Origin of the sequence: Sphingomonas plantiphila (genome assembly GCF_046000505.1) — a bacterium.
Lineage (GTDB): Bacteria > Pseudomonadota > Alphaproteobacteria > Sphingomonadales > Sphingomonadaceae > Sphingomonas > Sphingomonas plantiphila.
Genome location: NZ_JBELQC010000003.1, coordinates 331,908 through 388,249 on the forward strand (window position 1 = coordinate 331,908; position 56,342 = coordinate 388,249).

The 56,342-nt window shown below is 67.4% G+C and carries 53 protein-coding genes and 1 pseudogene (2 of these 54 cut by a window edge); 26 read left to right on the plus strand and 28 right to left on the minus strand.

Annotated elements, in window-relative coordinates; translation table 11 throughout:
- The 4 genes from ABS767_RS16670 to ABS767_RS16685 all read right to left on the minus strand — a co-directional run.
- On the minus strand, positions 1-1,694 hold the 5' portion of the coding sequence (locus ABS767_RS16670; protein WP_408080410.1) for a methyl-accepting chemotaxis protein. The gene continues 172 nt to the left of window position 1, outside the view; only the first 1,694 of its 1,866 coding nucleotides appear in the window; it begins with the start codon at positions 1,692-1,694; its stop codon lies beyond the left edge, outside the window.
- A gap of 165 nt (positions 1,695-1,859) precedes the next feature.
- Positions 1,860-3,443 (minus strand): DHA2 family efflux MFS transporter permease subunit, encoded by a 1,584-nt coding sequence (locus tag ABS767_RS16675; protein WP_408080412.1) that lies wholly within the window; start codon positions 3,441-3,443, stop codon positions 1,860-1,862.
- Position 3,444: 1 nt separating this feature from the next.
- Complete coding sequence (locus ABS767_RS16680) at positions 3,445-4,506, minus strand: HlyD family secretion protein (protein ID WP_408080414.1); 1,062 nt, start codon at positions 4,504-4,506, stop codon at positions 3,445-3,447.
- A complete protein-coding gene (locus tag ABS767_RS16685; protein ID WP_408080416.1) occupies positions 4,499-4,945 on the minus strand; it encodes a MarR family winged helix-turn-helix transcriptional regulator in 447 nt (148 codons plus the stop codon). Before ABS767_RS16685 ends, ABS767_RS16680 begins: the two co-directional genes overlap by 8 nt.
- Positions 4,946-5,073: 128 nt before the next feature.
- Here ABS767_RS16685 and ABS767_RS16690 point away from each other — a divergent pair, with 128 nt between their 5' ends.
- The 4 genes and pseudogenes from ABS767_RS16690 to ABS767_RS16705 form a co-directional block, all read left to right on the plus strand.
- Entirely contained in the window at positions 5,074-5,823 is a 750-nt protein-coding gene (locus tag ABS767_RS16690) for an alpha/beta fold hydrolase (protein WP_408080418.1), read from the plus strand.
- A 58-nt stretch (positions 5,824-5,881) separates the two neighbouring features.
- Positions 5,882-7,705, plus strand: coding sequence for a M2 family metallopeptidase (locus ABS767_RS16695; RefSeq protein ID WP_408080420.1), 1,824 nt, complete (start codon positions 5,882-5,884; stop codon positions 7,703-7,705).
- A gap of 20 nt (positions 7,706-7,725) precedes the next feature.
- Entirely contained in the window at positions 7,726-8,421 is a 696-nt protein-coding gene (locus ABS767_RS16700) for an SIMPL domain-containing protein (protein ID WP_408080422.1), read from the plus strand.
- 125 nt (positions 8,422-8,546) lie between these two features.
- Positions 8,547-8,663, plus strand: a pseudogene (locus tag ABS767_RS16705) (M2 family metallopeptidase); the annotation flags it as partial.
- Positions 8,664-8,722: 59 nt separating this feature from the next.
- Here the strand turns inward: ABS767_RS16705 and ABS767_RS16710 are convergent.
- The 4 genes from ABS767_RS16710 to ABS767_RS16725 form a co-directional block, all read right to left on the minus strand.
- A complete protein-coding gene (locus ABS767_RS16710; RefSeq protein ID WP_408080424.1) occupies positions 8,723-9,466 on the minus strand; it encodes a hypothetical protein in 744 nt (247 codons plus the stop codon).
- 90 nt (positions 9,467-9,556) lie between these two features.
- Positions 9,557-10,993, minus strand: coding sequence for an AMP nucleosidase (locus ABS767_RS16715; RefSeq protein WP_408080426.1), 1,437 nt, complete (start codon positions 10,991-10,993; stop codon positions 9,557-9,559).
- Between the two features lie 92 nt (positions 10,994-11,085).
- A complete protein-coding gene (locus tag ABS767_RS16720; RefSeq protein ID WP_408080428.1) occupies positions 11,086-11,340 on the minus strand; it encodes a hypothetical protein in 255 nt (84 codons plus the stop codon).
- Positions 11,341-11,425: 85 nt separating this feature from the next.
- The gene (locus ABS767_RS16725; RefSeq protein ID WP_408080430.1) at positions 11,426-11,905 is read right to left on the minus strand and encodes a peroxiredoxin; all 480 of its coding nucleotides are present in this window, start codon (positions 11,903-11,905) and stop codon (positions 11,426-11,428) included.
- Positions 11,906-12,013: 108 nt separating this feature from the next.
- Between ABS767_RS16725 and ABS767_RS16730 the strand changes: the two genes are divergently transcribed.
- The 10 genes from ABS767_RS16730 (at position 12,014) to trxA (ending at position 26,353) form a co-directional block, all read left to right on the plus strand.
- Complete coding sequence (locus ABS767_RS16730; protein WP_408080432.1) at positions 12,014-12,574, plus strand: YqgE/AlgH family protein; 561 nt, start codon at positions 12,014-12,016, stop codon at positions 12,572-12,574.
- A 60-nt stretch (positions 12,575-12,634) separates the two neighbouring features.
- Positions 12,635-13,315 (plus strand): GNAT family N-acetyltransferase, encoded by a 681-nt coding sequence (locus ABS767_RS16735; protein ID WP_408080434.1) that lies wholly within the window; start codon positions 12,635-12,637, stop codon positions 13,313-13,315.
- Positions 13,316-13,443: 128 nt separating this feature from the next.
- Positions 13,444-14,862, plus strand: a complete 1,419-nt coding sequence (ahcY, locus tag ABS767_RS16740; RefSeq protein WP_408080436.1) for an adenosylhomocysteinase — start codon at positions 13,444-13,446, stop codon at positions 14,860-14,862.
- Between the two features lie 142 nt (positions 14,863-15,004).
- A complete protein-coding gene (locus ABS767_RS16745) occupies positions 15,005-17,350 on the plus strand; it encodes a PAS domain-containing sensor histidine kinase (RefSeq protein WP_408080438.1) in 2,346 nt (781 codons plus the stop codon).
- A complete protein-coding gene (gene tsaE / locus ABS767_RS16750; protein ID WP_408080440.1) occupies positions 17,347-17,790 on the plus strand; it encodes a tRNA (adenosine(37)-N6)-threonylcarbamoyltransferase complex ATPase subunit type 1 TsaE in 444 nt (147 codons plus the stop codon). The genes ABS767_RS16745 and tsaE overlap by 4 nt, the downstream gene beginning before the upstream one ends.
- Before the next feature lie 26 nt (positions 17,791-17,816).
- Positions 17,817-18,788 carry an aminoglycoside phosphotransferase family protein gene (locus tag ABS767_RS16755; RefSeq protein ID WP_408080755.1) on the plus strand — a complete coding sequence of 324 codons (972 nt, stop codon included), beginning with the start codon at positions 17,817-17,819 and terminating at the stop codon, positions 18,786-18,788.
- A 59-nt stretch (positions 18,789-18,847) separates the two neighbouring features.
- Positions 18,848-19,546 (plus strand): nucleotidyltransferase family protein, encoded by a 699-nt coding sequence (locus ABS767_RS16760; protein ID WP_408080756.1) that lies wholly within the window; start codon positions 18,848-18,850, stop codon positions 19,544-19,546.
- A gap of 94 nt (positions 19,547-19,640) precedes the next feature.
- Entirely contained in the window at positions 19,641-22,583 is a 2,943-nt protein-coding gene (gene addB, locus ABS767_RS16765; RefSeq protein ID WP_408080442.1) for a double-strand break repair protein AddB, read from the plus strand.
- Positions 22,564-25,974: a double-strand break repair helicase AddA gene (gene addA, locus ABS767_RS16770; protein ID WP_408080444.1), complete on the plus strand. Its 3,411-nt coding sequence runs from the start codon at positions 22,564-22,566 to the stop codon at positions 25,972-25,974. Before addB ends, addA begins: the two co-directional genes overlap by 20 nt.
- Before the next feature lie 52 nt (positions 25,975-26,026).
- Positions 26,027-26,353 (plus strand): thioredoxin, encoded by a 327-nt coding sequence (gene trxA / locus ABS767_RS16775; protein WP_408080446.1) that lies wholly within the window; start codon positions 26,027-26,029, stop codon positions 26,351-26,353.
- Positions 26,354-26,386: 33 nt separating this feature from the next.
- On the opposite strand, the gene ABS767_RS16780 is transcribed toward trxA, so the two are convergent.
- The 3 genes from ABS767_RS16780 to leuA all read right to left on the minus strand — a co-directional run bounded on the left by ABS767_RS16780 (position 26,387) and on the right by leuA (position 29,708).
- Positions 26,387-26,554 carry a YecA family protein gene (locus tag ABS767_RS16780; protein WP_408080448.1) on the minus strand — a complete coding sequence of 56 codons (168 nt, stop codon included), beginning with the start codon at positions 26,552-26,554 and terminating at the stop codon, positions 26,387-26,389.
- A 145-nt stretch (positions 26,555-26,699) separates the two neighbouring features.
- Positions 26,700-27,923 carry a bifunctional glutamate N-acetyltransferase/amino-acid acetyltransferase ArgJ gene (gene argJ, locus ABS767_RS16785; RefSeq protein ID WP_408080450.1) on the minus strand — a complete coding sequence of 408 codons (1,224 nt, stop codon included), beginning with the start codon at positions 27,921-27,923 and terminating at the stop codon, positions 26,700-26,702.
- 117 nt (positions 27,924-28,040) lie between these two features.
- Positions 28,041-29,708 carry a 2-isopropylmalate synthase gene (leuA, locus tag ABS767_RS16790; RefSeq protein WP_408080452.1) on the minus strand — a complete coding sequence of 556 codons (1,668 nt, stop codon included), beginning with the start codon at positions 29,706-29,708 and terminating at the stop codon, positions 28,041-28,043.
- 272 nt (positions 29,709-29,980) lie between these two features.
- Here leuA and ABS767_RS16795 point away from each other — a divergent pair, with 272 nt between their 5' ends.
- On the plus strand, positions 29,981-30,379 hold the full coding sequence (locus tag ABS767_RS16795) for a BLUF domain-containing protein (protein ID WP_408080454.1): 399 nt from the start codon (positions 29,981-29,983) through the stop codon (positions 30,377-30,379).
- Between the two features lie 7 nt (positions 30,380-30,386).
- Here ABS767_RS16795 and ABS767_RS16800 read toward each other — a convergent pair whose 3' ends face one another.
- Positions 30,387-31,019: a YceI family protein gene (locus tag ABS767_RS16800; RefSeq protein ID WP_408080456.1), complete on the minus strand. Its 633-nt coding sequence runs from the start codon at positions 31,017-31,019 to the stop codon at positions 30,387-30,389.
- A 103-nt stretch (positions 31,020-31,122) separates the two neighbouring features.
- The gene (locus ABS767_RS16805) at positions 31,123-32,250 is read right to left on the minus strand and encodes a zinc-binding dehydrogenase (RefSeq protein WP_408080458.1); all 1,128 of its coding nucleotides are present in this window, start codon (positions 32,248-32,250) and stop codon (positions 31,123-31,125) included.
- Positions 32,251-32,379: 129 nt separating this feature from the next.
- Between ABS767_RS16805 and ABS767_RS16810 the strand changes: the two genes are divergently transcribed.
- The gene (locus ABS767_RS16810; protein WP_408080460.1) at positions 32,380-32,790 is read left to right on the plus strand and encodes an acyl-CoA thioesterase; all 411 of its coding nucleotides are present in this window, start codon (positions 32,380-32,382) and stop codon (positions 32,788-32,790) included.
- A gap of 3 nt (positions 32,791-32,793) precedes the next feature.
- Here ABS767_RS16810 and ABS767_RS16815 read toward each other — a convergent pair whose 3' ends face one another.
- Genes ABS767_RS16815 through ABS767_RS16850 form a run of 8 tightly spaced genes read right to left on the minus strand, consistent with a single transcriptional unit; the run spans position 32,794 to position 39,866 of the window.
- On the minus strand, positions 32,794-33,441 hold the full coding sequence (locus ABS767_RS16815; protein ID WP_408080462.1) for a hypothetical protein: 648 nt from the start codon (positions 33,439-33,441) through the stop codon (positions 32,794-32,796).
- 11 nt (positions 33,442-33,452) lie between these two features.
- Positions 33,453-33,932: a methyltransferase family protein gene (locus ABS767_RS16820; RefSeq protein WP_408080464.1), complete on the minus strand. Its 480-nt coding sequence runs from the start codon at positions 33,930-33,932 to the stop codon at positions 33,453-33,455.
- A 10-nt stretch (positions 33,933-33,942) separates the two neighbouring features.
- Complete coding sequence (locus ABS767_RS16825) at positions 33,943-34,812, minus strand: RDD family protein (RefSeq protein WP_408080466.1); 870 nt, start codon at positions 34,810-34,812, stop codon at positions 33,943-33,945.
- On the minus strand, positions 34,805-35,806 hold the full coding sequence (locus tag ABS767_RS16830) for a stage II sporulation protein M (protein WP_408080468.1): 1,002 nt from the start codon (positions 35,804-35,806) through the stop codon (positions 34,805-34,807). Before ABS767_RS16830 ends, ABS767_RS16825 begins: the two co-directional genes overlap by 8 nt.
- Entirely contained in the window at positions 35,803-37,047 is a 1,245-nt protein-coding gene (locus tag ABS767_RS16835) for a DUF58 domain-containing protein (protein ID WP_408080470.1), read from the minus strand. Before ABS767_RS16835 ends, ABS767_RS16830 begins: the two co-directional genes overlap by 4 nt.
- Positions 37,044-38,000 (minus strand): AAA family ATPase, encoded by a 957-nt coding sequence (locus ABS767_RS16840; protein ID WP_408080472.1) that lies wholly within the window; start codon positions 37,998-38,000, stop codon positions 37,044-37,046. Before ABS767_RS16840 ends, ABS767_RS16835 begins: the two co-directional genes overlap by 4 nt.
- On the minus strand, positions 37,997-39,193 hold the full coding sequence (locus tag ABS767_RS16845) for a hypothetical protein (RefSeq protein ID WP_408080474.1): 1,197 nt from the start codon (positions 39,191-39,193) through the stop codon (positions 37,997-37,999). Before ABS767_RS16845 ends, ABS767_RS16840 begins: the two co-directional genes overlap by 4 nt.
- A gap of 7 nt (positions 39,194-39,200) precedes the next feature.
- Positions 39,201-39,866, minus strand: a complete 666-nt coding sequence (locus ABS767_RS16850) for a hypothetical protein (protein WP_408080476.1) — start codon at positions 39,864-39,866, stop codon at positions 39,201-39,203.
- 133 nt (positions 39,867-39,999) lie between these two features.
- On the opposite strand from ABS767_RS16850, the gene ABS767_RS16855 reads away from it, so the two are divergent.
- The 4 genes from ABS767_RS16855 to ABS767_RS16870 all read left to right on the plus strand — a co-directional run bounded on the left by ABS767_RS16855 (position 40,000) and on the right by ABS767_RS16870 (position 43,766).
- Positions 40,000-41,424 (plus strand): amidohydrolase, encoded by a 1,425-nt coding sequence (locus ABS767_RS16855; protein ID WP_408080478.1) that lies wholly within the window; start codon positions 40,000-40,002, stop codon positions 41,422-41,424.
- Positions 41,421-42,722: an amidohydrolase family protein gene (locus ABS767_RS16860; protein WP_408080480.1), complete on the plus strand. Its 1,302-nt coding sequence runs from the start codon at positions 41,421-41,423 to the stop codon at positions 42,720-42,722. Before ABS767_RS16855 ends, ABS767_RS16860 begins: the two co-directional genes overlap by 4 nt.
- An 86-nt stretch (positions 42,723-42,808) precedes the next feature.
- On the plus strand, positions 42,809-43,381 hold the full coding sequence (locus tag ABS767_RS16865) for a TetR/AcrR family transcriptional regulator (protein ID WP_408080757.1): 573 nt from the start codon (positions 42,809-42,811) through the stop codon (positions 43,379-43,381).
- Between the two features lie 34 nt (positions 43,382-43,415).
- A complete protein-coding gene (locus ABS767_RS16870) occupies positions 43,416-43,766 on the plus strand; it encodes a hypothetical protein (RefSeq protein WP_408080482.1) in 351 nt (116 codons plus the stop codon).
- Positions 43,767-43,820: 54 nt separating this feature from the next.
- On the opposite strand, the gene ABS767_RS16875 is transcribed toward ABS767_RS16870, so the two are convergent.
- Positions 43,821-46,307, minus strand: a complete 2,487-nt coding sequence (locus ABS767_RS16875) for a PhoX family protein (RefSeq protein ID WP_408080484.1) — start codon at positions 46,305-46,307, stop codon at positions 43,821-43,823.
- Positions 46,308-46,471: 164 nt separating this feature from the next.
- Between ABS767_RS16875 and ABS767_RS16880 the strand changes: the two genes are divergently transcribed.
- Genes ABS767_RS16880 through ABS767_RS16890 form a run of 3 tightly spaced genes read left to right on the plus strand, consistent with a single transcriptional unit; the run spans position 46,472 to position 47,864 of the window.
- On the plus strand, positions 46,472-46,984 hold the full coding sequence (locus tag ABS767_RS16880) for a hypothetical protein (RefSeq protein WP_408080486.1): 513 nt from the start codon (positions 46,472-46,474) through the stop codon (positions 46,982-46,984).
- Positions 46,981-47,448, plus strand: a complete 468-nt coding sequence (locus ABS767_RS16885) for a hypothetical protein (RefSeq protein WP_408080488.1) — start codon at positions 46,981-46,983, stop codon at positions 47,446-47,448. Before ABS767_RS16880 ends, ABS767_RS16885 begins: the two co-directional genes overlap by 4 nt.
- Entirely contained in the window at positions 47,439-47,864 is a 426-nt protein-coding gene (locus ABS767_RS16890; RefSeq protein WP_408080490.1) for a hypothetical protein, read from the plus strand. The genes ABS767_RS16885 and ABS767_RS16890 overlap by 10 nt, the downstream gene beginning before the upstream one ends.
- Before the next feature lie 9 nt (positions 47,865-47,873).
- Here ABS767_RS16890 and ABS767_RS16895 read toward each other — a convergent pair whose 3' ends face one another.
- The 6 genes from ABS767_RS16895 to gspG all read right to left on the minus strand — a co-directional run bounded on the left by ABS767_RS16895 (position 47,874) and on the right by gspG (position 53,279).
- Positions 47,874-49,058 carry a hypothetical protein gene (locus ABS767_RS16895; RefSeq protein ID WP_408080492.1) on the minus strand — a complete coding sequence of 395 codons (1,185 nt, stop codon included), beginning with the start codon at positions 49,056-49,058 and terminating at the stop codon, positions 47,874-47,876.
- Positions 49,059-49,162: 104 nt separating this feature from the next.
- The gene (gspD, locus tag ABS767_RS16900) at positions 49,163-51,199 is read right to left on the minus strand and encodes a type II secretion system secretin GspD (protein WP_408080494.1); all 2,037 of its coding nucleotides are present in this window, start codon (positions 51,197-51,199) and stop codon (positions 49,163-49,165) included.
- Positions 51,200-51,218: 19 nt separating this feature from the next.
- Positions 51,219-51,992: a type II secretion system protein N gene (locus ABS767_RS16905; protein WP_408080496.1), complete on the minus strand. Its 774-nt coding sequence runs from the start codon at positions 51,990-51,992 to the stop codon at positions 51,219-51,221.
- Positions 51,989-52,342: a type II secretion system minor pseudopilin GspI gene (gspI, locus tag ABS767_RS16910; RefSeq protein WP_408080498.1), complete on the minus strand. Its 354-nt coding sequence runs from the start codon at positions 52,340-52,342 to the stop codon at positions 51,989-51,991. Before gspI ends, ABS767_RS16905 begins: the two co-directional genes overlap by 4 nt.
- Complete coding sequence (locus ABS767_RS16915; RefSeq protein ID WP_408080500.1) at positions 52,339-52,818, minus strand: prepilin-type N-terminal cleavage/methylation domain-containing protein; 480 nt, start codon at positions 52,816-52,818, stop codon at positions 52,339-52,341. The genes gspI and ABS767_RS16915 overlap by 4 nt, the downstream gene beginning before the upstream one ends.
- Before the next feature lie 5 nt (positions 52,819-52,823).
- Positions 52,824-53,279 carry a type II secretion system major pseudopilin GspG gene (gene gspG, locus ABS767_RS16920; RefSeq protein WP_408080502.1) on the minus strand — a complete coding sequence of 152 codons (456 nt, stop codon included), beginning with the start codon at positions 53,277-53,279 and terminating at the stop codon, positions 52,824-52,826.
- Positions 53,280-53,369: 90 nt separating this feature from the next.
- Between gspG and gspL the strand changes: the two genes are divergently transcribed.
- The 3 genes in view from gspL to ABS767_RS16935 are tightly spaced (each overlapping or abutting the next) and all read left to right on the plus strand, a layout consistent with a single transcriptional unit that may run on beyond the window.
- Positions 53,370-54,461 (plus strand): type II secretion system protein GspL, encoded by a 1,092-nt coding sequence (gene gspL, locus ABS767_RS16925; protein WP_408080504.1) that lies wholly within the window; start codon positions 53,370-53,372, stop codon positions 54,459-54,461.
- Entirely contained in the window at positions 54,458-54,958 is a 501-nt protein-coding gene (gspM, locus tag ABS767_RS16930; RefSeq protein ID WP_408080506.1) for a type II secretion system protein GspM, read from the plus strand. Before gspL ends, gspM begins: the two co-directional genes overlap by 4 nt.
- Positions 54,955-56,342, plus strand: the 5' portion of a protein-coding gene (locus tag ABS767_RS16935; RefSeq protein WP_408080508.1) for a GspE/PulE family protein. 88 nt of this gene lie beyond the right edge of the window; 1,388 of the gene's 1,476 nt are visible here — the first part of the coding sequence; it begins with the start codon at positions 54,955-54,957; its stop codon lies off the right edge, out of view. The genes gspM and ABS767_RS16935 overlap by 4 nt, the downstream gene beginning before the upstream one ends.

Here is a 56,342-nt window from a genome sequence, read left to right on the forward strand (position 1 = left end):
GACGCCGAAGTGGCGTTCGAAAGTGCGGGCGACGCGGCGCTCGTCGACAGGGTCTTGCGGGGTCCCGCATCGAACCGCGCCGCCTGTTCGGACAGTGCGTTGACCTGGGCCAGCAGGCCGCGCGCGGCAGCCGAGGTTTCCTCGATCATCGCGGCATTCTGCTGCGTCGACTGATCCATCGTGCCGACGGCGGCGGCAATCTCCGTCATCGCGGCGGACTGGGATCCGTTATCGGCGGCCATGGTGGCGACCAAGCCGTTAACGCTGCCCACGGTCTCGACGATGCGGGCGAGCGCGCCATCGACGCTGCGCACGGCTTCGACGGCGACGGCAACTTCGTCCTGCGTCAGGGTGAGCTGTTCGCGGGCGCGCTTCGCCTCTTCCTCGGCGCGCATCGCCAGTGCGGACACGAGGTCGGCGACGACTGCGAAGCCGCGACCTGCTTCACCCGCACGACCGGCCTCGACCGCCGCGTTCATGGCCAGGACGCGGGTCTGGAAGGCGATCTTGTCCAGGCCCTCGATCACCCCGTCGATGCCGCGCGCGCTGTCGCTGACCCGGCCCATCGTCGCGACGGCATGCTCGGCGGTATTGCGACCTTCCTCGACCACGGTGCCGGCCTCTTCGGCGCGGGCGACCACATCGCGCGCGGCGAGCGCCATGGCTTCGAGCCGGGTATTGATCTGCGTGATTGCGGCGGTGGTCTGCTCGATGCTGGCCGCGTTGCTTTCGGAGCGGCGAGCAAGGTCGTCCGTTGCCGAAGAAATCTCTACCGTCCCGGAGGTGATCGCAACCGTGGATTCGACCACAGCCCCGACCAGTTCCTGAAGCGCCGCGACCGTTGCGTTGAAGTCGGCGCGCAGCGCGGCATATTGCGGATCGAATTCGGCGTCGATGCCATGGGTCAGCTTACCCTCGGCCACGCGTTTAAGCCCGTCGCCGAGTGCGCGGACGACCGAGTCCAGCGTTTCCCTGTTACGCGCGATCTCGGCTTCCGCCACGGCGCGAGCGGCTGAGGCCTCCTGCAGCACCGTCAGGGCGCGCGCCATTTCGCCGATCTCGTCCGAGCGTTCGCCACCGACGATAGTGGATTTGGTGTCGCCATCGGCGAGGCGACGCATCGTCGCTACCATTTCGGTGATCGGTGCAAACAGGCGACGACTGATGAAAAACTGGATGGCGCATCCGACCAGCAGTGCGGCGATGCCCAGTTCCTCGAGCATCCGGATCAGACCGGACGCATTACCAGCGACTTCCTCCGCCGGGATTCCGACATAAAGGACGCCGATCACCTTGCCCGACGCGTCGCGGATCGGATCATATGCCGTATAATAACTCTTGCCGAGAATGTCCGCCTGACCGCGATAGGGTTTGCCGTCGCGCAACACCGCATCGAACACCGGGCCGGGGGCGAGTTTGGTGCCGACGGCGCGGCTGCCGTCTTCCTTGACCACATTGGTCGCAATTCGCGTATCGCCCAGGAAGATCGTCGCGGTACCGCCGACCAGCTTCTTCACCCGATCGACGGGGTCATTGAACCCGTTGAGGGCACGCCCGTCGAGCAGCAGACGGTCCCCGTCGACCGAGAAGCGGTTGCCGTAGCGGCTGAGCACGTCGCGGGCGACCGCCATGTTCGTTTCCTGACGCTCTGCGGCGCGGCGCGCTGCATCCCCGCTGAGCGCGAAGTTCGTCATGACAATCAGAGATATCGCAAGAGCTAGCATCGCAAGGCAGGAAAGCAGCGTAATCTTGGTCGCTAGCTTGAAACGATTGAGCATGGCTTGGCCCCGGCAGGAGAAATTCCGACTGGGTCAAGTATAGGACGGCAGGCGCGCAATCGGTCTTCGTTAGACGCTTTGTCAGTGTCCCGCGGCGGCCGGATCGTTTGCCACCGGCGCCTTGGGGCGCTTGAGGAACAGCACCAGCGGGATCGATGCCGCGGTGACGATCATCATCGCGTGAAAGTCATTGAGATAGGCGATCATCGCTGCCTGTCGCGTCACCTCGGCGTTCGCCATGGCGAGGATCGTGTCGGTCGATCCGCCCAGATTGGCGAGCATCCCCGGATCGAGCGTCTGGAGGCGTTCGGCGGTGATGTTCTGGGCAAGGTCGGAATGGCTGGTCTGCGTGCTGCGCGCGAGAATGGTCGTGACCAGCGAGATTCCGATCGAAGCACCGATGTTGCGCGACAGGTTGAGCAGGCTCGCGGCTTCGGTGCGCTGCTGCGGCGGCAGGGTGGCGAACGCCATGCCGTTGAGCGGCATGAAAATGAGACCCATGCCGAGGCCCTGGACCAGGCCGGAGATGATGAACGGCCCGTTGCCCATCGTCAGCGTCCATTGCGTCATGTCCCACAGCGACCATGCGGCCAGCGCGAATCCGGTGCCAACCAATATGCGTGGATCGACACCACGCGCGACCAGACGCGCAGAGATCCCCATCGTCACCAGCACGCCGACGCCGCGTGGCATCAGCAGCAGGCCGGTGTCGATCACCGGGTAACCGTAGAGCGTCTGAAGCATCGGCGGGAGCAGCGCCATCGTGGCCATCATCACGACGCCGACCACCTGCATGAAGGCGAGCGCAGTGACCAGGTTGCGGTTCTTCCACAGGCTGCGCTCAAACATCGGATTCTTGCCCAGCGCCATATGCACCGCGAACATCCACAGCGCGATCGCCGCGGCGAGCGTTTCGACCCAGATTTCGGCGGACGAGAACCAGTCCTCGCCCTGTCCGCGGTCGAGCATCAGCTGCAGCGCGCCGATCCCGATCGCGAGTAGCGAGAATCCGAAAACATCGAATCCGCGCTTGCGGATCGGCCGGCTGGGCAGCAGCCACCACAGAATTGCGAGGCAGATCACGCCGAGCGGCAGATTGACGTAGAAAACCCAGCGCCAGTTGAAATTTTCGGTCAGCCAGCCGCCCAGGACCGGGCCGAGGATCGGGCCGATCATGATGCCCATGCCCCATACCGCCATCGCCTTTTGCTGGTCCTGCGGCCGGTTGATGTCGAGCATCACGGTCTGGCTGAGCGGGTTCATGAATGCCGCCGCGACCCCCTGAAGCACGCGGAACAGCACCATCTCCTCCAGATTTTGCGCGGCCCCGCACATCGCCGACGCGATAATGAAGCCGACGATGGAGATCAGGAAAAGGTTGCGCGATCCGATCCGGTCGGACACCCAGCCGGTGATCGGGATCGCGATCGCCGAGGCGACGATATAGCTCGTCAGCACCCAGGTGATGGTGTCCGCCGTCGCGCCGAGCGACGTCTGCATGTGTGGCAGTGCGACGTTGGCGATCGTCGTGTCGAGGATCTGCATGATCGTCGCCAGCATGACGCCGATTGTCAGCAGACCCTTGTTGCGCACCGGTAGCGCCGCGCCATCGGCGGGCGGTGGCGCGGGGCGTTCGGCAGCAGGATTGGCGGCGGCGGTGGCCAAGTTACTTGTCCGTGATCACCGTGACGTCGGCGGACAGGCCGGCGATGAGTTGGCGCGGGCTTGCCTCGTCGATGGCGATGCGGACGGGTACGCGCTGGGTCACCTTTACCCAGTTGCCATTGGCGTTCTGGGCCGGGAGCACCGAGAATTCGCTGCCGGTACCGGCACCGATCGAGGCGACATGGCCCTTGAGCTTGAGCCCCGGATAGGCGTCGAAGCTGACTTCGGCAGGCTGGCCGACGCGCATCTCGGCAAGGTCGGTTTCCTTGAAATTCGCCTCGACCCATGACCCGCCCGAGCGGACGATGGTGACGGCGGGCAGACCCGACATCATCATCTGGCCGACCTGCAGCCGATCGGACTGGCTGATCACGCCATCGACCGGGGCGCGGCGGGCGGTGCGTTCGAGGTCGAGCAGGGCCTTTTCCCGCTGCGCGCGGGCAGCGGCGATGGCCGGGTTGACGCCGGGGACCGCGTTGCCGCTCGACAGCTTGGCGCGCGCCTCGTCGGCGCTCGCCACTGCGCTCTGATAGCTGGCGCGGGCCTGTTCGACGGCGTGCTGCGCCTGTTCGAAGCGCGCGCGGGTGGTGAAGCCGCGATCCATCAGCGCCTTCTGACGCGCGAAATCCTCCTGCGCCGATGCAATGCGGTCGCGCGCCGCCTGAATGTCGGCGCCGGTCCCCTGATAGCTTGCCTGGAGCGTGGTCACCTGAACCTGAGCATTGGCGATCGCCGCGTCCGCTTGCGCCAGAGCGATGCGATAGGGTTCGGGGTCGATGCGGAAGAGCAGGTCGCCCGCCTTGACGCGCTGATTCTCCTTCACCGCCACCTCGACGATGCGGCCGGCGACGTCGCTGGCCACCGAGACCTTGTCCTGCTGGACATACGCATTGTCGGTCGAGACGGTGCCGCCCGACATGGCCCACCACGCACCCGCGGCCGCGATCAGTAGCAGAGGGACGCCGAACATCAAGATGCGGCGCAGCCAGTTGCGCTGGCGCGGCTGTGCCTCCGCAACCGGCTCGGACGTTTCGGTATCGATGCGGGGGTCTGCGTCAGCCATTGGCGGCCTCTTGATTATCGTTCGGGGTGATCAGGTTGGCACGGACACGGTCGAGCGTGCGGCGCATCTGGGCGCGGTCCGCTTCGGAAATGCCCGCGAGCGCGTCCTCGACCAGTTCATCCGCGATATCGCGGAGCTTGCCGATGAGCGGCTGGGCCGCTTCGGTGAGGTGAATGCGCCAGGCGCGGCGGTCGGCGGGATCGCGGCGGCGTTCGACCAGCCCCGCTTCCTCCAGCCGGTCGATCATTCGCGCCATGGTGATCGGTTCGACCTCGAGCAGTTCTGCCAGCATGCCCTGGTTGCTGCCCTCGTTCCGGGACAGCGTCTTGAGCATGCGCCACTGCGCGTTGGTCACGCCGATCTGGCGCGCGCGCAGGTCAAAATCGCGCCGCAACAGGCGGGCGAGGTCGGCAACAAGGAATCCCAGCGGCTCGTTCATGGGCGGAGATATAATAAGCGTGCTTATATATATCCAGCCTTATCAGTTGCGATCTGCGACTTATACGATTGCATTGATTGCAATCGTTGGCGCTTCCAGATGCGACCGATCCGGTGCACAGAAACCGGATGACCAAGACTTTCCAGACGTTCGACGGCCAGACGATCGCGTGGCGCGAGATGGGGCAGGGCCGACCCGTGGTGCTGATCCACGGCTTCTTCTCCGACGCGCAGACCAACTGGATCAAATACGGCACCGCGCAGAAGCTGGTCGATGCGGGGTTCCGCGTGATCATGCCCGACCTGCGCGCGCATGGTGAAAGCGCGCGGCCGCATGACCCATCGGCCTATCCGCCGGATGCGCTGGCGCAGGACGCCGAGGCTCTGATCGCGCATCTGGGCCTGACCGACTATGATCTGGGCGGCTATTCGCTTGGCGCGCGGACGACCGTGCGGGTGCTGGCGCGCGGCATCGCACCGGCGCCGCGACGGGTGATCCTGTCCGGGCTGGGTGACGAGGGGGTGACCGATACCGGCCGCCGTGCCGGATATTTCCGCAATGTCCTGACCCATTTCGGCAGCTTCAAGCATGGCGATCGCGAGTTCATGGCGCAGGCATTCCTCAAGACCACCGGTGGCGACCCCAAGGCGCTGCTGGGGATTCTCGACACCTTTGTCGATACGCCGCGCGAGGTCGTGGCGAAGATCGACCGGCCGGTGCTGATCGTTGCGGGGGAGGACGATGACGAGGTTGGCTCGTTCGACGGGCTGGCAGCGATGCTGCCCGACGCCCGGCAGGCGTCGATCCCGGGCAATCACATGAGCGCGGTCACCCGATCCGAGCTGGGCGACGCGATCGTAACATTTCTGACGGCTTGACCCCGTCCGGGGGCAGGCGCAGTCTGGACCCATCCACATAGACAAAATCGAGGCATTGATGATCCGCACCGGAATTTCGACGATCGCGCTCGCGTTGATGATGGCCGCCCCCGCCGGCGCGCAGACCAGCAAGCAGGGCGCAACCCCGACCGCGGCGGAGGCCGACGCTTTTGTCGAGCGCGCGAGCAAGGAGTTTGCCGAGTTCTCGATCGACGATGCGCGCATCCAGTGGATCTATGCGACCTACATCACCCCGGACAGCGCCGCACTTGTCGCCAAGAGCGGCGCAGAGGGGACCGAGATGGCGGTTCGCTTTGCGCTGGAGGCGGCGAAGTATGACAAGGCCAAAGGCCTGTCTCCCGACACGAAACGCCAGCTCGATATCCTGCGCAGCGCGATCACTTCGCCCGCGCCGACGCGCGACGGTGCCGCGGCCGCACTCGCCAAGCTGCAGACCGACATGCAGACGGTCTATGGCACCGGCAAGGGAACGCTGAACGGCAAGCCGATCAGCGGCAGCGACATCGAGGCGGCGATGGGTACCAGCCGAAATCCTGACGAGCTCAAGGAAATGTGGACCAGCTGGCACGACAACGTCGGCGCGCCGCAGCGTCAGGACTATCAGCGCGCGGCCGGGCTGCTGAACGAGGGCGCGCGCGAGCTGGGGTTCAAGGATGTCGGCGCGATGTGGCGGTCGAACTACGACATGCCGCCGGAGGAGTTCGCAAAGCTGACCGACAAGCTGTGGAACGAGGTGAAGCCGCTCTATGAGTCGCTCCACACCTATGTCCGCTGGAAGCTGAACGAGAAATATGGCGATGCGGTCCAACCCAAGACCGGGCCGATCCGCGCCGACCTGCTCGGCAATATGTGGGCGCAGGAATGGGGCAATATCTACGACATCGTCGCGCCCGAGGGGGCTGGCGACCTTGGCTATGACATTGGCGAGCTGCTTCAGGCCAAGGACTATGACGCAATCAAGATGGTCAAGGCGGGCGAGGGCTTCTACTCCTCGCTCGGTTTCGCGCCGATGCCCGAGACCTTCTGGCAGCGCTCGCTGTTCACCAAGCCTGCCGACCGCGAAGTCCAGTGCCACGCATCGGCGTGGAACCTCGACAATGTCGACGATCTGCGCATCAAGATGTGCATCAAGGTGAATTCGGACGACTTCGTCACGATCCACCACGAACTGGGCCACAATTACTATCAGCGCGCGTACAACAAGCTGCCGCTGCTCTACCGCAACGGCGCCAATGACGGCTTCCACGAGGCGATCGGCGATTTCGTCGCGCTGTCGATCACGCCCGATTACCTCGTGTCGATTGGCCTGCTCGACGAGAGCAAGGTGCCGAGCGCGGACAAGGATACCGGGCTGCTGCTGCGGCAGGCGATGGACAAGGTCGCATTCCTGCCCTTCGGCCTGCTGATCGACAAATGGCGCTGGGGCGTGTTCTCGGGTGGTATTCCCCAGAGCGGATATCAGGGCGCGTGGGATGCGCTGCGCCTGCAATATCAGGGCATCACCCCGCCGGTGAAGCGCGACGAGACCAAGTTCGATCCGGGTGCGAAATACCATATTCCGGCGAACGTGCCCTACACGCGCTACTTCCTCGCGCGGCTGCTGCAGTTCCAGTTCTACAAGGCGGCGTGCGACCAGGCCGGATGGAAGGGGCCGCTGCACCGCTGCTCCTTCTACGACAACAAGGAAGTCGGCGAGAAGCTGAACGCGATGCTCGAGATGGGCGCCTCCAAGCCCTGGCCGGATGCGCTCGAGGCGTTCACCGGCAGCCGCGAAATGTCCGGCGCGGCGATGGTCGAATATTTCGCGCCGTTGAAGGCGTGGCTCGACGAGCAGAACAAGGGCAAGCCGAAGGGATGGTGAGGCTACTGGTCGCGGCGGCTATGGTCGCCGCCGCCACCCCTGTCGGCGCGCAGGAGCGGCTTCAGCCGGGCGAAGTGCTGCTTGAAGTCTCGGCGGAGGGTTCTGCGCGAGCGACACCTGATGTTTTGACGGTGTCCATCGGCGTGCAGAACGATGGCAAGACCGCGGCTGAAGCGATGGCTGCAAACGCTCGACAGGCGAATCTGCTGGTTGCCGTAGTGCGTTCGGCCGGCATTGCAGCGAAGGACGCAAAGACCGTGGATTTGCGCGTCGAACCCCGCTTTGCGCCGGCGGAAGGCGGTGGGGTGAGCGATGCTATTATTGGGTATCGCTCGACCAACAAGCTGGAGCTCATTCTGCGTAACCTGTCGCGCGCGCCCGATCTCATCGACGCGTTGTTCAAGGCCGGCGCAACCGATCTCGACAAAATCAAACTCGATTTTGCGGATCGGCGAGAGTTGGAAGGCCGTGCGCGGGCCAACGCCGTCGCGCAAGCCAAGCTGCAGGCGGAGCAATATGCCGCCGCGCTGGGCCAGAAAGTCGTCCGTATCGTACGGGTTAGCGAGCGCTCCGCGTACGGTGGAGGGGGTTCCGGCATGTATCTTACGGGAACCCAAACGCTTGAGAACCTTATATCGACCCTGCCGCAGGTTATTCCGGGCGAACAGGCGTTGACCGTTACGGTCTGGATCGACTTCGCGATTGCGCCGAAATGATAGGCTAACCGGAACAGATCTGATCGGTCACGGCGGCGGAACGACTGCGTTGCGTCACCAGCGCCCGCGCTGCCGGCTGCCTCTTGTCGTTTTGATCGATTTGGGCAGTCTCGGTGGGGGGATATGCGCTCAAGGTGTTCACCGGCAGCCGCGAAATGTCCGGCGCGGCGATGGTCGAGTATTTCGCGCCGCTGAAGGCGTGGCTCGACGAGCAGAACAAGGGCAAGCCGAAGCGCTGGTGACGAAAAGGCCGCCGTGGCGATGTGCCGCGGCGGCCTTTTGCTTTTCCGATGCGCCAGGATCAGTCGGGGAGCTTGTCCGGAATCGTCCCTTCGTCGGCGATGCCGGCGTCGAGCGAGGCGGAACTGTCCGAGCCGTCGGCCTGATGCGCCTTGGCGCCGGTCTCGTCCTGTGGTCCTCCTTGACCCTTTTGCAGGGCGTAGAACACGCCAGCGACCGCTGCGCCGATCGCGGCGACGCCGCCGATGACCGATGCAAAGAAGTTGCGGTCGCCCATTTTCTCGCGCGTGTCCGAGACGAATTGGACTGGCGCGGACTCGGTGACGCTGCTGGCAGCCGACTGGGCGGCGGCGGAAACCTTGGCAGCGGCCGCCCCGACCTTGCCGCGCGGCGCATTCGCGGGGGCAGCGGCGGCGGGCTTGCGCGGCTTGGCGGGTGCCTTGCGCGCGGCGGCTGTGCGGCGGGGCGGGGGCGTCTTATCTGAGGCCGCTGGCGCCTTGGCACTTTTGGGGGCGGCCGGTTTCGCTGCACGCGATGCCGCAGCCTTACGCGCAGGCGCTTTGGACGCGGGCGTGGCCGCCGCGGCAGCCGGAGCAGCGGCAGAAGCGGGCGCCTTGGCCTTGGCCGACGTTCCAGTCGTAGCGGCCTTTGGTTTGGCCGCTGCCTTGGGCTTGGCGGGCGCGGACGGCGCCTCGGCCTTGGTTGCGCTCTTGGCGGGTGCCTTGCGCGGCTTTGCTGCGGGCTTGGGCGCCGGGGTCTCGGTCGCGTCGCCGGTCGTGGTCGATTTGCTCGGGGCCTTGGCCATCACGTAACTCCAGTGGTTTCGTGTCTGTAACCAACCTGATCCAAATCGGTTTCCCGCGTCAACGGATTCCGTAACTCGCCGCCCCGCTGCTCAACGGAACGGGGGTTCGTTGAACGCGCGCAGCTTGCGGCTGTGGAGCTTCGCACCCTCGCGCCGCAGCTCTTCGCAGGTTTCGATGCCGATCTTGAGGTGCTCGGCGATCGCGCGCTCGTAGAAGCGGTTGGCCTGGCCGGGCAGCTTGAGTTCGCCGTGCAGCGGCTTGTCCGACACGCACAGCAGCGTCCCATAGGGGACGCGGAAGCGATAGCCCTGCGCGGCGAGCGTCGCGCTTTCCATGTCGACGCCGACCGCGCGGCTCAGCGAGAAGCGTAATGCCGAGCGAGAGAAACGCAGTTCCCAGTTGCGGTCGTCGGTGGTGACGATGGTGCCGGTGCGCAGGCGCCGCTTTAGCTCGTCGCCGGACTGTCCCGACACCGTTTCGGCTGCGCGGGCGAGCGCCTGCTGTACTTCCGCGATCGCAGGGATCGGAATTTCGGGGGGCAGGACGTCATCGAGAACGTGATCGTCGCGCAGATAGGCGTGGGCGAGCACATAGTCGCCGATCCGCTGGCTGGGGCGCAGACCGCCGCAATGGCCGATCATCATCCACGCCTCGGGCCGCAGCACCGCGAGATGATCGGTAATCGTCTTCGCGTTCGATGGGCCGACGCCGATATTTACCAGCGTGATGCCGGTGCCGCGCTCAGCCATCAGGTGCCAGGCCGGCATCTGGTGACGCCGCCAGGCGCCATCAGTCAGCAGCGTGTCGGGATCGTCCCCCGCCTCGATCACGATGCCGCCGGGGCCGGACACGCCGGTAAAGCGGCTGTCGGGGCCGAGCTGCGCACACGCCCAGCGCACGAATTCGTCGACATAGCGGTGATAGTTGGTGAACAGGATATATTGCTGGACGTGTTCGGACGGCGTGCCGGTATAGTGACGCAGCCGGGCGAGGCTGAAATCGGTGCGCAGCCCGTCGAACAGGGCGAGCGGCCGGGTTCCGTCCTGGCTGATCCAGCTACCGTCGGCGATCTCGTCACCGATATGCGCCAGCTCGGTCGCGGGGAAATGCCGGGCGAGTTCGAGGGCCGAGACCTCGTCCAGCCGCAGCGCATGGCCGGGGTCAAGGACATAAGGGAAGGGAATTTCCTGACGCCCGGTCACTGCTGCCACCTCGACGTCGTAATCCTCGATCAGCAAGGTGAGCTGTTCGACGAGGTAGCGCGCGAACATCGCCGGACGCGTGACGCTGATCGCATAATCGCCGGGGGTGACGAGCCGGCCGAACGAGCGTGCCGGTGTCGGGCGATCGACTTCGTTGCGGTAGACCACACGGATTTCGGGATAGGCGAAGCTGCCGTCGTGGCGGCGCTCCGGATCGGGCGCGATGCCCTTGGTCAGATAAAGGTCGAGAGCCTCACGTAGGCGGGTGACGGAGGCGGTGTGCAGCCGATCCAGTTCGGCGACGATTTCTTCTGCTTGTGTCATCTTTCGCCGTTAATGGGCGCAGATGACATAGGCAAGACCGGATCATGTCGGTTCGGTGGCGTGCCGGTCCGAAACCGACACGCCACGTCAGGTCACTTGCCGTCGTCGTCCTTGTCTAGCAGCTTGCTGATGCCGAACGCGGCACCGGCAACCGCCGCGGCGGTGCCGGCTGCGATTGCCGCGGCCGCAACCGGATTCTTCTTCGCGGCGTCGACCACGCCGTCGACGGCGTCGCTGATCGCCTCGCCCGCGTCGCTCAGCGCATCCTTCGCCTGATCGTACAGCGTCTCGTCGCTCTTGGCCTGAGTGGCCGTCGGGGTCGTCGTGGGGGTCGTTTCGTCCATCATCACAGGGTCTCCCTTCCTCCATGACAACAGCTTCGCCGCGCGCCGGTTCCACCGTCAACGGCAAACCGGCGCGCGACCGAAACGGTCAGAGGCTCTCGAGCAGATGTTCGGCCGAGCTTACCTTGAATTCGCCCGGGGCCTCGACGTGCAGCTGTTCGACCACGCCGTCGTTGACAAGCATCGAATAGCGCTGGCCGCGCGTGCCCATGCCGAACTTGCTGCCATCCATTTCGAGACCGACCGCCTTGGCGAAGGCGCCGTTGCCATCGGACAGCATCGTCACGTCCTTCGCGTCCGCGCTCTTTGCCCAGGCGTCCATCACGAACGCATCATTGACGGCGGTGCAGGCGATCTCGTCCACGCCCTTTGCCTTGAGGTCTTCAGCCTTTTCGACATAGCCGGGCAGGTGACGCGCCGAACAGGTCGGCGTGAACGCGCCGGGGACCGAGAAGAGCGCGACCTTGCGGCCTGCGAAATAGTCGTCCGAGCTGACCTGTTCCGGGCCGCTCTCGGTCGCCTTGACGAAGGTCGTGCTGGGAATGCGATCACCGATCTGGATGGTCATGCTGGTCTCCTGTCGCTCCGCGGGACTGCGGCTTGCCGCTCAAGTGGCACATGCGCGGCGATTTTCAAGCGTGGCGCTGCGTTGCCCGGGGCGATATGGTCCGCAGTCATGGAAGAAAGTGCGTACCTGACCGGGCAGATCCTCCTCGCTCTGCCCGGCATCGGCGATCCGAGGTTCGAGCGCGCGGCGATCGCGATGTGCGCGCATGATGCCGAGGGGGCGTTGGGAATCGGCATCGGCCACAGGATCGATGGGCTGGGGCTGCACGAACTGCTGAGCCAGTTCGAGATCGAGCCGGGTGCCGCGCCCGATGCGCCGGTGCATTTCGGAGGACCAGTGGAGCCGCGCCGGGGGTTTGTCGTGCATTCGACCGACTGGAGCGGGCAGGACACGATCGATGTGGCGGGGCGCTGGGCCCTGTCGGGCACGGTGGACGTGCTGCGCGCGATTGCCGACGGGTCGGGCCCGACCTGCTGGCTGGTGGCGCTGGGCTATGCCGGCTGGGGCGAGGGGCAATTGGACGCGGAGATGACGCGGCACGGCTGGTTCAACGTGCCGGGGGATGCCGCCTTGCTCTATGGGACCGAGCCGGAGCGGCGCTGGGAGCAGAGTTTCGCGACCGCGGGGATCGATCCGCGGATGCTGGCGAGCGGGGGCGGCACCGCTTGATCCGCGGCTGACGCAATTGTCGGGCTGACAATGCGCGCCGAGCGGAGCATGGACGCTCGGATGACGCACCCGCTCGATCGCCCCGTCTGGTCCGCGCTTGGCAGTGGCTGGGCAGAGATTGCCGAGGGAGATGCGCGCGCGCTGCGGATTGCGCCTGACATCGGCGTATTCGGTGCGGCGCGGGACCAGTCGCCGGAGAGCCTGGACGCGCTTGCCGCGCTGGTGCCGGACCAGGGTGAATTGTGGCTTGTCGAGCGGGATCCGGTACCGACGCCGCCCGGCACGCGCGTGGTGAAGGAAGGGCTGGCGGTGCAGATGGTGCTGGACCAGCTGACGCCCGCGTTGCGCAAACCGCCCCCGATCACGGCGTTGGGGGAAGCCGACGCCGCAGAGATGTTCGCACTGGCCACCCTGACCGAGCCGGGCCCCTATGCGCGCCAGACGCACCGGCTGGGCGGCTTCGTCGGCGTCCGCGAGGGCGGCAGGCTGGTCGCGATGGCGGGCGAGCGCATGCGGATGCCCGGCTATATCGAGGTCAGTGCGGTCTGCACCCATCCCGACTGGCGGGGCAGGGGACTGGCGCGGCACCTGACCCGCGAGGTCGCCGGGGCGATTCTGGCGCGCGGATCGGTCCCGTTCCTGCATTGCTATGCCAGCCACACGGCAACAATCGCGCTCTATGCGGCGATGGGGTTCCGCATCCGCACCGAGATCCGCGCGATCATTTTGTCGCGCGTCTGACGGGCTGGGTGAAGGGCATCATATAAAGATATCTTTATGTTTCGTTTGCGCTTCGCCCGACGATCCGCTAGGGGCGCGGCAGAGCCGTGGCTATCGCGGCGATTCAGTTCACAAGCCGGAGAAAGATCGTGGCCACCGTGCTCGACAAGACCGATTACGTCATCAAGGACCTCAGCCTCGCCGCATTCGGCCGCAAGGAAATCGAGATCGCCGAGACCGAGATGCCGGGCCTGATGGCGCTGCGCGAGGAGTTCGGCGCGAGCAAGCCGCTCAAGGGCGCGCGCATCACCGGATCGCTGCACATGACGATTCAGACCGCGGTGCTGATCGAGACGCTGAAGGAACTCGGCGCCGAGCTGCGCTGGGCGACGTGCAACATCTATTCGACCCAGGACCATGCCGCCGCCGCGATCGCGCAGGCCGGCATTCCCGTCTTCGCCGTGAAGGGCGAGACGCTGGAGGAATATTGGGATTATGTGATCCGCATCTTCGACTGGAGCACGCCGGAGAATCCGGACCAGACCGCCAACATGATCCTCGACGATGGTGGCGACGCGACCATGTTCGCGCTGTGGGGCGCGCGCGTCGAGGCGGGTGAAGAGCTGTTCACCCCGTCGAACGAGGAAGAGGAAATCTTCGTCGCGACGCTCAAGCGCTTCCTGGCCGAGCGTCCGGGTTACCTCACCAAGAGCGTCCAGAACATCAAGGGCGTGTCGGAAGAGACCACCACCGGCGTGCACCGCCTGTACGAGCTGTCGAAGAAGGGCAAGCTTCCCTTCCCTGCGATCAACGTCAACGACAGCGTCACCAAGTCGAAGTTCGACAACCTCTATGGCTGCAAGGAATCGCTGGTCGACGCGATCCGTCGCGCCACCGACGTGATGCTGGCGGGCAAGGTCGCCTGCGTCGCGGGCTTTGGCGATGTCGGCAAGGGTTCGGCGGCGTCGCTGCGCAATGGCGGCGCGCGCGTGCTGGTAACCGAAATCGATCCGATCTGCGCGCTGCAGGCGGCGATGGAAGGCTATGAGGTCGTGACGATGGAAGAGGCGGCGACCCGCGCCGATATCTTCGTGACCGCGACCGGCAACGAAGGCGTGCTGACCGTCGACCACATGCGCGCGATGAAGAACATGGCGATCGTGTCGAACATCGGTCACTTCGACAGCGAGATCGAGATCGCCGGCCTCAACAACATGAAGTGGACCGAGATCAAGCCGCAGGTCGACGAGGTCGAGTTCCCCGACGGCAAGAAGATCATCGTGCTGTCGAAGGGCCGCCTGGTGAACCTCGGCAATGCGACCGGCCACCCGTCGTTCGTGATGAGCTCGAGCTTCACCAACCAGGTGCTGGCGCAGATCGAGCTGTGGACCGGTGCGGACAAGTACAAGAACGACGTGTACGTCCTTCCCAAGCATCTCGACGAGAAGGTTGCGGCGCTCCACCTCGACAAGCTGGGCGTCAAGCTGTCCAAGCTGACCCAGAAGCAGGCCGATTATATCGGCGTGCCGGTCGAAGGGCCGTTCAAGCCGGATCACTATCGCTACTGATCCTGCGATCGCGCGAACGACAGGGGGCGTGTCCGGCGACGGGCGCGCCCCTTTTCGTGTCGGTAGCGCCTTTGAGTCGCGCAGCGCCGTTGCCGGACGATCCGGCAGTTCGTAAGAGCAGGCGGATGAAGGGCGCGTCGCGTTGATCGAGATTTCTGAATCCGCGGCCGTGCTCGCGGGTGCCGCGCTCGCGCTGTTGATCGCGGCGGGCGCGGGCATGTTGTGGGTGGGCTTGCGCGCGCGCGGGCGCGCCGAGCGGCTGGTCGAGGCGAATGCCCGGCTTCAGGCGCTGGCGTCGGGCGCGCCCGCGCTGGCGATGATCGTGCGCGCCGACGGGCGGATCGAACTCTCGCTCCCGCTCGCCAACCTGCTCGGCTTTGACGAGGTCCCTGTGCAATTCGGCGATCTGGTCGACAATGAAGCCGTGCTGGGTCGCGACGAGGCCGAGATGCTGGAGCGCGAGGTGATCGCGGCGCAGAAGGCGGGAAAGCCGTTTCGCATGGCGCTGCCGGTGCGCGGTGCCAATCGCACGCTCCTCGCGATCGGCGAACGCGCGCCCGATGCGGTGCGCGCGCCCGGCGGCGCGGTCATCTGGTTCTTCGATGCGACCGAATCCAGCGAGGAAGTCGCCCGCTTCGCCAATGAGGCGGATCGCTATCGCGAGGCGTTCGACGCATTGACCGGGCTGATCCAGTCGGCGCCGATGCCGATGTGGTACCGCGATCCCGAATTGCGCATCGCGATGGTCAACAACGCCTATGTCGAGGCGGTGGACGGCAGCAATGCCGAACATGTCGTCGCCTCTGGCCTGGAGCTGGTCGATGCGTCCGCGCCGGGCGGACCGCTCGCCAGCGCCGCAAATGCGCGCGAGGCGGGGACGCCGCAGATGGTGAAGCTGCCCGCGACGATCGGGGGCAAGCGACGCACGCTGCACATCCATGACGTGCCGCTGCCGACCGGCGGGGTCGCGGGCTTCGCCGTCGATGTCGAGGAACTGGAGCAGGCGCGCAGCGGTATCAAGCGCGCCGGCGAGGCGCAGCGCGCGATGTTCGATCGCCTGTCGGCGGGGGTCGCTCAGTTCGGAAGCGATCGGTCGCTCGTCTTCTGCAACCAGCCGTTCCGCCGCATCTTCGAACTCAAGAACGAATGGCTGGCCGACCGGCCCGAATTCGACCGCATCCTGGAGCGGATGCGCGAGGCGAACCGGTTGCCGGTGGTGCGCGATTTTCCGGGGTGGAAGAACGAGCGGCGCGAGTGGTTCGTCGCGGCCGAAAGCGCGCATGAGGAGAATTGGACGCTGCCCGGCGGCACGCACCTGCGCGTGGTCGCGCAGCCGCTGCCCGAGGGCGGATTGCTCACGATTTTCGAGGACCTGACCGAGCAGGTCCAGCTCGCCAGTGCGCGCGACACGCTGTTGCGTGTGCGTACGGCGACGTTCGACAATCTGTTCGAGGCGCTGGGCGTCTTTTCCGCCGACGGACGCCTGCAGCTGTGGAACAGCCGGTTCCGCCAGGCATGGGGGTTCGAAGAAGCGTTCATCACCAGCCATCCGCGCGTCGATGCGCTGGCGAGCGAGGCTGCGTCGCGGCTGGCGAAGCCGGGTCGCGTCTCGCTGATCGGCGATCTGGTCCGCGCCGCCACGGTCGAGCGGCAGCAGCGCGGCGGATCGATCGAATTTGCGGACGGACGACATTTCGAGGTGGCGGCGGTGCCGCTGCCCGATGGCAATGCGCTGTTCACGATGCTCGACATCTCCGACCGGCGGCGGATCGAGAATGCGCTGCGCGAGCGCAACGACGCGCTGGAAGCCGCGGACCGGATCAAGACCGCCTTCGTCGCCAATATGAGCTACGAGCTGCGTACCCCGCTGACGTCGATCAAAGGCTTCGCGGAGATGCTGTACAATGGCTATGGCGGGCCGCTCCCCGAGAGCGCGGTCGATTATTCGGGCGCGATCCTGGAGTCGGTGGGGCGGCTGAGCGATCTGGTCGACGATGTCCTCGACCTGACCCGCGACGGCGGCGCGCTGGCCCGCGAGACGGTCGATCTGGAGCTGGTTGCCGGGGTTGCGGTCGAGAATGTCGGGCCGAGTGCGAAGGGCAAAAAGATCGAGCTGGCGGTTGAGATTCAGGGCAGCGCCGGGACGATCCAGGGCGATGGGCGCCGTATTCGTCAGACGATCGAACATCTGCTGCGCCACGCGATCGGCGCGACCGGCGAGGGCGGCCGCGTATTGCTGCACATCGACGGGAGCGACGCGGGCGCAAGGATCGTCGTGTCCGACGACGGGCCGGGGATGGCCCAGGAGGTCGCGGCCAAGGCGTTCGACCGGTTCGCGCAGGCGGGGATCAGCCGCAACGGTGAGCGTGCGCTGCACCTTGGCCTGCCGCTCGCCAGACAGTTCGTCGAGGCGCATCGCGGCACCATCCAGCTGATGTCCGAGCCGGGGCAGGGGACGATGGTGATCGCGGAACTGCCGCGCGGATGATCGCACTGGCCGATGCCGAAGCGACCGAGGCGTTCGGTCGCGCGCTGGCCGCGCGGGCGCGCCCCGGGGACGTGATCGCCCTGTCCGGGCCGCTGGGCGCGGGCAAGACCAGTATCGCGCGCGGACTGCTCGCGGAACTGGGGCTGGAGGGCGAGGCACCGTCGCCGAGTTTCGCCATCGTCCAGCCCTATGACCCGCCCGAAGTGGCGTTTCCGGTGCTGCATATCGACCTGTACCGCATCGACGATCCCGCCGAGGCCGACGAGCTGGGGCTGGACGATGTGCGGCAGGATTCGCTGTTGCTGGTCGAATGGCCCGAGCGGCTGCCGAACGACCATTGGGCGGATGCCCTGTGGCTGACACTGACGATCGAATCCGACGGCTCCCGCGCCTTGACAGCGCGGGTCCCGGCGGCATGGAAGGACCGATGGCCCCTGTGAGCTCTGGCGTAACGCCGCCGCCCGACATGAACCCGCCCGAGCGGGCCCCCTTCTTCCTCGACGAGATCGGGTGGGGGGACGGGGAGATCCTGCCGCTGGCGGGGGATGCTTCGTTCCGCCGCTATTTCCGCGTGCAGGCCCCGGGGCGCAGCGCGATCCTGATGGACGCGCCGCCGCCGCATGAGGACCCGCGTCCGTTCATCGCGATCGCCCGCTGGCTCACCGATCGCGGGTTCGCGGCGCCGCAGATCTATGGCGAGGATCTGGATGTCGGGCTCGTCCTGATCGAGGATTTCGGCGATGCACGGCTGCGCGAGACCGCCGATGCGGCGCCGGAGAGCGAGTTGCGGCTGTACGAGGCGGCGATCGACGTGCTGATTCGCCTGCGCGGGCATGCGGCGGCGGACCTTGACCCCTATGACGCCGACACCTGCCAGCGCGAGGCAGCGTTACTGACCGACTGGTATTGCCCGGCGATCGGGGTCGAGGCGGATGTCGCGGGCTATCGCGCGGCATGGGACGCGGTGCTCGCGCCGACGCTGGACGGGCAGCGGGTGACGGTGCTGCGCGATTATCATGCCGAGAATTTGATGCTGATCGACGGGAGCGAGACGCTCGGCCTGCTCGATTTCCAGGACGCGCTGGCCGGACATCCGGCCTATGACCTGGTATCGTTGCTGCAGGATGCGCGGCGCGACGTGCATCCCGATCTGGAGGCCGCGATGCTCGACCGCTATCGCCGGATTACGGGGGCGGACGACCGCTTCGTCGATGCCTATCATGTGCTGGGCGCGCAGCGGAACGCGAAGATCATCGGCATCTTCACCCGCTTGTGGCAGCGCGATGGCAAGCCGCGCTATCCCGGCCTGTGCCCGCGCGTATGGGGGTATCTCGAGCGTGATCTCAAGCACCCGGCGCTCGCCCCCGTGGCGGCCTGGTTCGATGCCAATATTCCGGCGCATCTGCGCGGCGATCCGATGGTGGTGGTGCAGGCGTGAGCACGAAGAAGACGCTGGCGATCCGGCCGGTCCCGGCCGGTGCCGTGCCGCGCACCGCGATGGTGATGGCGGCGGGGCTCGGCAAACGCATGCGCCCGCTGACCGCGACGCGGCCCAAGCCGCTGGTCGAGGTGGCGGGCAAGCCGCTGATCGACCATGTGTTCGACCGGCTGCGCAGCGCTGGCGTGGAGCGGGCGGTGGTCAATGTCCATTACCTCGCCGATGCGCTGGAGGCGCATGTCACGCACCGCGTGAAGGATATCGAGGTGCTGGTCTCCGACGAGCGCACGCAGTTGATGGAAACCGGCGGTGGGCTGGTGCAGGCGCGCGAGATGCTGGGTGACGACCCCTTTGTCTGCGTCAACAGCGACAATCTGTGGATCGACGGCCCGATCGACGCGATCCGACAGCTGGCGGCGGCATGGGATGACGACAAGATGGACGCGCTGCTGCTGCTCGTCCCGCTCGCGCGCGCGCATTGCCATGGCGGGCAGGGCGACTTTCACATCGACCCGTTCGGCAAGATCGTCGGACGGCGCAAGCCGGGACGGCTGGCTCCGTTCGTCTATACCGGGGTCCAGATTCTGTCGCCGCGGGTGATCCGCGACTGGCCGGAGGGACCGTTCTCGACCAACCTGTTCTGGCAGCGCGCGATGGAAGCGGGCCGCGCGTGGGGCGTGGTGCACCAGGGCCTGTGGTTCGACGTCGGATCGCCGCCGGCGATCGCGGCGACCGAGGCGGTGCTGGCGGATGGGTGAACCGTAGCGGCGCGGTGAGTCCCGGAACAAGTCCCGGGTGACGAAAGAGGGGGCGCTTGCCTAAGCGGTACTCTGCGCTACGGTCGGCGCTTCCATGACCACCCGCCTCAACATCTTCACCATCCCGCCACATCGGGCCTTTGCCGATGCGCTCGCGCAAGGGTTGATCCGGCGGCATGGCGGCGATCCGTTGCGGTTGGCGCGCGGGGTGGTGCTGGTGCCGACCAATCGCGCGAAGCGGACGATCACCGATGCGTTCGTGCGCGCGAGCGGGGGCGGGTTGCTGTTGCCGCGCATGGTGGCGATCGGCGATCCCGAGCTGGACGAGGCGGCGGGGCCGTTCCTCGATCCCGCCGATGATGACGCGCCAATCCCGCCCGCGGTCGATCCGTTGCAGCGGCGGATGATCCTGGCGCGGTTGATCGAGACGCATGACCGCAGCGTCGATGTGGCGGAGGCGGTGCGGCTGGCGGGCGATCTGGGACGGACGCTCGACCAGATGCTGGTCGAGGAGATCGCGCCGAGCGCGCTGCGCGACGTGGTGCTGCTCGATCACCTGACGGTGCACTGGCAGCGTGCGCTCGATCTGTTCGAGATCATTTTGGAGAAGTGGCCGCAAGAGCTTGAGAAGCTTGGCCGGATCGATCTGGCCGAGCGGCGTAATCTCTTGCTCGACCGGGTTGCGGCGCGGTGGCGGGCGGAACCGCCCGAGCGTTTTGTCTGTGCGGCGGGGATCACGACCAGCGCGCCCGCGATTGCGCGGCTGCTGCGCGTCGTCGCGGAACTGCCGCAGGGGCAGGTGGTGTTGCCGGGTCTCGATCTGGCGATGGCGGATGAGGAATGGGCGATGCTGGGGCCGTTCCCGGTCGATCCGGCGAGCGGACGACGCAGGCGCAGCCTGGACACGCATCCGCAGTTCCATTTGAAGCTGCTGATCGACCGCATGGGCGTGCAGCGCGGCGAGTTCGAGAACTGGCGCGTCGCGACCGAACTGGACGCACCACCCGCGCGCAGCAAGGCGATTGCGAGCGCGATGATGCCGGCCGAGCGCACGACGTTGTGGAGCGACCTGCCCGCGGGTGAGCGGCGGCTGGCGGGGGTGCGCGCGCTGGAAGTCGCGACCCCGGCGGAGGAAGCGCAGGGGATTGCGCTGGCGTTAAGGCAGGCGCTGGAGGAGCCGGGGCGGACCGCGGCGCTGGTGACGCCGGACCGGGCGCTGGCCAAGCGGGTTGCGGCACATTGCTCGCGCTGGGGCATTGCGATCGACGATTCCGCCGGTGCGGCGCTGTCGATCCTGCCGCCGGGGACGCTGTTGCTCGCGCTGGCCGAGGCGGCGGCGCAGGGGTTCGCGCCGATGGCGTTGCTGGCGCTGCTCAAGCATCCGCTAGTGCGCGCGGGCGACGAGCGGATCGGGTGGCTGGAACAGGTGCGTGTCCTCGATCTGGCGTTGCGCGGGCCGCGACCGCCTGCCGGGCTGGCCGGGGTGGCGGCGCATCTGGTCGATCCCGAGGGCTACGATGCGCGGACGCGAGCGCGGGCGATCGGGCCATGGGCGGAGATTGCGGCGCTGCTGGAGCCGATCGAGGCGGCGTTTGCGGCGGAGACGGTGCCGCCCGCGACATTGCTGGCGCAATTGCGCGAAGCTGCCGAGCGGCTGTGCGGGGAGCGCATCTGGGCGGGCGTCGATGGGCGCGCGGCGGCGGCGTTGCTCGACGATCTGGAGCGGGAAGCGGTGCATGGTCCGGCGCTGATCGCCGCGGCAAGCCTGCCCGCATTGCTGCGGACTTTGATGGATGAGGTGGCGGTCCGGCCGCCCCAGGGCGGGCATCCGCGCCTGGCCATATTGGGCGTGATCGAGGCGCGGTTGCATGCCGCCGACCTGCTGGTGCTGGGCGGGTTGAACGAAGGCGTGTGGCCGGGGCTGCCCGCGCCGGATCCGTGGCTGGCGCCGCGCATTCGCAGCGAGCTTGGCTTGCCGGGGCTGGAGCGGCGGATTGGCCTTGCGGCGCATGATCTGGCGCAGGGGCTGGGTGCGCGCGAGGTGTTGTTGACGCGGGCGAAGCGCGACGCGGGGGCGCCGACCATTGCGTCGCGCTTCTGGTTGCGGCTGGAAGCGCTGTCGGGCGGGCTGGAGCGCGCGACCGAGCTGGAGGCATGGGCGCGCGCGATCGATGTGCCCGGGGTGCATGAGCCGGTGACTCGGCCCGAGCCGTGCCCGCCGGTGGCGATCCGGCCGCGATCAATTCCGGTTACAGACGTCGACCGGCTGAAGGCCGACCCCTATGCCTTTTACGCCAAGCGCATGTTGCGGCTGCGCCCGCTCGATCCCGTCGATGCCGATCCGAGCGCGGCGTGGCGCGGGACGGCGGTGCATGACGCGCTGGAGCAATGGGCGCGCCACGATGGCTGTGATCCCGATGCGCTGGAGCCACGCGTGCTGGAGATGCTGCGCGCGGCGCACCCGATGATGCGGGCGCTGTGGCAACCGCGCCTGATCGAGGCGGTGCGCTGGATCGTGCGTGAGACGGCGGCGCATCCGGCGCGGCGCATCCTGGCGGTGGAGCAGGAGGGCGGGATCGACATTGCCGGGGTGCGGCTGACCGGCAAGTTCGACCGGATCGACGCGATGGGCGACGGGACGATCGGCATTGTCGATTACAAGACCGGCCAGCCGCCGAGTACGAAGGCGGTGCGCGCGGGATATAGTTTGCAGCTGGGCCTGCTGGGTCTGATCGCGGAGCGCGGCGGGTTTGCAGGGATTTCGGGGCGGGCGAGCTGTTTCGAATATTGGTCGCTGGCGCGCAAGAATGGCGAGTTCGGCTACGTCGCGACACCGGTCGATCCGGCGGAGAAATATGGGCGGATGAAGCCGGAGGAATTCGTGCCGACGGCGCTCGACAACTTTACGAAGACTGTAGGCGAGTTCTTGACGGGGCGTGCGCCGTTTACGGCTAAGCTTAAGCCCGAATATGCACCCTATTCCGACTATGACCAGTTGATGCGCCGGGACGAATGGTATGGCCGTGAGCGGCGCTAACATCTCCGCACTCCCGCCGCTCGCCGGGAGTCAGGGCGCGGCGTCGCAGCCCGAGGCGAGCGTGTGGCTTTCGGCCAGCGCGGGGACGGGGAAGACGCAGGTGCTGGCGGCGCGGGTGTTTCGCCTGTTGCTGCGCGGGGTCGATCCCGGCGCGATATTGTGCCTGACCTTTACCAAGGCCGGCGCGGCGGAGATGGCGGCGCGGGTCAGCGGGCGGCTCGCCTGGTGGGTGCGGGCGAAGCGGACCGAGCTGTTTGCCGATCTCGAGGCGCTGGGCGAGCCGGCCGATGATGCGCAGATTGCGCTGGCGCGGACGCTGTTTGCCAAAGTGCTGGATGCGCCGGGCGGGGGCCTGCGCATCCAGACGATCCACAGCTTTTGCCAGACCTTGCTGTCGGCGTTCCCGGTCGAGGCGGGGCTGACGCCGGGGTTCCGGCCGCTGGAGGCGCGCGAGGAAGCGGCGCTGGCGCGCGAGGCGCTGGCGGAGATGCTGTTGACCGCCGAGCGCGAGGGGCGCGGGTGGGTGATCGACGCGGTCGGGGCGCTGAGCCTGCGGCTGGGCGAGGGCAAGGCCGAGGCGTTTCTGAGTGCTTGTGCCCGTGCGCCCGAGGCGATGGCGGCGCTGCCGAGCGGGATCCAGCCATGGTTGCGGCGCGCTTTCGGGCTGCCGTCGGGCGATGTTGCCGAGGCAGCGGCGGAGTGGTGCAGCGACGACGCGTTCGACGTGGACGGGCTGGCGCGGATTGCCGATGCCAATGACGCCTGGGGGACCGCGACGGGGACGCGCGACGCCGGGGTGGCGCGGGCGTGGCTGGCGGCGGACCCGGTGGCGCGTGTCGCGGCGCTGAGTGAACTGCGCAAACTCGCGCTGACCGGCAAGGATGAGCCGCGCAAGGTTTCGGCCAAGCTGGCGGCGATCGACCCGGGCTATGAAGAGCTGCTGATCGCGCTGGGTGAGGCGTGTGTTGCCGTTCAGGGGATGGTGGCGCGGGCGGGCTATGTCGATTGCCTGGCGCAGGGCCTGGCGGCCGGGCGTGACTATGCCGCGACCTATACCGCGGCGAAGCGGCGCGCGGGGGCGGTCGATTTCGACGATCTGATCGGCAAGGCGGTGGCGCTGCTCGAACAGCCGGGGATGGGCGACTGGATCCGGTACAAGCTGGATCAGGCGACCAGCCATGTCCTGATCGACGAGGCGCAGGACACCAATGTCGCGCAGTGGCGGATTGTGCGTGCGCTGGCCGACGAGTTCTTTGCCGGCGAGGGTGCGCATGGTGAGGAGGTGCGCACGATCTTTGCGGTGGGCGATTACAAGCAGGCGATCTTTGGCTTTCAGGGGACCGACCCGGTCAATTTCCGCGCGGCCCAGACGCATTTCGATACGCGCGCGGCGGGGGCGCTGGATACGCTGTCGCTGGTGCACAGCTTCCGCTCGACCGCGCCGGTGCTGGAGTTTGTCGATGCCGCGATTGGGGCGCTGCCGCCGCCGGGGATGGGGGAGTTTGCCGAGCCCGAGCCGCATGCCAGCCGGGTCGAGGGGCCGGGGACGGTGACGCTGTGGCCGCCGGTGGTGACGGGCGGCGACCCGGAGGATGAGGAAGGCTGGATCGATGATGCGACGCGCGAGCTGGCCAACCGGATCGCGCGGCAGATCCGGGCGTGGATCGGCACGCTGGTGCTGGAGAGCAAGGGGCGGGTGCTGCGGCCCGAGGATGTGATGATCCTGGTGCGGCGGCGCGGTGAGCTGGCGGGCCTCATCGTCGCGCGGCTTTATGCCGAAGGAGTGCCGGTGGCGGGGGTCGACCGGCTGCGGCTGAATGCGCCGCTGGCGGTGCAGGATCTGCTGGCGGCGGTGCGGTTTGCGTTGCAGCCCGACGATGACCTGTCGCTGGCGGCGCTGCTGGTGTCGCCGCTGATCGGGTGGACGCAGGATGAGCTGATGGTCGCGGCGATGCGCGAGCGGGGGAGCCTGTGGCGGCATTTGCGCGCGACGCAGACGGCGGAGCGGCTGGAGGCGTTGTTTGGGTTGCTCGCGCGCGCCGACTTCATGACGCCGCACCGGTTTCTGGAGGCGATCCTGACCGGGCCGATGGACGGGCGGCGCAAGCTGCTCCACCGGCTGGGGGCGGAGGCGCTCGATCCGATCGAGGAGTTGCTAACGGCGGCCCTGGGGTTCGAGGGGGTGGCGACGCCGACGCTGCAACGCTTCCTCGACTGGTTCGACCGGGGCGATGTCGAGATCGTGCGCGATGCGGCGCAACCGCAGGCGGCGGTGCGGGTGATGACCGCGCATGGGGCGAAGGGCTTGCAGGCGCCACTGGTGATCCTGGCCGATGCGACTGCCGATCCGGTGGCGGGCAATCGCGGGGATTTTGTCGCGTGGCAGCCGGATGATTTCCCGGAGAAGATTCCCGTGTTCCGCCCGGGCAAGGCCGAGCGCGGCGGGCCGGTCGATGCGGCGGTGAGCGCAGCCGAGGCGCGCGAGTTGGAGGAGCATTGGCGGTTGTTCTACGTCGCGGCGACGCGGGCGGAGGAGCGGTTGGTGATCGCGGGGTCGCTGGGGCCGAAGGCGAAGGGCGAGCCGCCGGAGTTGAGCTGGTACACGGCGGCGGCGGCAGGGCTGGACGCGCTGGGCGTGGACGCGGGCGAGGGGGAGCGGAGCTTTACCGGGCTGGCGCCGACGCGGGCGGTGCCGCGCAAGGCGGTGGTTGCGGATGTCGGCGAGGCGGCGGGGGCGGTGCCGGACTGGGCGCGGCGTGCGGCTCCGGTCGAGGCGCGGCCGCCGCGGCCGCTCGCGCCGTCTTCGCTGGGCGAGGATCTGGTGGCCGATCCGCCGCCGGCTGCGGCGTTGCGCGCGGCGGCGGAGCGCGGGCGGTTGATCCATGCGTTGCTCGAGCGGCTGCCGGTGGTTGCGGCGGAGCGGCGCGCTGAGGTTGCGGAACGCTGGCTGGCGGGCGCTGGCGGCATTGAGGATGCGGGTGAGCGGGTGGAGCTGGCGCGCGCGGCGCTGGGGGTGCTGGCCGATCCGCGCTTTGCCGAGCTGTTCGGGCCGGAGGCGCTGGCCGAAGCGCCGGTCGCGGCGGTTGTGGGCGGCGGGCATGTCGTGTCGGGGACTGCCGACCGGCTGCTGGTGACCGACGATCGTGTGCTGGTGGTGGACTTCAAGACCGGGCGGCGCGCGCCGGGCTCGCTTGGCGATGTGCCGGCGTATCATATGCGGCAGATGGCGGCCTATGTCGCAGCGCTTGAGGTGATCTTTCCGGGGCGGGAGGTGGTTGCTGGGCTGCTCTACACGGCGGGGCCGGTGCTGTTCGAACTGCCGGCCGATCTGGTCGCGGCGCACAAGCCGGGCTTCGCAGGCAGCGAACAAAGCTTGGCATTGGATGCTTGAGACGCGCGGGTCGCCACCCTAGGTTGGCGGCAACAGACAGGAGATTTGAGACATGGCCAAGGCCGTTACCGACGAGAGCTTTGCAACCGACGTGCTGCAGTCCGACAAGCCCGTGCTGGTCGATTTCTGGGCGGAATGGTGCGGCCCGTGCAAGATCATCGGCCCGAGCCTGGAAGAGCTGGCCGAGGAGCTGGCCGACAAGGTCACGATCACCAAGCTGAATATCGAGGAAAATCCCGATACGCCGGGTAGCCTTGGCATTCGCGGCATCCCGACGCTGTTCGTCTATAAGGACGGGCAGAAGGTCGCGCAGCAGGTCGGCATTCAGGACATCAACACCAAGTCCAAGCTGAAGGCGTGGATCGAGAGCGTGGTGTGAGATTGCGGGGGCCGGGATCCCGGCCCCCGTTTGTTACCTAATCGCGCCAATAGTCATGCCGCTCCGCGCCGTCGAAAGCGGCCCGAATGCATGCAGCAGCGCTTGAAATCTGATTCCCGAACCGCAGGGGCAGGGATCATTCCGACCGAGTTTTTCGATCAGTTCGACGTCACCATGGACGAAGCGCAGACCGCGCTTCACATGCGTTTCGGAGGGATAACCCCGCCGCCGCTTTGAGCTACGCTCGAAAGCAGGGAAGGTCGGCGAAGGTGTCGATGCGTGCCATGATGGCCTCCTGTCGCTGACGCGCGATGAGCCGCGCGGGAGGGGCGATAGCAGTCCAGCCTCAGCTGCGATAGTCCGCGTTGATCGAGATGTAGCCGTGGGTCAGGTCGCAGGTCCACACCGTGGCGCGGCCTTCGCCGAGGCCCAGATCGACGCTGATTTCGATGTCCTGGCCCTTGAGATGCGTGGCGACGGGGGTTTCGTCATAGCCCTCGACCGCGAGGCCGCCTGACGCGACCTGCACGCCGCCGAAGGTGATCGCGAGCTTGTCGCGGTCGGCGGGTTCGCCGGCCTTGCCGACGGCCATGACGATGCGGCCCCAATTGGCGTCCTCACCCGCGATGGCCGTCTTTGCCAGCGGGGAATTGGCGATGCTGAGCGCGATGCGGTGGGCGCTGGCGTCGCTTTCGGCGCCTTCGACATCGATGCGGATGAATTTGGACGCGCCCTCGCCGTCGCGGACGACGAGATGGGCGAGCTGGAGGCACAGGTCGGCGAGCGCGGCGCGGAAAGCGTCGGCGCCGTCGCTGTCGTCATCGGTGAGCGGCGCATTGCTCGCCGCGCCGGTGGCGAAGGCGAGGACGGTGTCGCTGGTCGAGGTGTCGCTGTCGACGGTGATGCAAGAGAAGCTCTTGCGGTTGGCGTCGGAAAGGGCGCGCTGAAGAAAGGCCGGATCGACGGCGGCGTCGGTGAAGATGTAGCCGAGCATCGTCGCCATGTCGGGGGCGATCATGCCGCTGCCCTTGATGATGCCGACGAGGTTGACCGCGCGACCATCGACTATCGCGGAGGTCGACGCACCCTTGGCGAAGGTGTCGGTGGTGCCGATCGTGTTTGCGGCATCCTCCCAGCCGCACGGTGCTGCGGCGAAGGCTGCGTCGAGACCGGCTTCGGCCTTGTCGATCGGAAGCGGGACGCCGATCACGCCGGTGGAGGAGACGAATACGTCCGAAGGCTGACAGTTCAGATGCCCCGCCACCCGCGCGGCGATGGCCTCGACGGCAGCGCGACCGCGATTGCCGGTGAAGGCGTTGCTGTTGCCGGCATTGACCACCAGCGCGCGGGCGCGGCCGAGCGGGAGCGCGTCGCGGCACCATTCGACTTCGGGCGAGGGACATTTGCTGGTGGTGGTGACCCCGGCGACGCTGGTCCCTTCGTCCAGGGTGACGAAGGTGAGGTCGCAGCGGTCCCACTGCTTGTAGTGCGCGCGGGCAACGCGGAGCGTGACGCCGGCGATGGGCGGGAGCGCAGGGAAGGCGGCGGGGGCAAGGGGGGAGCGGGTCATGGGCGGGTCCTAAGGTGATTTGCTCCCCTGCGGAAGCAGGGGAACAGGGACGCAAGCGCGTTCCGGTGCGGCCCTGGACCCCTGCTTTCGCAGGAGAACAGAACCGGGTGCGTCACATCAAGTTTCGATCGCGCTGGCGGCGCTGAGCACGGCGCGGACGCTGGCGGTGGCGACGTCTTCGTCGATGCCGACGCCCCACACGGTCTGGTCGTCGGTGGTGCGGCATTCGACATAGGCTGCGGCCTGCGCGGTCGAGCCATGGCCGATTGCGTGTTCGGCATAGTCGGCGATGTCGAGATCGACGCCAAAGCCCTCGCGGATCGCCGCGACGACGCCGGAGATCAGGCCGTTGCCGCGGCCGCTGACCGATCGCGTCACGCCGTCCACTTCGATCGACCCGGCGAAAATGCGTTCGCCATTGGCGGCGCGGGTTTCGTCATAGGCGCCGAGCGTGAAGCGCTGCGGCTCGGTCAGCCGATAGGCGCTCTGGAAGGTTGCCCAGATATCCTGCGCGTTGAGTTCGCGGCTGGTTTCGTCGGCCATGCGCTGGACGTGGCGGCTGAAATCGGCCTGGAGGCGCTTGGGCAGCTTGAGCCCCTTGTCCTGTTCCAGCACCCAGGCGACGCCACCCTTGCCCGACTGCGAATTTACGCGGATGACCGCTTCATAACTGCGGCCGAGATCGGCGGGGTCGATCGGGAGATAGGGGACTTCCCACAGATCGTCGTTGCGCGCTTCCTGCGCGGCAAAGCCTTTCTTGATCGCGTCCTGATGGCTGCCCGAAAAGGCCGTGAACACCAGGTCGCCGGCGTACGGCGTGCGCGGATGGACCGGGATGTTGGTGCAATATTCGACCGTCTTCACCACCTCGTCGATGTCGTCGAAGGCGAGGCCGGGATCGACCCCTTGCGTGTACATGTTCATCGCCACCGTCACGAGGTCGCAATTGCCGGTGCGCTCGCCATTGCCGAGCAGGCAGCCCTCGACCCGGTCGGCGCCCGCCATCAGCCCCAATTCCGCCGCCGCGACGCCGGTGCCGCGATCGTTATGCGTGTGCAGCGAGATGACGACGCTGTCGCGATCGGGGATGTGCCGACAGAAATATTCGATCTGGTCGGCATAGATGTTGGGCGTCGCCGCCTCCACCGTTGCGGGCAGGTTGAGGATTAGCGGGTGTTCGGGCGTGGGGCGCAGGACTTCCATCACCGCCGCGCAGACCTCGATCGAGAAATCGAGTTCGGCGGTGGAGAAGGTTTCGGGCGAGTATTCGAACTGCCATTCGGTATCCGGCTGGGCCGCCGCACCGTCGCGCAGCATGCGGGCGGCGTCGGTTGCGATCGCCTTGACCTCGCTGCGCTCCATGCCGAACACGATGCGCCGCCATGCCGGGCTCACCGCATTATAGACATGGACGATCGCCTGCTTCGCGCCGCGCAGGCTATCGAAGCTGGTTTCGATCAGGTCGCGGCGGGCCTGGGTGAGGACCTGGACCGTCACGTCGTCGGGGATGCGACCATCGCGGACCAGGCCGTAGATGAAGTCGAATTCGGTCGCACCCGCACTCGGGAAACCGACTTCGATTTCCTTGATCCCCACGCGACAGATAAGGTCGAAGAAGCGGGACTTCTTCTCCGCGTCCATCGGATCGATCAGTGCCTGGTTCCCGTCGCGCAGGTCGGTCGATAGCCAGCGTGGTGCCTTGGCGATCGTACGGCTAGGCCATTGGCGGTCGGGCAGATCGACCTGGGGAAAGGGGCGGTATTTGACGCTGGGGTCGCGCAACATGGGTTTTCTCGCTTCGGGTATATGGCGGTCGGGGAGGGGTCGGCTCTGCCCTTAGGCCGTGTGCGCCGGGCATGCCCGCGCGAATCCACGCCCTAAGGGCGGATAAGTCGAAGCAGGAAAAGGCTGCGGAGCAGTAACATTATGCGGGTCGCTTATCGTCAACACGCAACAAATGTCCAGTGCGCTTTCATCCAAACGCCGCCGCGTTCGACAGAATGATTCTATAAACCTTTGAACACTATGAGGGAATGGGGGGATCGAGAAGGACGGAAATGCTCCAGATCATGTATATCAGCAGCAGCACCGCGAGCTGCGCCCCCGTCGATGTCGCGAAGATCCTGACCGTTTCGCGCCATAACAATGCGCGCGATGCGATCACCGGGCTGCTCTATGCTGACGGTCGGCGGTTCCTGCAGGTACTCGAAGGGCCAACGGATGCGGTGGAGCGCGCCTTTGTCCGGATTGCCGCGGATTCCCGCCATCGCGCTGTGGTGGTGCTGTCGCGTCGCGCGATCGAAGCCCGGGAGTTCGGTGAGTGGGCGATGTCGCACCGCACACCCGGCATCGATGGCGACGCGCTTATCGAACAAATTTCGGAACGGCTGGAGACCGCGTCGCCGAATATCCGCGCCACCTTCGAAGGGTTCGCGAAAATCCGGCGCGCGGCCTGAAGCCGGTTTATTTCTGGAATGCGGCCGCGATGGTCAGTTCGACCTCGTCACTGACCAGCGGCACGGCATAGCCGAGACCGAAGTCGCTGCGCTTGATCGTGGCTTCGGCTTCGAACCCGACATTCTCCTTGCCGCCCATCTGCGCGGGCGCCTTGCCGGCGCCGTAGAAATCGACGTCGAGGGTTACCGGTTTGGTGATGCCGTTGAGCGTCAAATTACCCATCACCTTGGCTTCGTCACCGTCGGAGTCGATGACGACGCTGGTCGAGACGAAACGCGCGTCGGCGGGGGTGGAGCCGAAGAAGTCGGGCTTGCCGCCATCCTTGCCGTCGCGCAGCAGGTGCGCGGTGAAGCCGGGGACGGCGGTCGTCATCTTGGACACCGGGATGGTCACGTCGACCTTGGACGCGCCGGGGTTCTTGGGATCGAGCACGAGCGTGCCGGTCACCTGGCCGAACAGGCCCCAGAGCGGCGAGAAGCCAAAATGGTTGACCTCCCACTTCACCAGCGTGTGATTGGCATCGGCGGTGTAGGTGCCGCCGCTGATCGCGGAGGTGCTTTTCGAGCCGGGCATCTGCTGCGCCACGATGGGCGTGGCGATGGCGGTCGCGGCGAGCAGCGTGGCGAGGACGAGGCGCATGGGTTCGGTCTCCGGAATGCGTTACGGGGGCGCCACGATAATGCGCGACGCCCCCGACTTGTTCAAATGGCGATGTGCGAACGCAGTGTTTCCGTATGCGCGCTCAAAGTTGCGGCAGGATCAGATATTTCTCGCCCGTCGCACGACGATTGTAGGCGGCGATCGTGTCCGGCTGGACCGCGTCTTCCAGGCTGATGCGGTTGCTGTAGCTGCTGGCGAAGGTCGTGCGGATTTCAGCCGCGACCTTGGCGCGCATCCGCATCGCTTCCTCCATCCCGGCTTCCGTCAGGTACGGCGTAAGCAGCCAGCCGCCGACGCCCCATTTCATCCCGAAGCCGCGGCTGATCTCGGTCGGCGCGGTGCTGAGCCCGCCATAAATATAGACCTGCTTCATCGTCGATGAACCATAGGGGCCGTTGGCCGGATTGGTGCGGACCGCGGCGGCCTCCATTGCGGTGAGGATCTGACCCGCCAGCTTGCCGCCGCCGATCGCGTCGAAGGCGAGAAACGCCTGCGTTTCGGCGATGGCGTCGGTCAGATGCGCCATGAAGTCCGGCGCGCTGCTGTCGACGACATGGGTGGCGCCGAGATCGCGGAGCAGCAGCGCTTGGGCCTGGCTGCGCACGATGTTGACCAGCGGCACGCCTTCCGACAGCGTCAGCTTGACCAGCATCTGGCCGAGGTTCGACGCGGCGGCGGTGTGGACGAGGCCCCGATAGCCCTCGCGCCGCATCGTCCCGACCATGCCGAGCGCGGTCATCGGGTTGACGAAGGACGAAGCGGCTTCCTCTGGCGTGATGCCATCGGGCAGGACCAGGCAATCGCGTGCGCGCAGCAGGCGATACTGGGTGTAGAAGCCGCCGCCCGCCGCTGCGACGGTCTTGCCGATCAGCGCCTGTGCGGCGGGATCGTCCCCGGCGGCAACCACGGTACCGGCGCCCTCATTGCCGATCGGCAGTGGCTTGCCCGCGCGCACCGCGACATGACGACGCAGCCCCTCGGGAATCTCCGCGCGTGCGCCATAGCCGAGCGCGGTAAACGCGTTCGAATCGGCGACACTCAACATCACCGCGAGGTCGGACGGGTTGATCGGCGTAGCTTCGACCCGGATCAGAACCTCGTCGCCATTCGGAGCGGGCACGGGGACATCGCGCAGTGCGAGCTCGAGACCGCCATCCTCGGTTACGGTCGAGAACATCTGCTTCCCCTGGGCGGGGATCGGGTTGGTCATGGCATCCTCCTGCTTGTCGTTGCCGCATGCCATACCGTGAATTCGAAACGGCAATCAATGGCATCGATCGAGCGGCGGTGCGATGATTGGGCGCTCGCATTGGCGCGCACTTTACGTTAAGGTGAGGTCATGACCCGTGCAGCCACTCCGTTCGACGTGCCGATCCCCGTAGATCCTGCAGACATCGATTTCATGGGGCACGTCAACAACGCCAGCTATCTCAAATGGGTGCAGGAAGCGGTGCTGAGCCACTGGCAGAAGCTGGCGCCGGCCGAAGAGGTCGCGAACCATCTGTGGGTCGCGCTCAAGCACGAGATCACCTATCGCAAGCCGGCGTTCCTGAACGACGAGGTCGTCGCGACGGTGCTGCTGGAAAAGGTGCAGGGCGTTCGGGCATTCTACGAAACGATCATCCGGCGCGGCGACGAGGTGCTGGCCGAGGTGAAATCGAGCTGGTGCTGCATCGATGCCGAAACGCTGCGCCCGGCACGGATCGCCGAGCATATCGTGGAGCATTTCTTCGGGAAGCGCGAGGGCTGAACCTCAATCGCGCGTGATACCGACCTGCGCGGCTTCCTCGCGCATCTCGGCAAGCGCCTTCAGCACCTTGGGCCGGGCCGATGCGGCCTTCATCCACCGCGGAAGCCGCGCCATCATCGTCAGTGCGCGTCTGGCCGGTCGCTCCCGCAGATCGGCACCCAGCCATGTTTCCAGCGCGTCGAGATGATCGAGGTTATAGACCCATAGCGTGTAGTTGCCGATCGAACGGCGGAGATAGGGACCGCGACGGAACGGGAGGCCCGAACGGCTCCATCCCAACGTCGAGCGCCCGGCATAACCGGGATAGGCTCCACGATAGCCGCAGGTCGGACATTTGACTTGGGCCATCGGTGGCGCGTCGGCGCCGTTCGGTCGGAGCGCCCGCCCGTGGTCGGGGATCGGCCCCTTGCACTTGGCGCAGACGGGCGAGCCTTTGGCGAGCGTGAGCATCTGGCCTTTGCGGACGCGCTGCTCCTTCGCACCATAGGCATAGCTGCATTTGATGCAGGTGACACGAGAACCCGTATCGCGCGCTGGCCCTCCGCAGCGGGGGCAGTCGACCCAGTTCACCCCGCCCCAGTCGTTCAGATACTGGAACAGACGCTTTCCCGGATCACGGGCGCGATGGGGTCGGGGCGGGACGTCGGCCACAGCGGACGCGCTCAAAGCCAGCGCGGGACGCTGTGCAGATAGTTGATGTACGGCACGCCGAACTTTTCGGCCATGTAGCGCTCCTCGCGCACGATGACGCCGTAGTGGATCGTCAGGACCAGCGGGAGCAGCAGCCACAGCACCACCGGCGCATTCGCCGCAACAGCAAGGCCGAGATAGACGAGCAACATGCCGAGATACATCGGGTTGCGGCTGAACCGGTAGATGCCCTGTGCGACGAAGGCTGTGGCGGGCTGCCAGGGCGGAGCGGGGGTTCCGGCGGCGCGAAACCGCCCCAGCGCGGCGACGATGCTGCCGATTCCCGTCAGCAGGAACAACGCCACCACCGTCCAGCGTAGCGTGTTCGGCATGTCGAGGCCCTGCGTCCGCACCACCAGGAACTCGAGCGCGAGGCCCGCGAGCAGGAAGCCGAGGAAGATCAATGGAGGCGGGGCAATGACGCCGGGCACGTCGCGGGTGGGTTCAGTCATGGATCGCCTCTTAATCCGCGGAGTCGAACTTGTCGCGCTTGCGCTTGCCGAACAGCAACCGGCGTTCGAGATGTAGGCGCGCGGCGGCGTAATAGGCTTCAAGATACGCGCGATCCTCCGCGCGATTGCCGCCCCCGTCATGGCGCCCGATCTTGCGTCGGATGACGCCCGCGATGGTGGTGATCGTATCCGGATCGTCGCGGTGAAGCGCATCGGCGAGCCGCTGGATTTCGAACTGGCCATAGGCGGCGAGCTCGTCGGGCGTGAAGGCGTAGCGATCGAGCTGCTCAGGCGCGGTGTCGGCCAGCAGGTCCGGCGCGATAACGGGGCGCTCGTTCTCGACGACCCAGGTTCCGGCGAGCAGGTCGCCCGCGCGCAGGCGATCGCGGTTGAACAGCGGCATGAGCATGAAGATCGCGGTCCAGCCGAAGCCGAACAGCGTCAGCCAGCGGTTGCTGAACCCCTCGAACCGCGCGCTGATCAGGAACATCAGGGGCAGGAACACCTCCACCTCGCGCATCAGATTGCGCGCGAGGATCGCGCCGCCGGTGAGCCGCCCGCCATCGCGCGCCACGACGCGCAGCTTGAGGATTCGCTTGCCAAGCGTCGCGGCGCGCGTGCCGCTTTCGAACAGGGTGAAATAGAAGTTGCGCAGCAGGAAGAAGCCGAGCAGCCAGATCATCGCGCCGGCGCTGTTGGTAAGCGAGCTGGTGAGCAGCCAGATGGCAAGGAAGGTGAGCGCGATCAGCGTGGCGAGCATGATCGCGGCGTCGATGGTGAAGGCGCCTGCACGCGCCGCCGCGCTGCCCAACCGCAGGCGCAGCACCGCGCCCTCGGGCGTCACCAGTTCGCGCTCTCGCCGGGATGGCCGATCAACCATTGCGACGCCGTCCGATGAGGGTGAAATAGCACACCCACAGCGCAAACATCGACGCCGCGATCGCGAAGCGGGCGGTGTCGTCGGTGATGAGCTGCCGCGCAAATCCTTCGAGCAGTCCAGCAGCGAGCAGCATGATGACGACCCCGATCATCACCAACGCCCCGCGTCGACCGGCTTCCCCCGCTGCGGTGAGGCGGCTGCGCGCGCCGGGAAAGGCGACCGCGCGTCCGATATGCAGCCCGGCGGCCCCGGCGAGGACGATCGCGAAGAGCTCGGTCGAACCGTGGATCAGCAGCCACCCGGTGAAGCCGAAGCCCAGCCCCTTGGGAATGAACGCGGCATAGAAGGCACCGAGCAGGATGCCGTTGCTGGCGATAAGCAGGAAGGTGGGGATGCCGAACGCGAAGCCGAGCGCGAAAGCCATGATCGAAATCTGGCTGTTATGGGTGAACAGCATCGTCGCGAAGACTTCGAGCCCGCCGCGTTCGGGCGCGCCGTAGATCGACTGGCGCAGCGTTTCGGCGCTGGCGTTCATGTCGCGGCCGTTGGCGAGTTCGGACGGGACGATCGCCCCGAACCAGGCGGGATCGGACAGGACGAGCAGATAGCCGGCAAGCCCGCTGCCGAGGAACAGGGCGGCGATCAGCAGCGTCTCGCCCCAGATCCCGCGTATTGCCGCCGGCCAGCCCTGTGCGAAGAAGCTGCCGATCTGCCGCCAGAAGGAGTCGCGGCAGCCATAGAGGATGAAATAGGCGCGGGTCGACAGGCTCTCGAGATAGGTGATCATTGATCCGTCGAGCGACGTGTCGCGCGCGATCGAGAGCGCCGAGAGCGTCGAGCGATAGAGGCGCGGGAGTTCGACCAGATCCTCATTGGTCAGGCGGCGGGCCGACTTCTTCTCGACCAGGTCGAGCAGCGTTTCGAGCCGTTTCCAATCGCTCTCGCGCTCGCTGCGGAACTGGCTGACGCCGAAGGCGGGGGTGGAGGCGGTCATGGGCGTTCGCGGTCCCGGACATAGCGTTCGGCAAGGGCGAGCGCGAGATCGTCGGGGTTCGCCTCGAGCGCGTCGATGCCGAGTCGCTTGAGGCGTTCGATGACGATCCGCCGCTCGCGCAACAGGGCGTGGGCGACATTGGCGCGGACGATGTCGTCGGCGCTTTGCGGGCGCGATTCGACCACGCGGTCCAGCTCGACATCGTGGAACAGGACGAACAGCAGGCGATGGCGCTTGTGCATCCGCGCGGCGGCGGCGAGCATCAGTTCGGCGCTGGTCGGATCGGTGAATTCGGTGAACAGGATAACGAGGCTGCGCCGTTGCAGCCGCTGGTCGAGGCTGACGAGCGAGAGGGTATAATTGCTCTCCTGGCTGCCGTAATCGAGCTCGGCGGCGGTGCGGTGAAGCGTGGCAAAGCCGCGCGCGCCGTTGACGCTGCCGGAATCCGCGACGGGACGCCCGGCAAAGCCGAACAGGCGGACGTTGTCGCCGGACTTGAGCGCGACGAACGCGGCGAGCAGGGCGGCGGAGACGGCGCGGTCGATGCGCGGCAGGCCGTCGACCGGATCGCTCATCGCGCGTCCGCAATCGACCGCGAAGACGATGCTGTTGTCACGCTCGGTCCGGTATTCGCGGGCGAGCAGCGAGAGGTGGCGCGCGGAGGATTTCCAGTCGATCGCGCGGCGTTCCATGCCGGGCTGGAAGTCGGTGAGCGACTGGAATTCGGTGCCGTCGCCGCTTTCGGGGCGGATGCGCGCGCCGAACTGGCGGCTGCGCAGGAATTGCCGCATCCCCTGTTCGCGCACGGGGCGCAGATCGGGCAGGACGCGGATTTCGCCATCCTGCGCAACGCTGCGCTGGCGCCAGGCGAGGCCGAGCGGCCCGGCGACGCGCGCCCACAGGCGAACGACCCGCGCCGTACCGCGTCGGGCGGCGGTAAAGGCGAGCGACGTGTCGGCGGGGTCGAGCGGCGGGGTGACATCGGCCGCATAGGCAAGGCCGGGCGTCGCGCCGGTCAGCGTCACGCGGTCGCCGACCTCGGCGGTGGCGGGCACTGCCAGCGCTAGGTCGGAGCGGACGATCCGTCGGGCGAGCAGCCCGTCGAGCAGGACGAGGATCGCGATCCCCAGCGCCCAGGCCACGCCAAGCAGCCAGCCTTCGGGCCGCAGCCCGCCGAGCAGCAGCGCCAGCGGCGCCGCCGCCAGCGCGAGCGCGACCGCACGCTGGGTCGGGACGATCAACGCGGCGCCTCGACCCGATCGATGATCTGCGTGACGATATCGTCGGCGCGGCGACCGTCGATCTCGGCCGCGGGGGAGAGCATGACGCGGTGGCGCAGCAGAGGTTGAGCGAGCAGCTTGACGTCATCGGGGATGACATAGTCGCGCCCCTCCAGCGCGGCAGCAGCGCGAGAGGCTGCGGCGAGCGCGGAGGCGGCGCGGGGAGACGCGCCATGCGACAGATCGGGATGGTCACGCGTGGCGCGGATCAGGTCGACGATATAGGCGACGATCTCGTCCGCCAGCCGCACCTCCAGCACGGTGTCGCTTGCCGCCTTGAGCGCGTCGGGGCTCGCGACCTGCTCGACGCCGCTGTCCTCGGGCCGGGGAGAGCCTGTGCGGCTACCATATTGCGCGACGATGGCGCGTTCGGCCACGGCATCGGGATATTCGATCGCGAGCTTGAACAGGAAGCGGTCGAGCTGCGCCTCGGGCAGCGGATAGACGCCCTGCTGCTCGATCGGGTTCTGCGTCGCGACGACGGTGAAGCGGTCCGAGAGTTTCTCGGTCGAGCCGTCGATCGTCACCGCGCGCTCCTGCATCGCCTCGAGCAGCGCAGCCTGAGTCTTCGGCGGAGTGCGGTTGATTTCGTCTGCCAGCAGCAATTCGGTAAAGACCGGCCCGCGCCGAAGTTCGAAGCTGGAACTCTGGAAGTTGAACAGGCTGGCGCCGACGATGTCGCCGGGCATCAGGTCTGGCGTGAACTGGATGCGGCCGAAATCGAGTCCCAAGGTGCGAGCGAAGCTCTGCGCGAGCAGGGTCTTGGCGGTGCCGGGTGCGCCTTCGAGCAGGACATGGCCGCCCGAGAGAAGCGCGATGGTGAGCAGCCGGGTCGCGGCGCCCTGACCGACGACGGCCTTCGCCACCTGCGCATCGATCGCCGCACCGAGGTTGCGGACGTCGTCGAGTGTCATGCCTTAACTTCCTTTCGCCAATCGTCGAGTTTCTGTGCCGCGTGGAGCAGTTCCGCCTCGCTGGTCGCGGTGCGGACGCGCGTCGCCCATTCGGCATAGGGTGTGGTAGTTTTCAGCGCGTCGAGATGCGCGTCGAGCGCGTCGCCCTTCAGCGTGCTGGGTAGCGCGAGCCGTCGTCCCGCCCAGTCGCGAACGGCATCGGCATAGGCCGCGCCGCCCTCGTGCGTCCGCTTTGCACGCCGGGCGAGGCTGACGATATTCTCGATCAGCGCGGCCTTGCCCAGCGGGATGCCGCTCGGTTCGCGCCGGACCGGGCCAAAGCGCGACAGCGTCGCCAGCCCTGCGAGCAGCGCTGCGATTGCGAGCGCCAATGTCACCCCGGCGAAGGGCGGTTCGAACATCAGGCGCAACAGGTTACGGTCCCCGGCGCCGAACGGGAGCATGGTGTCGAAGATCACCGTACCCGGCGCGTTCGGATCAAGGCCGGCGACCAGGGCAATCGCCGCCCGTGCGTTGGCGCGATGGACCAGGCCGCGATTGTTGAGCAGGTCGGGGTCGGCAAGGATGAAGGTGTTCGTCCCCGGGACTTCGCCGAGCACGGTCGCGCCGCCGGGCGACTTGATCAGCGGGTAGATTTTCGGTCCTGACACTGTCTGGAGCGAATCCGTCGGCCGGAAATCGGGGATGGGCAGGCTGGTCACGACGATTGGCTTGCCCGGCTTTTCCCGGGCGACCTTGGCGAGGGTGAGTGCGCCCAGCATATCCTCGATCTGCGGGATCGGCAGATCGGAGATGCGTTGCTCGCGCGTTGGCCTGCGGGCCTGGGGGATTGCGACCCATTTAGGGAGAATGATGAGCACGGGCGCGGTCTCGCTCGACGCTGCCTCGAGCGCCTCGGCCAGTTCCGCGCGCGTCGTGCCGCCATGCGGGGTGAGGATGAGGAGGCCGTTTTCGGGACGCCCCCTCGGATCGCCGGACAGCGAGACCGTTCCCCCGGACATGTCGATCAGGCGGGTCAGGCCATAGAAGCCGGTGGCGAAGCGCGACGTGGGGCTGGGGATGTTGCTGCGCTGACGGTCGACCCGGTCGCCATAGGCATTGACCAGCAGGAAGCCGAGCGCGAGCATCACTCCGGCGCCGATCAGGATCAGCACCGTGCGGGTACGAAACGGGTTAGCGGTGCTCTCGCTCATCGGGCGCTCACCGTGCCAGCGCGAAGTCGGCATAATCGGCGCGCGCGCGTTCCCAGTCAGCGCGCGCGAGCGGTCGTCCGGCGAACAGGCTGCGTTCTACGTCAGCGACGATGCGACCGAAAACCGCGCGGGCGACCGTCGGCAGCCGGTCGATCCGGGAAATGTCGCGGCTGGTCAGCGACGGGCGTAGCGGGTCGCCGCGCCAGGTCTCGATATCCTCGATGCTGCGGTGGAGCAGCAGGCGCACCGCGGCGTCATAGTTCCCTTCGCCGGCGAGCCGGTCGGCCTCCACGAGCAGGGCGCGGGCTGTGGCTGCTTCGGGCGCCCAGTCGGGCGCGGCGACGGTCACGTCGCGCTTCCGGGCTAGCCGCGCGGCGAGCCAGGCACGGGCGGGCGGGAACAGCGCGAAGACGAGCGCGACGACGACGAGCGCGAGCGCGACCCACATCAGGATACGCCAGCCGCCGCCGACCCATTCGATCGAGCTGGAGAGCCATTCGAACAATTCGGTCAGCCATTTGGGGGGCGGGTTGCGCTTGAGTTCGAACCAGGGAAGATCGAACTGGATCGTCGGATCGGCTCGTATCGCCTTGTGCGCGGAATCGACCTGGGCGGGATCGCCAAAGGCGGTCGCGCCGTCGCGCGCGGCGACACTCGCGCCCTTTGCCGTCATTCCCGCATTCCCCCGCGATCACTTCATCCCCTTGGAGCAAATCGGCAAATTGCACGCAACGCTTTTCATCCCTAACGTCGGCGCAAAGCTGCGGCGGCCCCACCACGCAGCGCTTTTCAGGGAGACGCATGAATTGATCCGGATCTTTATCGGGGCTGCGGCGGCGGCGAGCCTGGCGGCGTGCACGGCAAATGCGGGGAGCGGCCCGAAGAGCGCTTCGTCCGATGCCCCCGCCCGTAAGGGGCCGGGCAAGGGCAAGGGCTATGATCACAACCCCTATCCCTCGACCTACAAGCCCTATCCGGGTGTCCCTACGCTGTTGACCAACGTCACGATCCTGGACGGGGAAGGCGGCCGGATCGAACGCGGCGCGGTGCTGTTTCGCGACGGCAAGATCGTCGAGCTCGGGCAGAGCATCGCCGCGCCGGAGGGCGCGACGGTCATCGACGGTGCGGGCAAATATGTCACGCCGGGCGTGATCGACGTGCATAGCCACCTCGGCGATTATCCCACCCCAAGCGTCCAGGCGCATTCGGACGGCAACGAAGCGACCGGGCCGGTCACTGCCGAAGTGTGGGCGGAGCACAGCGTCTGGCCGCAGGATCCGGGGTTCAGCCGTGCGCTGGCCAATGGCGGCGTGACCACGCTGCAGATCCTGCCCGGCTCGGCCAATCTGTTCGGCGGGCGCAGCGTGACGCTGAAGAACGTCTATGCGCGCACGATGCAGGGGATGAAGTTCCCCGGTGCGCCCTATGGCCTCAAGATGGCATGCGGCGAAAACCCCAAGCGCGTCTATGGCAGCAAGGGGAGGATGCCCTCGACCCGGATGGGCAACATCGCGGTCGACCGCCAGACCTGGGCACGCGCGCAGGACTATAAGAAGCGCTGGGACCGCTATGAGGAAAATGGCGGCGAGGCGCCGTCGCGTGACATGGCGATGGACACGCTGCGCGGCGTTCTGGATGGCGAGATCATCATCCACAACCACTGCTATCGCGCCGACGAGATGGCCGTGGTCCTCGATATGGCCAAGGAGTTCGGGTACAAGGTGGGGACGTTCCACCACGCGGTCGAGGCCTACAAGATCGCCGACCTGCTCAAGGAGCGCGGCACCTGCGCCGCGGTGTGGGCGGACTGGTGGGGCTTCAAGATGGAGTCGTACGACGCGATCGAGGAAAATCTGGCGATCCTGGAGCGCGAAGGCGCGTGCGGAATGATCCATTCGGACGACGCCAACGGCATCCAGCGGCTCAACCAGGAGATCGCGAAGGTGCGTGCTGCGGCGAAGCGGGCAGGATTCGTGATCCCGGAGGAAATCGCCTGGAAATGGGCGGCGATCACGCCCGCGAAGGCGCTGGGGATCGATGCCGTCACCGGCAGCCTGAAGCCCGGCAAGATGGCCGACGTGGTGCTGTGGAACGGCAACCCGTTCAGCGTCTACACCCGTCCCGAGAAGGTGTGGATCGACGGCGCCTTGCTGTACGACATGAACAACCCCAAATTACGACCAGTGTCCGATTTCGAGCTGGGCCAGCCCGGATCGGGAGATGTGAAATGAAGAAACTCCTGATGGCAGCAGCGGCGTTCGGCGCCGCACTTCCCGCCGCCGCCCAGACCGTGGCGGTGACCAATGCCAAGCTGGTGATCGGCGACGGATCGGCGCCGGTCGCGGGCGGCACCGTCGTTGTCCGTGACGGACGCGTGGTGGCCGCGGGCCAGGGCGTGGCGGTTCCGGCAGGCGTGCCGGTGATCGATGCGGAGGGCCGCTGGGTGACGCCGGGCATCTTCGCGGGATTTACCAAAATGGGTATCGTCGAGGTCGATGGTGTCAGCGAGACCGACGACAGCGCCGCGAGCGGTTCGCCGTTCAACGCCGCGATCGACGTCGCGCCGGCGGTCAATCCAAAGACCAGTGCGATCGTGCTCAATCGGGCGGAGGGCGTGACCCGGGCGGTCGTCGCCCCGGAAGCGCGCGGATCGATCTTTGCCGGGCAGGGCGCGATCATCGACCTGGGCGCCGACATGGATGCCGTGACCAAGCCGCGCGCGTTCCAGTTTATGGTCTATGGCGAGGAAGGTGCGCGCCGCGCCGGGGGCAGCCGGCCCGCGGCGATCGCGATGCTGCGCAACATCCTGTTCGAGGTGCGCGACTATTCCCGTGCGCCCGGCGGGTTCGCCGATCGCGGTAAGGACGCGCTGCTGACCCGTGCCGATGCGCAGGCGCTGGTGCCGGTGGTGACCGGGCAGGTTCCGTTGCTCGTTCACGTTGAACGCGCGTCGGACATTCTGGTGATCCTCGACCTCAAGCGCGAAGTGCCTGCGCTCAAGCTGGTGCTGGTCGGCGCCAATGAGGGCTGGATGGTGGCGCGGCAGATCGCTGCGGCGAAGGTGCCGGTGCTGGCGAGCGCACTCGCCGACCTTCCGGCATCGTTCGAACAGCTCGCCGCCACCCAGTCCAATATCGGACGGATGCAGGCGGCCGGCGTAACCGTCGGCATCGGCATGATCAACGACGACGAGGCGCGCCAGGCGCGGCTGGTTAAGCAATATGCCGGCAACCTCGTCGCGCTGACCAAGGTGCCGGGCGCGTCGGGGCTCGACTGGGGACAGGCGTTCGCGACGATCAGCTCCAAGCCGGCCGAAGCGATGGGCATGGGAGCTGAGTTCGGGTCGCTGCGGCCCGGGCGGCGCGGTGATATCGTGCTGTGGGACGGCGACCCGCTGGAGATCGGCACGGCGGCGGTACGCGTCTTCATCGATGGCGTCGAACAGCCGGTCGAAACGCGACAGGACCTGCTGCGCAAGCGCTATTTCGACCCCAAGGAAGGCGCCTTGCCCAAGGCGTACGAGCGCTGAGCAAGCGGTTCGCCCTGGGCTGCGCAAGCGGCTGTACGCCACGCCGCGCAGGCCGCCCGCGCGATCCGGCCAAATATGCCGCGATCATCGAAGCGGCGCGCCACGCCTTTTTCACGCGGGGGTTTCAGGCCGCGACGATCGAGGACATCGCGCAAGCGGCGGAGGTGTCGAAGGTCACCGTCTATAGCCGCTTCGGCGACAAGGAGACGCTGTTCGAGGAAGTGATGCGCGATCAGAGCGCACGCATGGCGATGGTGTTCGACCAGGCGGTTTCCGAAGATCGCAGCCTGGAGGAGCAGCTCAATGCCTATGGCCTGGGTCTGCTAAACTTCATGTTCAGCGAGGATCATGTCGCAATCGACCGGGTGCTGATGCACGAGATCGCACAGGTGCCGGAACTGGCGCGCCGTTTCTACGAGGCAGGGCCGGCTCTGTGCTTCGGGCGGCTCGCCGAAGTCCTGTCCGATGCGGCGGCGCGCGGACAGGTCGAGGTCGACGATCCCTATCTCGCTGCGCAGGATCTGTGCGGCCTGTGGAAGGGCGTGTCGGATATGGGGCTCAAGCTCGGGCTGGAGCCGCTGCCGGATGCGGAGACGATCCGCAAGCGGGTGGAGCGGGCGACGCGGCTGTTTCTCAGAATGATTGGATCGAAGGCGTGACGATCCGCGTTATGGCGTTGATGGAGGTGCGTAGATGCGACAGATGATTCTGGTGCTGGCGACTGCCGGCCTGTTGGCCGGGTGCGGTGGCGGACAGGCGACCAACAACGTCACGGCCAATGAAGCCGTAGAGAATGTCGTCGAGGACACGACCAATTATCAGGCCGAAGTCCTCGCGCTCAACCCGCGTGCGCGCGAAGGCGTGTTCATGCGCGCCGTGCGCGATGCGGGCCTTAGCTGCCAGTCGGTGACGGCGAGCGAGCGGGTCGACGATCGCAACGGCGATCCGACGTGGCGCGCGACGTGCGACAATCGCGACCCGCATCTGATTTCGATTACCAAGGACGGCACCGCGAACATCGTCAGCCGGACCGACGCCCAGTAAAAAAACGGGGAGGCGAGCGCTTGGCTCGCCTCCCCGTAAGTGGGGGTTTCAAGGTTAGAGGCCGACCACGCCGCCGTCATTCTTGGTGATGACGATGACTGCGGAGCGCGGGCGCGTTCCGGCGGGGGCGGTGCCGGTCGCCTGCGTCGTCGGCCAGTTGCTCTCCGGTGCCGCGGCGGTGCCGTTCTCACCCGGATGCTGGATACCGACGAACAGCGCGCGACCGTCCGGGGTCGTATCGACGCCGGTGATTTCGCAGCCGACCGGGCCGACCAGGAAACGCTTGAGCGTAGCGTCGGTCGCCGGCGTGCCGCGACGGGTGGTCTGCGTAGCGGTGGCGCCGCCCGATCCGACATTGGTGATCGTTACCGTGCCGCCATCGCCCACCGTGCCGGGCAGCGCGGCCAGCATCTGGTTGTTGGTGCGATCGGTAAAGGCGCCATCATCGGTCTGGATCCACAGCAGCGGTTTGACCTGACCGGCCGCGTTGGTCGGGCGCGAGAACCACAGGCCGTCCGGGCTGGAGAAGTCGTTCGATGCGGTCAGGCCCGAGATGTTCACGTCGCTGTTCGCATCCGCCGAGTCCGCGCCGAACAGATAGATGTCCCAGACAAAGCCGGTCGCGGCCGGGTCGCCGCCATTCTCGCGCAGGCGCAGGATATGGCCATTGGGGTTGCCGAACTGGTTCGACGCGCCCTTGGGGTCGTTGTAGTGGCGCGGATTGGCAGCATCCGTGCCGTTCAGCGGACGCGTCGAGGCGTTGTTGTTGGTGAGCGTCAGGTAGATGTCGCCAGTGACCGGGTTGGTCGCGGTCCATTCGGGGCGATCCATCCGGGTCGCCCCGACCGCGTCGCCAGCGAGGCGCGGGTGGACGAGGATATCCGCCTGATCGGCGAAGACATATTCCGCGTCCGCGCCCTGCGCCGGGCGGTTGGGGACCGATCCGAACACCAGCGGGACCCATACGCCGGTGCCGTCGGCGTTGAACTTGGCGACGTGGAGCGTACCCGCGTCGAGATATTTGTCGCCGATCGCGAGCCGGTCTGCGGCCTGCGCATCTGCCGGGTTCCACGCGGCGTTCGAAACGAACTTGTAGAAATATTCGCCTCGCGAATCGTCGCCGAGATAGACCGCGACCTTCTTGCCCGAGGTGAGATTGCCGAGCCACGCGCCTTCATGGCCGAGGCGCCCGAGCGCGGTGCGCTTCCGCGGTGCCTTGCTCTTGTCATACGGGTCGATCTCGACCACCCAGCCGAACTGGTTGGGCTCGTTGCGCCAGTCGGTGGTGGCGGTGCCGCCCGCGGTTGCGCGCGCGTCCCAGCGGCGGAAGCGGGTGTCGGTCGGGTCCGACGCCGACACGGTCGACCAGCCATAGCTGCCGGTGCTGCTGGTGACGCCGTAGCGGCGCAGGCCGGTCACTTCGCGCGGGGTGCGCAGCGCGTCGTCGCCGTTGCGGCGGAAATAGCCCGCCCAATTTTCTTCGCAGGTCAGGTTGGTGCCCCAGCCGCTATGGCCGTTGGCGCAATTGTTGATCGTGCCGCGCGCTGCGGTCGCGTCGGTCGAGAATGGGGTGCGGAGCATCGTGGCGCCGCGCACCGGGCCGTTGAGGATCATGGGCGTGTTGGGGGTGATGCGGCGGTTGAAGGTCGAGTTCTGGACATAGGTCCAGGCACGGTTCGCCCCCTCGACCACTTCGGTGACCGATACGCCATGCGCCTCGATCTCCTTGATCGCCTCCGCCTCTGGGCGGATGCCGCCGGGGCTGGTGGGACCATTGGGGTGAAGATACTGGACGTTCAGATTCTCGTGGTTCTGGACGATCAGACCGCGCGTCGAGCTCGTGTCTTCCCGCGCACCCGCAGCCGAAAGGCCGTACCAGCCGAGCGCGTCGCCGTGATCGCCGATGCGGCTGGCGAAATCGGTGTCGGTGCCGTCATTCTTGTACGACGGGGCGCCCGATGTGATCGGATCGCCGAGGCGGGTGAGCACGGTGACGCTGTAGCCCGCCGGGACGGTCACGACGTCGTTCAGATTCTTGGCGATCGAGGCGAAGCCGAGCGTGGCGGGCGAAATCACGACGCTGGTGGTGCCGACCGAGGCCTGGCCGGCATTGTCGGTTGCGCGATATTCGAAGGTGAGCGTGGTGGCGCTGGAGACGGCCGGGGCGATGAACGAAGCCGTCGCCGTGCCCGCGCCCGTCAGGGTGACCGTCGGCCCGGCGGTTTGCGTCCAGGACGAGGTGATCGTCCCCGCGTCGGTCGCATTGCCGGTGAGCGTGACGACGCGGCCCGAACTGGTCGCGTCGGAGGAGCCGACCGAAACGATGACGGGGAAGAAATCGCCATCGGCATTCGCGCTGTCGCAGCCTGCGAGAACCGCGCCGCCGAATACGGCAGCCGACGCGGCCGCCGCGCCCGAGCGCAGCGCCGAGCGGCGCGAATAGCGCCGTTCGATCATCGCGTTGAGGCTGGGGTTGACAGAGTTGTTCGTGTCGACATCGCCATCGGTATAGGCAAAGCCGTGCGCGGTCAGTTCGGTCATGTCGCTGTCCCCTTGTCCCGAGTCCCTGGTGAACACGGTTGCAAGCGGCGTCTGGCGGCTGGTGTTTACAGGTTGATGCAAGCTGCGCGACGGAGCCGTTGCGACTGGGCGGCAAATTTATGACAGCTGGGCAGGGCAGGGTGGCTTCGCTAAACGCTCCGGCCATGACGGCCCCCCGGCAAAGCCTGTTCGACTCGATCGCCCGGCGCACCGGAGCCGTGACGTGGCGGCGACCGTCGCTTCCCGCCATCGACGTTCGCTTTGCGTTTGCTCTGACGGCGCTGATCGCGCTCGGGCCACTGCTGACCATCGCCGGAGCCGGATGGTTGCGCGCCGACGCGCAGCGCGATGCGGAGGCGTTGCGCGCCCAAGGACAGGCGCGCTTCGATGCCGAGGGCGCTCAGCGAAGCGCAGCGCTGCAGTTTCGCGACGCGGTGCGCCGACCGACAGTCGCAGTGACGTTGGACCGGATCGCGCGGGTGGTGCCCGACGATGCGCGGCTCGCGGCGGTGGCGCGCGAGGCGGATGGAACGCTGCGCATCGAGATCGCCACCAGCGATCCCGACCCGTTGCGCACGGCGCTGCGTCGCGACCCGCTGTTCGCGGCGATGCGCGAGACCGGGCAACGGCGGACGGCGGATGGTCGCGTAGTCGTCGTGATGCGGACGCAGCGATGAGAATCGGGACCATCGCTGCCGGGCTTGCGGGCGGGGCGCTGTGCTGGCTGCTGCTCGTGCAGCCGATGGTCGCGGCGGTCGGCGACCTTTCGGTCGCGCGCCAAGCCCGCACAGACCTCACGGCACGGCTGGCAGCGCCGGTGGATGCCCCGCCGCCGATCGCAGCGCCAGGTGCGGCGTTGCAGGCCGGGACGCGCATCGCGGCGACGCGGGCGATGGCGGACCAGGTGCGGCGCGCGGCAGCAGGAGCGGGCGTGTTGGTCGAGGCGCTGGGCGCGACGCAGACCGGGCCGGGGTTAGCTGGCGTGCGTGCGCGCCTGTCCGGGCCGGACAAGGCGGTGATTGCCCTGGTCGACCAGATCGAGCGGGATACGCCGCTGATGCGCTTTCGCGACTGGCGTGCGACCGCGATTGCCGATGGCGGGGTGCGGATCGAGGGCGAGATGGTGGCGGCGTGGCAATAGAGCGGGCACAGGCGCGCGTCCTGATCGGCGTGGCGATCCTGGCACTCGCTGTGCCGGTTGCGGCGCTCTATCCCTATCCGTCGGCACCGCGCACGGACCAGCGCGCCGAAATCGGGACGGTGGCGCCTCCACCGCAGCCCGCAATCGGCCCCGTCTATACGCGCCCGCTGTTCGTGCCCGCCGAGGCAGATGCGCCGCCCCCCGACGCGCCTGCGCTGACCGGGGTTGCCGGGCGGCTCAATCGCGATGCGGTGGCGCTGGTGCGACTGGCGGACGGGAGCGCGCGGACGCTCAGGATCGGCGAGAGCGTCGATGGCTGGCGGCTGGAGAGCCTGGCGATCGACGCGGCGTTCTTCACGCGGGGACGCGAGCGGGTGCGCGTGGCGATGCAGGACGAGCAGCCGCCTGCCGACTGACGCTCCGGCCTATTGCTCGCAAGACTTGGCCGCTTCGGCCCGCGTTGTGCGTCCGGTGGTGATCCAGCTTTCGGGGATCACGCTCAGATTTTGCTGGGTGACCAGATATGAGCCCGGACGCTGGCGATAGATCACCAGCGTGCCGCAATAGGCGGCGATCTTGGGATAGCTTCCGGTGACCTTGACGAACGCATAGCGACCGGGATGCGACGCCCCGTCCGGATTGTTGGCCCAGCCAAGGGTCTGGAGCGTCCAGCTGCCTTTCCCGCCCGAATGCTGTTTCAGCATATTGGGGACGCTCAACCACTCGTCCTTCTCGATCTCCAGGATCGGCTCCATCATCGGCATTCCGGCGAGATAGTCGCTGCGGTCGAGCAGGGCCATGTAGCGCTGGGCAAAGGCGGTGAGGTCGGCCTGATCCTGCGCGCTCGGCTTCCAATCTGCGGGCGCGCGTTCATAGGGATCGGTGGCAGGATCGTAGCAGGTGAAGCTCTGGCGATACTGCGTCAGCGCTGCCCGACCCTGCGCATCGGTGCTGTTGAAATATTTGTACCGACCCATGCGTGCCGAGAGACGCCCGCAGCGCTGTTTCGCGAGCGCACTGATCCGATCACTGATCGAAGTGAGCTGTGTCACCGGAAACGTCTCAACGACCGCAGCATAGCCCTTGCCAGGGACGGGTTCGATCTTGATCGCGGGTAGAGTCGGCGGGGCAGGAGGCGATGGCGGGGCGGGGGGTGCGACAACCGCCTGCGCGCCCGTCGTCCCGCCACAGGCGCGAACCAGCCGGTCGATCGCCGCCTTGAGCGTGGCGGCCGCGCTGCCGGCATAAAGAAACCGGCCATTGGCGGGCAACCCGGGGCCCGCCACGACGACATATTGGTCGCCATTGGAAAGTCGGGTGGACTGGACCTTGCTCCACGCGAACTCCGTGGCATCGGTCCGTGCCGGATGGGATGTCGCGCCGATCTGATGCGAGGGGTAGCTTACCTCGAGGCGGGTGTAGCACCCCGATCCCGAGACCGAATAGGTCGCCGTCTTCCCGGGGACCGACGCGCCGGAGGCCGCATACATCGGCGCACGCACGCGCTCGAGGAGCGCCTTAATCTCACCCTGCGCGCTCGATGCGTTGTTCTGCGCCGAAGTTGCGGCGGGAAGGGCGGACGCAATCAATCCGGCAAGCAGCAAACGCATTCAGCAACCCCCCACGAAATGCCGACCGGGCACCGCCATTTCAGCCCGATCCTACCGCAGATTTCTTCCGAGGAAATCAGACATCGAGCAAGTGGGCCGTGCGATCAGTAGATTCCGTCGATCTCCAGCGTCAGGCGCGGCTGGAGCGGCTTCAGCAGTAGGTTGCTGGGCGAGTTGAGGTCGAGTTCCTCGGCACGGAGCCGCGCATATTTGGCCTTTGCGATTGCCGCTGCATCCTCGCCGTTGCGCAGGATCGTGGGCTTGAGGAAGATGAATAGCGTGCGCTTCTGGCGGCTTTCGCGACGGCTCTTGAACAGTTCGCCAAGGATCGGGATGTCGCCCAGGATCGGCACCTGGCTCTTCACCTGGCCATAGTCGTCGGATGTCAGGCCGCCGAGCACGATCGTCTGGCCGTTATCGGCGAGCACTGTGGTGGTGATCGCGCGGCGGTTGGTAATCAGGTCGGTCGCCTGAGACAGCTGCGTCGCGGCGATCGACGATGCTTCCTGCACCACCTCCAGCCGGATCGTGTCGCCGGCATTGATGCGCGGCAGCACCTTGAGCGTGATGCCGACATCCTTGCGCTCGATCGACGTATAGGGTCGCACATCGCTCGAATCGGTCAGGATCGATCCAGTGACGAACGGCACCTCCTGCGCGACGATGAATTCGCCGACCTTGTTGTCGAGCGTGGTGATCTGCGGCGTCGAGAGCAGGTTGGATTTGGACGAGGTGCCGAGTGCCTGGACTAGGATCGAGAAGTCGTTGCCGATCGCGAGATTGGCGGTCAGCCCCGGTCCGAGCGCGGCGGCGATCGGGACGTCCAGCGTGTCGAGGATTTGGCTGAGCGACGCCTGACCGATCCCGCCAAAGGAGGTGGCGGCACCTTCGATCTGGCTGAGCGCCGCACCGCTCGTGCCGAGCTGGACCGCCAGCGCCTCGGCCTCGTCGCCAGTGATTTCGGCGATGGCGGCTTCGATCAGCACCTGCGGGCGCCGCACGTCGAGATCGATGATCAGCTGTTCGATCGCTGCGATCGCGCTTGGCGTGCCGCGCACCACGACCGCGTTGATGTCGGGCGAGGGCTGGACGGTGAGTTCGGGGGTCGAAAAGCCCTGCGGCGTTTCGGTCTGTTGCTGCCCGAGTTGCGCCTGGCTGGCGGCGGCCGCCGCCGCTGCAGCAGTCTCGGCCGGGCTGGTGCCGCCCGATGCGATCAGGCCGCCGAGCACCCCAGTCGGACTGCGCGGGTTGCTGCGCGACGCCGACAGGCTGCGCGCGACAGGATTGGTGGTGCCGGGCTCCTGACCGAGAATGCCTCTGAGAACTTCTGTCACCGATTCGGCATCGGCATAGTTGAGGCGGAAGACGCGCGTCATCGGCGTCGCGCCGCCGGGGGCGTCGAGCGAGGCGGCCATGCGGCGCGCATCGGCGACGGCGCTGGGCGATCCGCGCACGATGATGGTGTTGCTGCGCGCATCCGCCGCGACGCGCGCGCCGCCCGACGCGGCATCGCCCAGCACGGTCTGGAGCGCTTGCGCCACTTCGGGCGCGCTGCCGTTGCGCAGCGTGATGGTGGCGAAGGTCAGGCCGCTGCCGGTGCCGTCGAGCGAGCGCAGGATCGCCTCCACCCGGCGAACATTGTCCGCATAGTCGGTGACGACGACGGCGTTGGGCTGCGCCAGCGGTTCGACGCTGCCGAAGCTCGCGACGAGCGGGCGGACGACGCGCGCGGCCTCGGCGCTGGGCACATTGGCGAGGCGGATCATGCGCGTCACCAGTTCCTGCCCCGACGCCGAGCGCGACGAGACGCCGCCGTCGCGCACGGCGTTGCCCGCCGGGACGATGCGCCAGGCGCGGCCCGAGCGCACCGCCGCGAAGCCGTTTGCGCGCAGCACCGACTGGAACAGCTCCCACACGCCGTTCGGCGAGAGCGGGCTTGCCGAGGTGACGGTGACGCTGCCCTTGACTGCAGGGTCGAGGATCAGCGTGCGGCCGGTGAGGCGCGAGATCTGGTCCGCAACGTCGGCAATCTCCACCCCGCGCATGTTGACGACGATGTCGGCGGCTTCGGCCTGCTGTGCGAGTACTGGCTGCGCAGTCATGCTGGCGAGCGCGAGGACGAGTGCGGTCTTGCGGATCATGTACGGCACGGTGGGATACCTAGCGGGTCGGGATGGTCAGCGTCACGGGCTTTCCATCGCGGGTGATCTGGACTTGAACGGAACTGCGGCCCTGGGCGGCGGCAAAGGCGGAAGCGGCGCTGGACTGACCGGTCAGCGGCGTGCCGTTGATCGAGGTGATGACGTCGCCGGCCTGAAGGCCGGGCGGGGCGTTCGCGCCGACCTGCATCCCGCCGCCCGGGGCCGGGGTCATGCTGGAGAGCGCTGCCGCGGCCGCGGCGGGCGGGGGGGCAGGGGCGCCGACCGCGGCCGGAGCGGGCTGGGCCGGGGCCGCAGCGCTCGCCTGCTGCTCAGCGGTCAGCGTCGGATCGGGGAAGGCGAGATATTCGATGTTGCCACCGACGCGCAGGATCACGCGGTCGCGCAATATGCCCTCGATCGTTCCGCCGCCCGGCGCCTCACCGATCCGGAACGGCTTGGCCGCTTCCCCGCCGACCTCGATATAGGCGACGGAAAGTGCGGCGGGGACGGCGGCGAACACGCCCTTGAGCTTGAGCGGGAGCCCGGTCGGCTGGGTCGCATCGGCAATCGCGCCCTTGCCGAACGGGGCGAAGGCGAGCGCGGGGGTCAGGTCTGCGCCCATCGTCACCGGGCGCGCGCCGGAAGGTACGGTGACGGCGCCCGTGCTGGCATGCCCGGCGATGCGCCAGGTCAGGCCCGCCAGCGCGACCGCGACCGAGACGACCACCGCCGCGGCGAAGATATCGAGCGCGGTGCGCGCCTGGCGCGGGGGGAGGACCGGGAGTCGGATCATGCTCCGCCGCCCTCCACGAAGCCGTCGAGCGATGCAAGCGGCGAACGCTCGCCCACCGGGATCACGTCGATCCGCACCTTGTCGATCGCCGCATCCTCCGTCCGCGTGCGAGCGACCGCGACCTGCCATTGCTGGCCGAGCAGGTCGACCTGCTTCTGCGCCGCCGCCGGATCGCCGATCTGGAGTTCCGCGAGACGATTCTCGGCGACCCACATCGCTACGGCGCGACGTTCGAGGCCGCGGGTCGAATCGACATGGCTCTCGACCGCGCGGATCAGGCCGACGCTGGCGATGGCGAGCACCGCGAGCGCGACCAGCGCCTCGATCAGCGAGAAGCCGTCTTCGTTCATGACGGTTGCGCTGCCGCCTGCGCGCGCTCGGCGATGGCGGTCATGCCGTCGTAGCGGACGATCCAGACCTGCTCGCCATTGCTGATCGTCGCATTGAGCGGCTTGCCCGACCCGTCGACGCCCATCATCACCGGGGGCGTGACGTCGAGCTGCACCGCGATCCCGCCCGGCAGCCGGTGGAAGGCAAGCCCATCGGACAGCGGCGCCATCGTGCCGTCGCGGGCGACGGCGGCAAAGCCATAACCATCCTTCTCGATCGTGAAGGCGATGATGCGATCGCCGATCATCGCGTCGTCCGCCGCCGCCTGCAGGCGCAGGGCAAGGCGGCGCGCCTCGGTCTCGACCGAGGGCGCGCGGGTTGCAGAACCGATGCCGAGCGCGACGCCACCGGCGACGACGCCGATAATGACGAGCACGATCAGCATCTCGATCAGGGTCATGCCCTGCTCGTCACTGGTCGTGCGTCCCCCCGGCACGGGCGCTACCGATCCCGCGAATCGAGATCGGCGTCGATGCCCTCGCCGCCGGGCTTGCCGTCGCGGCCGAGCGATTTCAGCGTGAAGCTGGAGCCGGTGGATTCATAGACATACGGGTTGCCCCACGCATCGGCCGGATCGCTGCGGACATAGCCGCCGTCCGGCCATGATGTCGGCAGCGGCGGCGTGGTCGGCTTTTCGACAAGTGCCTTCAGCCCCTGGGTCGTGGTCGGATACTGGCCATTGTCGAGGCGATAGGTGGTCAGCGCGCTCGACAGGGTAACGAGATCGGTCTTGGTCGTGGTCACCCGTGCCTGGTCGGGGCGGCCGACGACATTCATCGTCACCAACCCCGCGACGATGGCGATGATGACGAGCACGACGATCATTTCGAGCAGGGTGAGCCCGGCCTCGCCCTTTGGCACCGGGGGATGCTTGCTCTTCGCAGCATCGACTGTCACGGTGTCATGGAATTGTTTTAATATTATGCGCATCGCGGCCCCATGCGGGTTCATCGTGAAAGCCATGTTACAGCCGGGACTCCTCAAAGCATGACGGGCCAACCCATTTCGGAGTTCGCGGACGTGCCGTCCGGCGGCGTGTGGACGCTGGCGGGCGGGCGACCGATCATAGCCGAGCCCGACGGCCCTGCAACCATGCTGGTGCCGGGCGAATCGGTGCTGCTGCTCGCGGTCGATCTGCCGGTGGCGTCGCGCGCCAAGCGGATCGAGGCGCTGCCGTTCGCGATCGAGGACCGTATCGCCGACCCGATCGAATCGGTCCACCTCGCGATCGGTGCGGAGATCGCGCCCCGCAAATATCTGGTCGCAGTGGTCCGGCATGCGCAGATGGTCGAATGGGTCGAGGCGGCGGAAGTTGCGGGCCTGGGACATGCCGCGTTGGTCCCCGATCCGCTGGCGTTGCCGATGCCGGGGCCGGCTGAGTGGTGCGCCGAGGCGGGCGATGGCCGGGTGGTGGTGCGCAGCGGCGACGGAACCGGCTTTGCCGCCCCGACCGCGCTGGTCGGTCCGGCCTGGGAAGCGGCGGGACGTCCGCGCATCTGGAATCTGGGCGCGGCGCCGATCGGCGAATTGCCGCAGCAACCCTATAGCGGCGGGGGCGGTGGGCTGGCCGAGCGGCTGATGCAGCCCGCGCTCGACCTGCGGCAGGGCATTTATGCCCGGCGCGCGGTCGTCGGTAGCAGCTGGCTCAAGCGGTTCGCGTGGATCGCGGCGGCGGGGATCGCCGCACATACGGTGATCGCGGCGGCCGATGCCGTGATGCTGCGCGTCATCGCCGAGCGCCGCGCCGAGGATGTTCGGACCGCAGTGGCGCAGGCCGCCCCGGGTACGCCGCTCAACGGCGACCTCGAACGCACGGTCGTCGAGATGCTGCCCGCGCCGGGTGCTCCCCCGGGCGGGTTCGTGCCTGCGGTGACGCAGCTGTCGCGAGCATTGGCGCCGCTGTCGAGCGCGGTGACGGCGCGGGCGATGCGGTTCGAGGGGAGCGCGCTGGTGCTCGAGGTGGAGCCGGGCGCGCCCGATCTGGCGGCGCGCATCCGCGGCGCGCTGCAGGCTGCGGGTGTATCCGGGCAGGTGGCGGCCGGAGCCGATGGCGCGATCCGCGTGAGCATCGCGGCATGATCCGGATCATCCGCCTGTCCGCTCTCGACAGCCTGTCGCTGCGCACCTCGCTATGGTGGGCCGGGCTGACCACCCGCGAACGCTGGCTCGTCGGCATTCTGGGCGGGCTGCTCGCGGTGCTGGTGCTGGTGTTCGGGATCGTGAAGCCGCTTCAGGCGGCGCGTGCCGATGCCATCGCCGATATCCGCGCCCGCGAAACGCTGGCGGCGCGGGTGCGTGCGGCCGGCGTGCTTGCCGCGCCGGGCAGCCAGCCGCAACAGCGCGCGGGGGCGCCGATCGACGCCGCGGGAGATGCCGCGCGCGAGGCGGGGCTGGTCGCGACGATCGCGCCGGGCGGGGCAGGGGTCACTGCGCAGGTCGCCGAGGCGCCCTATGAGGCTGTGATCGGCTGGATCGGCAATGTCGAGCGGACCACCGTGCTGCGCGCGCGCCGGGTCGAGATGACCAGGGGCGGCGCGCCGGGCCGCGTCGTTGCCAGCGTGGAGTTTAGCCAGTGAATGCGGTAACGCTGGATGCGCCGAGCCTGCCTTATGGCTATGCGCGCAACCATGGCGTGGTGCTGCGCGCCGGGGCGGGGGGTCTGGAATGCGTCCATCGCCCCGACGCCGCGCTCGACGCGCTGCTCGAGGTGCAGCGGATTGCGCCGGGCGTGCGGTTCGTGCCGGTGGCGGAGGCCGAGTTCGACCAGGCGCTTGCCGCCAGCTATTCAGGCAGCGCGGGCGCGGCGGCGGAGTTCGACCTGGGCGGGATGGACCTGGCAGCACTGGCGGACAGCGCCGCGGCGGTCGACGATCTGCTCGACTCGCGCGACGATTCGCCGGTCATCCGCCTGATCAACGCGCTGCTGCTGGAGGCCGTGAAGGAAGGTGCGTCGGACGTGCATGTCGAGACGCAGGAAAAGCGCGTCGTCGTCCGCTTCCGCATCGACGGTGTGCTGCGCGATAAATTGGAGCCACGCCGCGAGCTGGCGCCGCTGCTGGTCAGCCGCATCAAGGTGATGGCGAAGCTCGACATTGCCGAGAAGCGCGTGCCGCAGGACGGGCGCGTGACGCTGCGCATCGGCGGGCACGATGTCGACGCGCGCGTCTCCACCATCCCGACCCAGCATGGCGAGCGGGTGGTGATGCGTTTGCTCGAAAAGGGTTCGCTCAGTCTCGACATGGAGGCGCTGGGGATGAGCGCGCGGGATCGCACTGTGTTTGCGCGTCTGCTCGAACGGCCGCACGGGATGCTCCTGGTCACCGGTCCGACCGGATCGGGCAAGACGACCAGCCTTTATGCCGCGCTCCAGCGGCTCAACGACCGCAAGCGCAACATCATGACGGTGGAAGACCCGATCGAATATGAGCTGGCGGGCGTCGCGCAGACGCAGGTCAATGCGCGTACCGGCATGACCTTCGCCCGCGGGCTGCGCGCGATCCTGCGCCAGGATCCCGACGTGATCATGGTCGGCGAGATTCGCGATCAGGAGACGGCGGAAGTCGCGGTGCGATCGGCGATGACCGGGCATTTCGTGCTGTCGACGCTGCACACCAACAGCGCGGTGGGATCGGTGACGCGGCTGATCGACATGGGGGTCGAGCGCTATCTGCTCGCGCCGATGCTGGTCGGCGTCGCGGCGCAGCGGCTCGTGCGGCGGCTCTGCCCGACATGCCGGCGACAGGATGTGGCGGGGGAGGGCGATGTGCTACTGCTGGGCGGAGGAATCCGCGCCGGTGAGACGCTGTGGCGCGCGGAAGGCTGCGACGAGTGCCATGGCGACGGCTATCGCGGCCGTGCCGGGCTGTACGAGGTCGTCGCGGTGGACGAGAAATTCCAGGCGATGATCCATGACGGCGCGTCCGAGGCGGACATCGAGGCGCATGCGCGGCGGGACAACCC

What these genes read in the sequence shown, in the direction of transcription:
- ABS767_RS16755 (WP_408080755.1), top strand. Translation starts at nt 17,817, where the DNA reads ATGAACCCGCCCGAGCGGGCCCCCTTCTTCCTCGACGAGATCGGGTGG.
- ABS767_RS16760 (WP_408080756.1), top strand. Translation starts at nt 18,848, where the DNA reads ATGGTGATGGCGGCGGGGCTCGGCAAACGCATGCGCCCGCTGACCGCG.
- ABS767_RS16685 (WP_408080416.1), bottom strand. Translation starts at nt 4,945, where the DNA reads ATGAACGAGCCGCTGGGATTCCTTGTTGCCGACCTCGCCCGCCTGTTG.
- ABS767_RS16825 (WP_408080466.1), bottom strand. Translation starts at nt 34,812, where the DNA reads ATGGTTGATCGGCCATCCCGGCGAGAGCGCGAACTGGTGACGCCCGAG.
- argJ (WP_408080450.1), bottom strand. Translation starts at nt 27,923, where the DNA reads ATGACCCGCTCCCCCCTTGCCCCCGCCGCCTTCCCTGCGCTCCCGCCC.
- ABS767_RS16885 (WP_408080488.1), top strand. Translation starts at nt 46,981, where the DNA reads ATGAGAATCGGGACCATCGCTGCCGGGCTTGCGGGCGGGGCGCTGTGC.
- leuA (WP_408080452.1), bottom strand. Translation starts at nt 29,708, where the DNA reads ATGTTGCGCGACCCCAGCGTCAAATACCGCCCCTTTCCCCAGGTCGAT.
- ABS767_RS16805 (WP_408080458.1), bottom strand. Translation starts at nt 32,250, where the DNA reads ATGACCAACCCGATCCCCGCCCAGGGGAAGCAGATGTTCTCGACCGTA.
- ABS767_RS16700 (WP_408080422.1), top strand. Translation starts at nt 7,726, where the DNA reads ATGGTCGCCGCCGCCACCCCTGTCGGCGCGCAGGAGCGGCTTCAGCCG.
- ABS767_RS16870 (WP_408080482.1), top strand. Translation starts at nt 43,416, where the DNA reads ATGCGACAGATGATTCTGGTGCTGGCGACTGCCGGCCTGTTGGCCGGG.
- gspL (WP_408080504.1), top strand. Translation starts at nt 53,370, where the DNA reads ATGACGGGCCAACCCATTTCGGAGTTCGCGGACGTGCCGTCCGGCGGC.
- ABS767_RS16795 (WP_408080454.1), top strand. Translation starts at nt 29,981, where the DNA reads ATGCTCCAGATCATGTATATCAGCAGCAGCACCGCGAGCTGCGCCCCC.
- ABS767_RS16680 (WP_408080414.1), bottom strand. Translation starts at nt 4,506, where the DNA reads ATGGCTGACGCAGACCCCCGCATCGATACCGAAACGTCCGAGCCGGTT.
- ABS767_RS16810 (WP_408080460.1), top strand. Translation starts at nt 32,380, where the DNA reads ATGACCCGTGCAGCCACTCCGTTCGACGTGCCGATCCCCGTAGATCCT.
- gspD (WP_408080494.1), bottom strand. Translation starts at nt 51,199, where the DNA reads ATGATCCGCAAGACCGCACTCGTCCTCGCGCTCGCCAGCATGACTGCG.
- ABS767_RS16830 (WP_408080468.1), bottom strand. Translation starts at nt 35,806, where the DNA reads ATGACCGCCTCCACCCCCGCCTTCGGCGTCAGCCAGTTCCGCAGCGAG.
- ABS767_RS16875 (WP_408080484.1), bottom strand. Translation starts at nt 46,307, where the DNA reads ATGACCGAACTGACCGCGCACGGCTTTGCCTATACCGATGGCGATGTC.
- addA (WP_408080444.1), top strand. Translation starts at nt 22,564, where the DNA reads ATGGCCGTGAGCGGCGCTAACATCTCCGCACTCCCGCCGCTCGCCGGG.
- ABS767_RS16880 (WP_408080486.1), top strand. Translation starts at nt 46,472, where the DNA reads ATGACGGCCCCCCGGCAAAGCCTGTTCGACTCGATCGCCCGGCGCACC.
- tsaE (WP_408080440.1), top strand. Translation starts at nt 17,347, where the DNA reads ATGATCGCACTGGCCGATGCCGAAGCGACCGAGGCGTTCGGTCGCGCG.
- ABS767_RS16820 (WP_408080464.1), bottom strand. Translation starts at nt 33,932, where the DNA reads ATGACTGAACCCACCCGCGACGTGCCCGGCGTCATTGCCCCGCCTCCA.
- gspI (WP_408080498.1), bottom strand. Translation starts at nt 52,342, where the DNA reads ATGAACGAAGACGGCTTCTCGCTGATCGAGGCGCTGGTCGCGCTCGCG.
- ABS767_RS16850 (WP_408080476.1), bottom strand. Translation starts at nt 39,866, where the DNA reads ATGACGGCAAAGGGCGCGAGTGTCGCCGCGCGCGACGGCGCGACCGCC.
- ABS767_RS16690 (WP_408080418.1), top strand. Translation starts at nt 5,074, where the DNA reads ATGACCAAGACTTTCCAGACGTTCGACGGCCAGACGATCGCGTGGCGC.
- ABS767_RS16860 (WP_408080480.1), top strand. Translation starts at nt 41,421, where the DNA reads ATGAAGAAACTCCTGATGGCAGCAGCGGCGTTCGGCGCCGCACTTCCC.
- ABS767_RS16840 (WP_408080472.1), bottom strand. Translation starts at nt 38,000, where the DNA reads ATGACACTCGACGACGTCCGCAACCTCGGTGCGGCGATCGATGCGCAG.
- ABS767_RS16800 (WP_408080456.1), bottom strand. Translation starts at nt 31,019, where the DNA reads ATGCGCCTCGTCCTCGCCACGCTGCTCGCCGCGACCGCCATCGCCACG.
- addB (WP_408080442.1), top strand. Translation starts at nt 19,641, where the DNA reads ATGACCACCCGCCTCAACATCTTCACCATCCCGCCACATCGGGCCTTT.
- ABS767_RS16735 (WP_408080434.1), top strand. Translation starts at nt 12,635, where the DNA reads ATGACGCACCCGCTCGATCGCCCCGTCTGGTCCGCGCTTGGCAGTGGC.
- trxA (WP_408080446.1), top strand. Translation starts at nt 26,027, where the DNA reads ATGGCCAAGGCCGTTACCGACGAGAGCTTTGCAACCGACGTGCTGCAG.
- ABS767_RS16905 (WP_408080496.1), bottom strand. Translation starts at nt 51,992, where the DNA reads ATGATCCGACTCCCGGTCCTCCCCCCGCGCCAGGCGCGCACCGCGCTC.
- ABS767_RS16710 (WP_408080424.1), bottom strand. Translation starts at nt 9,466, where the DNA reads ATGGCCAAGGCCCCGAGCAAATCGACCACGACCGGCGACGCGACCGAG.
- ABS767_RS16720 (WP_408080428.1), bottom strand. Translation starts at nt 11,340, where the DNA reads ATGATGGACGAAACGACCCCCACGACGACCCCGACGGCCACTCAGGCC.
- ABS767_RS16845 (WP_408080474.1), bottom strand. Translation starts at nt 39,193, where the DNA reads ATGAGCGAGAGCACCGCTAACCCGTTTCGTACCCGCACGGTGCTGATC.
- ABS767_RS16715 (WP_408080426.1), bottom strand. Translation starts at nt 10,993, where the DNA reads ATGACACAAGCAGAAGAAATCGTCGCCGAACTGGATCGGCTGCACACC.
- ABS767_RS16725 (WP_408080430.1), bottom strand. Translation starts at nt 11,905, where the DNA reads ATGACCATCCAGATCGGTGATCGCATTCCCAGCACGACCTTCGTCAAG.
- gspM (WP_408080506.1), top strand. Translation starts at nt 54,458, where the DNA reads ATGATCCGGATCATCCGCCTGTCCGCTCTCGACAGCCTGTCGCTGCGC.
- ABS767_RS16730 (WP_408080432.1), top strand. Translation starts at nt 12,014, where the DNA reads ATGGAAGAAAGTGCGTACCTGACCGGGCAGATCCTCCTCGCTCTGCCC.
- ABS767_RS16895 (WP_408080492.1), bottom strand. Translation starts at nt 49,058, where the DNA reads ATGCGTTTGCTGCTTGCCGGATTGATTGCGTCCGCCCTTCCCGCCGCA.
- ABS767_RS16695 (WP_408080420.1), top strand. Translation starts at nt 5,882, where the DNA reads ATGATCCGCACCGGAATTTCGACGATCGCGCTCGCGTTGATGATGGCC.